Source organism: Solirubrobacter deserti, from assembly GCF_027587175.1.
GTDB lineage: Bacteria > Actinomycetota > Thermoleophilia > Solirubrobacterales > Solirubrobacteraceae > Solirubrobacter > Solirubrobacter deserti.
This window is the reverse complement of sequence record NZ_JAPCID010000006.1, coordinates 109559-163989: the sequence shown is the minus strand read 5'-3', so window position 1 is coordinate 163989 and position 54431 is coordinate 109559. Positions and strand designations below refer to the sequence as shown.

The following is a 54431-nucleotide window of genomic DNA, read 5'->3' as shown; positions in this document are numbered from 1 at the left end:
TCTACGACGCCTTCGAGCGCCGCGATCTGGACGCCATGCTGGCCGGCTTCAGCGAGAACGCCGAGCTGTTCCTGGAGGGCACCGCGCGCCTGGCCGGCCGCACCGAGCCCTACCGCGGCCACGACGGCCTGCGCGAGTACCTCGCCGACGTCGACCGCCTGTGGGAGGAGCTCGTCCTGCACGTGGAGGACTATCGCGCCGTGCCCGGCTCCGTCATCGTCATGGGACACATCACCGGCCGCCGCCAGGGCCTGGACGTGCAGCGCGCGGCCGTGTGGACGTGGAAGGTCGCCGACGGTCTCGCCACGTCGGTCAAGGCCGCCGATCTCGGCGACTTGTGATTTGAAGCCCGACATCGAGACACGCGCAGACGTCGAGCGGCTGGTGCGCGCCTTCTACGGCCGCGCCATGTCGGACCCGATGATCGGCTACCTCTTCACCGACGTCGCAGAGCTCGACCTCGAGGCGCACGTGCCGGAGATCACCTCCTTCTGGGAGACGATCCTGCTCGGCGCCCAGAGCTACCGCGGCGGCGCGTTCGCCCCGCACGCCCAGTTGCACATGAAGAGCCCGCTACGCGCCGGCCACTTCGAGCGCTGGCTCGTCCTGTGGACGACCACCGTCGACGAGCTGTTCGAGGGCCCGCGTGCCGGCTACGCCAAGCATCACGCGACCCGCGTCGCCCGCGCCTTCTACGGCCGGATCGAGACGATGGGTGCGCCCGCCCCGGCGGGCGGCGGCTTCGCCGTCACGCAGCACGGCCCGCGCTGACGCGCGCGATCATCCGGCCCGGCCGCGTTCTCCGAACGGGTCGGCGCCGCGGTCGCGAGCACGGCTCGCAGCTTCTTCGCGCCGCGATGCCCGTGCGTGACGAGATCGCGCACCGTGAGGAGGCGGAGCGTGAGGGGCCTGATTGACCGCCCGGCGCAGCGTCTCGAAGCTCGCTACGGCGGACAGGTGGACGATCGTCTGCGCGGGCGTGGTGACCGGGATGCCCCTGCGGGTGGTGGTCGCGAACTCGGCGGCCCGGTGCGTGTTGATGCCCTCGTGACGCTTGACCGTCGGCGCGACCACGTCAGGGTGACGGCCGGTGGGTTCGAGCAGCCCCCAGAGCCGGCCGCGACGTTCGCCACGCGAGCGTTCACCAACTCGAGGTTTCGCCGGGTTCGTGAACGCTCGCGTGGCATAGCGCGGAGCATCGCGCGACACCGCGTTGCGGATCTACGCACGCTCCGCAACAACTGTGTGCCAACTACGTCAAGGCTTCGCGCACCGCGGGGGCGACGACCGTGCCGTAGAGCTCGATCGCGCGCAGCATGGCGTCGTGCGGGATCGAGCCGACCGACAGCTGGAGCAGGAAGCGGTCGTGCTGGAAGAGCTTGTGCTGGTAGAGGATCTTCTCGATCACGGCCTCGGGTGAGCCGACGACGTTGTGGCCCTCGAGGGTGGCGCCCGCCTCGAACTGGGCGCGGGTCATGGGCGGCCAGCCGCGCTCGCGGCCGATCTGGTCCATGACGGTCTTGTGCGCCGGGAATGCCACATCGAGCGCGGTCTGCGTGTCGTCGGCGATGAAGCCGTGCGAGTTGATGCTCAACAAAGGCCGCTCGTGGCAGTACTCCTCCGCGACCTGGCGGTGCAGCTCGGCGAACGGGCCGAAGCGGGCGGGCTGGCCGCCGATGATCGCCAGCGCCATCGGAAGACCCAGGGCGCCGGCCCGCGCGACCGACTGCGGTGTGCCGCCGACCGCGACCCAGACGGGCAGCGGGTCCTGGACGGGGCGCGGATAGACGCCGCGGCCGTCGATCGACGGACGGTGCTCGCCCTGCCAGTGCACGACCTCGTTCGAGCGCAGCTCCAGCAACAGCGCGAGGTGCTCGGCGAACAGCTCGTCGTAGTCGTCGAGCGAGTAGCCGAACAGCGGGAAGGACTCGATGAACGAGCCGCGCCCGGCCATGATTTCGGCGCGTCCGCCGGACAGCAGGTCGAGCGTCGCGAAGTCCTGGAACACCCGCACCGGGTCATCCGAGGACAGCACGGACACGGCCGAGGTGAGCCGGATGCGCTGCGTGCGCGCCGCCGCGGCCGCGAGCACCACGGCGGGAGAAGACACCGTGAAGTCGGGTCGGTGGTGCTCCCCCACGCCGAACACGTCCAGCCCGACCTCGTCGGCCAGCGCGATCTCCTCGAGCAGGTTCGCCATCCGCTGCTGGACGGTGACCGCCGGGTCCGTGCGCTCACCGAACGTGTAGATGCCGAGCTCCATCAGGTGGCGGGAGCGGGCTGCATGCGCGGCCCCCGCGGGATCAGCAGCGAAGCGAGCACCGCGATGAAGCCCGCCACGGCCGAGAACGCGAACGCGGTCGTGTACAGGTCCTCGCTCGGCAGCGGGGTCGTGCCGGAGGTGAGGATCGCGGTCACGATCGCGGCGCCGAAGGAGCCGCCGACCGTCCGCATGACGGTGTTGATGCCGGTCGCGATGCCGACCTCGGACTGCGGGACCGCGTCCACGATCAGGTTCGCCATCGCGGCGAAGCCGAACGTGATGCCTACGCCCATCAGCATGCCGCCGATCACGAGCTCCCACGGGTGCTCGTGCGCGAACGTGTTGATCAGGAACGAGAGCGTGATGAGGATCGCACCGAGTGTGAGCACCGAGCGGAAGCCGATCCTCTCGCCGAGCTTCGCCGCGGGCGGTCCGGCGGCGAGCTGCGCGAGCGCGGTCGGCAGCATCAGGAAGCCGGCCGCGGTCACGCTGAAGCCGAACCCGTAGCCCGTGCTCTCCGGCGCCTGCGCGAACTGCGGGAACGTGAGGAAGCTCGAGAACATCGCGACGCCGACCAGGAAGCCGGTCAGGTTCGTGAACGCGACCGCGGGCTTGCGCAGCACCGCCATGTCGATCAGCGGCTGGCGCACGCGCGTCTCGATCCACACGAACACGCCGATCAGTGCGAGGCCGCCGAGAATCGAGCCGACGTTCTCCGCCGAGCCCCACCCCCACTCGCCCGCCTGCGAGACGCCCAGCAGGATCGCGGCCAGCCCCAAGCTCAACACCACCGCCCCGAGCCAGTCCACCTTCGCGTTCTCCACGGGCGGCGAGGGCGGCACGAAGCGGTGCACCAGGTACGCCACCGGCAGCGCGATCAAGCTGATCCAGAACAGCCAGTCCAGGTTCAGGTGGTCGACGATCAGACCGGACAGCGGCAACCCGATGCCGCCGCCGATCCCGAACACCGCGCTGATGATCGCGATGCCGGTGGCGACCTGATCGCGCGGGAACGTGTCGCGGATGATCCCGAACGCGAGCGGGAACACGCCGCCCGCGACCCCCTGGAGCACGCGCCCCGCGATCAGCACCTCGACCGACGGCGCGAGCGCGTTGATCACCGCGCCGATCGCGAAGATGACCATGATCGCGGTCAGCACACGACCCTTGCCGTAGAGGTCGCCGAGCTTGCCGGCGATCGGCGTCGCGATCGACGCGCTGACGAGAAAGCCGGTCAGCACCCAGCTGACGGCGGAGGGCGAGGCCTCGAACTCCTGGGCCAGCGCCGGCAGCGCCGGGACGACCAGGGTCTGCGAGAGGGCGAAGGCGATACCGGCGCCGGTGAGCGTGAGGAGAACCGGGGTCGGCCGCTGCGACGGTGCGGCGTTCACGCCGGGCAGCTTACTTACGCCGCGTCAGCGCTTCGAGGCCATCCGATGAGCGAGGTCTGAGAACGCGGCCTCGACCTCCTCGTCCATGGTCCGGCGGAAGACCGCGAGCAGCGCCTGGGCGGCGAGCGGGCGCGAGGCCTGGATCGACTCCGCCAGCTCGTCCCAGCGTTCCTCCTCGGCGTACGGCTTGATCACGTCGTCGGTGAACAGCTTCACGAACTCCTTGGACACCGCGCGCGAGTGACGAACGACGCTCTCGAGCATGTCCAACGCGTGACCGAGGCTCACGCCGCGCGTGACCACCTGCTCGGCCGCGGCGAGCAGCGCCGGCGACGGCACCTCGTAGTGGCCTTCGCCGAGCGGATGCAGGAGACCGAGCTTGGTCGCCTTCTCGATCAGCTGGCGCGGGTCGTCCTTCTCGGTGAGGCGAAGTCGCTGCCCGAGGTCGGCCGCCGTGACCACCTCGGACTCCTCGGGCGTCTCGAGCGACGCGCGTTTGAGCGCGAGCAGCCGCTCCCCCGGGTCGCCGAGCAGGCGCTTGATCCCGCTCAGCTTCATCCCCTCGGCCTGCAGCTCCTGGATGAGCCGCAGCCGCTCGACGTGCTCGGGCCCGTAGTAACCCGTGCGCCCGCGCACCTCGGGCGGCGGAAGCAGCCCGCGCGCGTGATGCGAACGGACGTTGCGGACCGTCAGACCGGTCTCGCGGGCCAACTCGTCGATCGTCATCACACGTTCGAGGGTATCGGACGTCACAGAACGTGACGTCAAACGACGATACATTCGCCGGCATGTTCGAGCTCATCGCCCAGGCCAAGCCCGCGGGCGGCGCCGCGCTGGACCAGGTCGCGATCGCGACGGGCGCCGCCGGGATCGTCACCGTCGTGCTGCTGTGGCTGGGGATGGGCCATCGGAGCGGAAAGGTCGCGCTGCTCGGACGCTGGGCGCGCTACTCCGAACGCGTCTCCGGCCTCCCCGCGTGGCTGGCGATCCCGTCCGCGATGATCGTCGTGTCGCTGATCACGGCGCTGTTCGGGATGCTGTGGGACATCTCCCTGCACATCGCGCAGGGCCGCGATGAGGGTCCGCTGGCCAACATCGCGCACTACTTCATCCTCGCGGGGCTGTTCGGCGTGTTCGCGTCGGGCTTTCTGTCGATGTGCCTGCCGCTGGAGAAGCCGTCGCGCGTGGCGGTGAAGGTCGCGCCGGGCTGGTACGCGCCCCTGGGCGGCGTGCTGATCGCGTCCGCGGGCACGTTCGCGCTGATCGGCTTCCCGCTCGACGACGTCTGGCACCGGCTGTTCGGGCAGGACGTGACGCTGTGGGGGCCGACGCACCTGATGCTGATCGGCGGCGCCGCGATGACGCTGATCGGGCTCGCGGTGCTGTTCGTCGAGGCGGGTGGCGCGACCCGCTCGGCGCCGACGTGGGTCGGCTTCCTGCGCCGCATCTCGCTGCCGGGCGCGTTCCTGCTCGGCCTCTCCACCTTCCAGGCCGAGTTCGACTTCGGTGTCCCGCAGTTCCGGATGGTCTTCCAGCCGATGCTGATCATGCTCGCCGCGGGCGTGTCGCTGCTCGCGGCGCGGATCTGGCTCGGCCGCGGCGCGGCGCTCGGCGCCGCCGTGTTCTTTCTGGCGATGCGCGGGATCATGGCCCTGCTCGTCGGCCCGGTGCTGGGCGAGCCGACGCCCTACTTCCCGCTGTTCCTGGTCGAGGCGCTGATCGTCGAGCTGGTCGCGCTGCGGGTGAAGCAGCCGCTGCCGCTCGCACTCGCCGCCGGCGCGCTGCTGGGCACGGTCGGGCTCGCCGCCGAATGGGCCTGGACGCACGTCTTCATGCCGCTGCCGTGGCCCGCCGCGCTGTTTCCCGAAGGGCTGATCGCGGGCCTGATCATGGCCGTGGCCGCGTCCTGCGTCGGCGCGTGGGTGGGCTCGCGCCTGGCGCTTGACCGCACGTCTTCGCTGCGCGGGGCGGCCCTCGCGAGCGCCGCGGCGATCTTCGCCCTCACCGCCTACGGGCTGTGGTCGAACGGGACGCAAGGCCTGCGCGGGACCGTGCTGGTGCAGGGCGATCACCTGATCGTGCGCGCCGACCCGCAGGACGCGAACTGGTTCACGAGCACCTCCTGGCAGGGCGGCGGGCTGGTCGTCGACCGGCTGGAGCAGGTCGCTCCGGGCGAGTACCGCACGACGCAGCCGATCCCACTCGACGGCGACTGGAAGACGATGATCCGCCTGCACTCGGGCCGGACGCTGAGCGCGCTGCCGGTGTACCTGCCCGCCGATCCGGCGATCCCGGTGCACGAGATCCCGGTGCGGCCGGAGATCACACGTGACTTCGGGCCCGAGCAGCAGCTGCTTCAGCGAGAGCGCAAGACCGACGTCGCCGGCTGGCTGTGGGGCACGGGCTACGGCGTCGTGCTGGCCATCGCGCTGGCGTTCCTGGTCGCGCTCGTGTGGGGCGTGCACCGCGTCTCAACGGCCGGGCGGACCCCCGAGCGCGAGCACGTCGATCAGCAACGCCAGCGCCACCGCGCCCACCAGCACCGCGAACCCGCGCCGCAACAGTGACTGCGGGACGCGCTCGGCGAACAGCGTGCCGAGCAGCGCGCCCGCGCCGGTCGCGGCCGACAGCGTGCCCGTCACGGCGAGGTCGGGACGCGAGCCCGCCGCGAGGTGGCTGGCCAGCGCGACGACGCCGGTCAGCGCGATGATCACGAGCGAGGTCGCAACCGCGCGCCGGAACGGGGTGCCGAGCCACACGCTCAACACGGGGACGATCACGAAGCCGCCGCCGACGCCGAAGAAGCCCGTGAGCACGCCGACCAGCAGGCCGGCGAGCAGCGTGCGCGAGCGCGGCGGGTCCGGGCACTCGCCTTCGTCGCCGCTCTCCCCCGCACGCTTCCACGTGAGCACGGCGGCGAGCGCCATCACCGGCACGAAGGCGAGGATCAGCGCGTCCCCTCCGATCTCGTGGCTGGCGGCGGTGCCGAGGATCGAGCCGAGCGCGGCGGGCGCGGCGAACGTGAACGCGAGCCGCCAGCACACGCGGCCGTGGCGGGCGAGCGAGCCGGCGCCGATCGCGGCGGCGAGGCTGACGACCACCAGGCTCGCGGTGGACGCGGGGCCGACCGGCTCGCCGAGCACGTAGACGAGCACCGGCAGGGCGAGGATCGCGCCTCCCCCACCGACCGCGCCGACGATCATTCCGATCGCCAGCCCGAGGACGACCGCGAGCCCGATCACATGATCGCGAGCCGCTTCGGGGCCGGGCCGGTCTCGAGCCCGGGCGTGATCGAGCCGAGGATGGCGGGGCGGCGGGCGCCGGTGGTGCGCGCGAGCGTGCCCGGGAGGCCGTGGATGGTGAGGAAGCCGAGCAGCGCGAACGCGTACGCCTCCTTGTCCTGCGCGGGGAGGCCGAGCGTGTCGCTCGTGGTCGTCGGCAGCGCTGCGGCCAGGCGGGCCAGCAGCGTGGCGTTGTGGACGCCGCCGCCGCTCACGATCAGCTCCGTCGCCCCGTGCTCGCGCGCCGCGTCGAGGACCGTGCGCGCGGTCAGCTCGGTGAGCGTGGCGAGGACGTCGTCGGTCGCGTAGGCGGACAGGTCGCCGAGATAGGCGAGGTTGAAGTGCTCCTTGCCGGTGGACTTGGGCGCGGGGCGCGCGTAGTAGGGGTCGGCAAGCAGGCGGTCGAGCAGCTCGCGGATGACCGTGCCCGCGGCCGCGCGGGCGCCGCCCTCGTCGTACGGGGGCGCGACGGCGTCGAGCAGCGCGTTGCCGGGGCCGGTGTCGAACGCGAGCGGCGGGACGGTGAGGTTCGCGATCCCGCCCAGGTTGAGCGCGGCGGGCCGGCCGGGGCGGCCCGCGAGCAGCAGCGTGTCCAGCAGCGCGACGAGCGGGGCGCCCTGGCCGCCGGCGGCGATGTCGCGGGCGCGGAAGTCGCTGATGACCGGCACGCGCGTGCGCTCGGCGATCCAGGCGGGCTGGCCCAGTTGCAGCGTGCCCTTCGCGGCACCGTCCTCGACCCAATGGAACAGCGTCTGGCCATGGGACGCGATCAGGTCGACCGGACCGGCCAGCTCGATGGCGGCCACGGCGACCTCCGCGAACGCCTGCCCGATGCGCGTGTCCAGCCGGCACACCGCCTCCATCGTCGTGCGCGCGGGCGGGAGCGCGGCCACGATCCCCTCGCGCAGGTCGTCGTCGTAGAGCGCCCGGACGCTGCCGAGCGGGTGCAGAGCGACGGTTTCGCCCTCCAGCGTGATGTCCGCGACCGCGGCATCGATCGCGTCCAGCGACGTGCCGGACATGATCCCGACGACCCTCATTCGCCCAGCGCCCTGCGCAGGTGGCCGTCGGCGGCGGTCAACCGCTCGCGCGCCTCGCCGGCCGAGACGCCCACGCGCAGCATCACGGACGCGACCTTCGCGTCGTCGCCCGCCTGCGCGAGCGCGCGCACGGCCTGCTCGCGCGGCGCGCCCGTGACCTGCTCGACGATCCGCGTCGCCCGGTCGCGCAGCTTCTCGTTGGTGACCCGCACGTCGACCATCAGGTTCCCGTAGGTCTTCCCGAGCCGGACCATCGCCAGCGTGGACAGCATGTTGAGCACGAGCTTCTGCGCCGTGCCGGCCTTCAGGCGCGTGGAGCCCGCGATGAACTCGGGGCCGACGACGACCTCGATCGCGTGCTGCGCGGCCCGCGCGAGCGGCGTGTCCGGGTTGCACACGAGCGCGATCGTGGTCGCGCCGATGGCATCGGCGTGCTCGAGCGCGCCGAGGACATAGGGCGTGCGGCCGGACGCGGAGATCCCGACGACGGCGTCGCCGGCGCTGAGCGGGAGGCCGGCGCCCGCGTGGGCGTCGTCCTCGGCGGCCTCCGTCGCGGTGCTGACGGCGCCCGCGCCGCCCGCGATGAACCCGACCACCTGGTCGGAGTTGAACGTCGGCCCGCACTCACTCGCGTCCAGCACGCCGAGCCGCCCGGCCGTGCCCGCGCCGACATAGACCAGCCGGCCGCCGCGTTGCAGCCGCGGCACGATCGCGTCGATCGCCGCAGCGATCTGGGCGCGCGCCTCCGCGACCGCGAGCGCGACGGCCTGGTCGTCCTCGTTCATCAGCCGCACGAGCTCGCCGGTCGGCAACCGGTCGATCTCGGCCCGCTCGGGCCGCGCCGCTTCCGTCGAGAGATGTCCGAGCCGCGTCATCCGTGGATCAAAGCGCGAAACCGCCTCGGGCGGTCGAGCAACCGCGCCGCGCCGTCGAGCCCGTCGCCGAGCGGCGGGACGAGTTCCGCGTCGAGACGCGCGCGCAACGAGTCCAGGACGAGATCGCCGGCGGCGAACACACCGCCGGACCATGACACGCGCTGCGGGCACGAGGGCGCGCGGTCGAGCGCGGCGCTCACCGTCCGCGCGAGCTCTTCCCCGGCCGCGGCGAGGATCGCGGTGGCGTCGGCGTCTCCCCCGCGGGCCAGGTCGATCACGTCGCGCGTGAACGCGGCGACCGTCGTCACCGGGTCGGGCGCGTCGTACACGGCCCGCGCGATCTCTGTGAGCGACCCGAACCGCGCCTCGGCGGCCGCGCGCAGCGTCTCGCTCCCGCCGCGGCCGTCGTGTGCGCGCAGCGCGAGCGCGAGCGACCGGCGGGCGATCCAGAAGCCGCCGCCGTCGTCGCCGAGCAGCGCGCCCCAGCCGTCCGCGCGGGCCCACCCGTCATCGCCGGCGGCCAGCGCGATCGCGCCGGTGCCCGCGACGATCACGGCGCCCGGCTCGCCGCCGAGCGCGCCGAGGTGCGCGGTGACCGCGTCGTTGGTCACGAGCATCGGGACGCCGAGATCGGCGCCGTCGTAGCCCGTCAGGCCCGCCGCCACCACGTCCGGCTGGTGCCGCGCGACGAGCTCGTGCAGCGGCGCCCAGTCGCGGCCCGCACGGGCGAAGCCCGGCAGCAACTCGCGCGCGACGACCTCGCCGCGCACACGCAGCGCGACGCGGCAGCCGCTCTGGCCACCGTCGACGAGCAGAGCTTTTAGGTGCGGTGCAGAAACGGTGCCGACATTACGCCTGTGATCTCCCGCCTGCCGCTCATGCTCCGAGCCCTCGTGCTCGTGCCGCTGCTGGCGGTGGGCCTGGATCAGGCGCGCGTCTCGTTCATCTGCCCACCCGGCGCGCAGAGCTGCCTGGACGCCGCGTCGAGCGGCAGCCTCGGCACCGTCGGCGTCCTGCTGATGCTCACCTACATGCTGGGCATCGCGGCGCTGGTCGGCCGGCTGGCCAGGGGCCGCAGCTCGCTGTGGTTCGTCGCCACCGCCGGCCTGTGGGCCGCGCTGGGCGGCCAGGCGTTGATCGCCGACGCGCTCGACACGGGCGCCCTGGTCGGCGGCGGCTGGTTGCCGATCCTCGGCTTCGGGGCCGCCGCGGGGGCGTTGCTCGCGCTCGCGCTCAGGACCGTCCGCCGCGCTTTCAGCCTCCGGGCCCCGCAGCTGGTCGTCCGGATCGACGAGCTCCTCGTTCAGGGCGCGCGCCTCGCCGCGCCGCCGCTCGTCCGCCCCGCCCGCTTCACGCGGGGCCGCGCTCCACCCGCGTTCGCGTAGCCGACCTGAAGGGGCCGGGCCCCTTCAGGAGACGCCGCCGCCGCGCGTGAGGACGCCGCGCGGCAGTCCTCCCACGCGAACTTGAAGGAGCATCACCATGACCAAGCGCGAACTGCGCGAACAGGCCCGTGCCCACCGGCTGGCGCTCGAAGCCGCCGAAGCGGCCAGAACCACGCGGCGCCGCCGCTTCTCGATCCTCGGCGCGGCGCTGGCCGCGGCGATCGCGGTGATCGTCGTCGCCGCCCTCGTCTCCACTAACTCGAACTCCGACGCGGCGCCGTCGGGCGACCTCGTCCGCAGCACCGTCGTGGACGGCGTGCCCGAGCGCAACGGCGTCCTCGGCGACCCGAACGCCCCCGTGACGGTCACCGAGTACGTCGACCTGCAGTGCCCCGTGTGCGCCGAGGCGTCCAAGACGGCGCTGCCCGCCCTCATCAACGACTACGTCAAGACCGGCAAGGTCAAGCTGGAACTGCGCACGATGCATTTCCTCGGCCCGGACTCGGTGAAGTCGGCCCGCGTCGCAGCCGGCGCGCAGCAGCAGAACAAGCTGTGGAGCTTCGTCGAGACGTTCTACGCCAACCAGGGGACCGAGAACTCCGGCTACGCGACCGACGAGTTCCTGAGGGACGTCGCGACCACCGCCGGCGTGGACGCCGACGCCGCGCTGGACTACGCCGACACGGACGCGTCCGAGCAGGCGCTGACCAAGGCCAACCAGGCCGCGCAGGCCATCGGCGCCGACTCCACGCCGACGTTCACGATCACCCAGGACGGCCAGGAGAAGGTCCTGCTCGTCGGCGCCGGTGACGTGAGCGCAGAGCTGGAGAAGGCGCTGTGATCTCCCGGGTCGCCGCGATCGTCGTGGCCGTCGCCGGCCTCGCGATCGCGACCTACCTGACCATCGTCCACTACGCAGGCGGCGAGCCGGTGTGCGCGATCGCCCATGGCTGCGCGACCGTGCAGAAGTCCAGCTACGCCGAGTTCGCCGGCGTCCCGGTGGCGCTGCTCGGCCTGCTCGGCTACGTCGCGATCCTCGGCTCCCTGCTCAAGGACACCGAGACCACGCGCTCGATCACGGCACTGCTCGCGCTGTGCGGGCTCGCGTTCAGCGCCTGGCTGACCTACGTCGAGATCTGGGAGCTCGAGGCGATCTGCATCTGGTGCGTCGGCTCGGCGATCTGCATGGCGCTGCTCGCCGCGCTGGCTACGACGCGGCTGCTGCGCGCGCCCGCGCACTGATCACCAGGGCGGTCCCGGCGACGAGCAGCACCATCGCCGGGATCGCCGCCGCGGGCGGCGTCTCCCCCAGCGCGACCGCCGCGATGATCGCCGCCAGCGGCACCGTGAACAGCCCGCCGAGCGCGACCATCGTCGGGCTGATCGAGCGCAGCACGAGGTTGAACAGCGAGTGCCCGATCAGCTGGCCGAAGACGGTGACCCCGGCGATCCGCAGCCAGTCCTCGCCCGCGTACCCGCCGAGCGCGACCCCACCGGCCAGGCACACCGCGGCCAGCCACACGGCGCACGTCCCGTAGCACACGAACGTGTAGTCGAGCGTGCTCAGATGGCGCCGCGCGAAGCCGCCGATGACGATGTAGAAGCCGCCGAAGACGCCGCCCGCGACGGCCAGCCCGTCGCCCAGCAGCGCGTCCCCGGAGACCGTGAAGTCCACGCCGGTGATCGCCAGCACCCCGAGCAGGCACACGCCCACGCCGGCCCACGCGCGCCCCGGCAGCCGCTCGCCCAAAAGCCAGCCGATCACACCCGCCCAGATCGGCTGCGTGCACACCAGCGCGGCCGAAGAGGCGACACTCGTGTAACTCAGCGACGGAATGAACGTCCCGAAGTGCAAGGCCAGCGCGAGCCCCGCCGCCAGCGCGAGCCACAGCCCGCGCCCGCGCGGCACCGTCAGCCGCTTCTCACGCGCGAGCAGCACCGGCGCGAGCACGGCCGCCGCCGCTCCAGTGCGCCAGAACGCGATCGCGAGCCCGGGCGCGGCGCACGCAGCGATCAGCGGCGGCGCCGTCGACGCGCCGAGCACGCCGACCGCCAGCAGCGCCAGATCGTTCTGCTCGCGGCTCAGCCGAACAGCTCGTCGAGGACGCTCTTCTTGCGGTGCTTGCTCTTGTGGGACTTGTGGGACTGGTAGTCCTTGAAGAGCTTCATCGCGCTCTGCGCGTCCATGCCGTAGCTCTGCTGCTTCTGCGGCTTCCCGGACACCTCGCGGAAGAACTCCTCGTCGTCGTCGTGCGCACTCGCGACGTATTGACGCTCGCGCTTGAGGATCTCGTCGAGCTCGCCGCGGTCGAGGAAGACGCCGCGGCACTGGCGACAGGCGTCGATGTGGACGCCGCTGCGCTCCACCTGGACGAGCTGCCCGTTGCAGTTCGGGCAAGGACCTTGGGCCGGCATGGGGCCAAGGGTACATCCGCCGCGCGGTCGAGCCGGTCCCGACCGCCGGTCCCTAGGTTCGCCCCGCATCCCGCGAATAGCGTCCTCGCGGGGAAGTCCGCACGACAGAGGGGGAACATGAGGAGACGGAGAGCGGCCTTCGCGGGCGCGTTCGCGATGGTCATCGGCCTGGGCGCGGCGCCAGCGGCGCACGCAAGCGGGGACCGCGACTGGGACTGGGATCGCGGGCGCGGCTTCAAGATCGAGGAAGCGACGATCGCCGACATCCAGCACGCGATCCAGCGCCGTCAAGTGACGACCACCGACGTGGTCAAGCTCTATCTCGAGCGCATCAAGGCCTACAACGGGACGTGCGTGAGCGAGCCGCAGGGCATCCTCGGTCCGATCACGATGATCCCGCACGCGGGCAAGGTCAACGCGCTCATCACGCTCAACCTCCGGCCCAAGCACCGCGTCGCCTGGGGCTTCGACGCGCGCAAGGCGCGCAGCCAGACCGACCCGGCCGACAACGACCCCCGGATGCCGGACGCGCTCGAGACCGCCGCGCGGCTCGACCAGCAGTTCGCGCGCACGGGCCGGCTCGCCGGCCCGCTGCACGGCGCGGTGTTCTCGATCAAGGACCAGTACGACACGTTCGACCTGCGCACGACCTCCGGCGCGGACGCGTTCTGGGCCAACGACCGGCCGCCGGACGACGCGACGGTCGTCGCGCGCCTGCGGGCGGCCGGCGCGATCATCCTCGCCAAGGCCAACATGGACGAGTACGCGGGCGGCGACGCGCGCAGCTCCTGGGGCGGGACGGGCTGCAACCCGTACGACACCGAGCGCGACCCGGGCGGCTCCAGCGGCGGCTCGGCCGTGTCGGTGGCCACGAACATGGTCACCTGCTCGATCGCCGAGGAGACCGGGGGCTCGGTCGTCAAGCCCGCGCGCTGGAACAACGTCGTCGGGCTGGTGCCGACGCGGGAGCTGGTCAGCGCCGACGGCATGATCCAGCGCGGGCTCAACACCCGCGTCGGACCCATGTGCCGAACGGTCCAGGACACGGCGCGCGTGCTCAGCGCCTACGCCGGGTTCGACCCCAAGGACGAGCTCACCGCGTTCAGCAACGGGCGGCTGCCCGAGCGCCCGTACGAGAGCTACACCGGCAGCCGGCGGCTGTTCGGCTACCGGATCGGCGTGATCCGCGAGTACATGGACAAGGACCTGTTCACGCCCGCGGACGCAGAGTCGATCGACATCGTCGACCGCGCCGTCGGCGAGCTGCGCCGGCTCGGGGCCACGGTCGTCGACCCCGGCCCGAAGGGTGCGCTGTTCCAGAGCTGCGTGGACCGCTTCGTGCCGAAGTGGCTCAACCAGCAGTTCACGCCGCAGTGGCCGGCGCTGTTCCCGCCGGGCGGCGACCACAACGCGACGTTGCTGGACCTGTTCTTCGACACCTCGAAGGTGCCGCACACCGCGGCCGGGCGCCCGAGCATCCGCAACATCGGCGGCACGGGCAGCGACGCGGGCGACGCCCGGTACAACCTCAACGCCTACATCCGGGAGCGTGGTGACGCCAACATCAAGAGCCTCACGGACCTGATCACCAAGGCGAACTTCTGGACCGACCCGGTGCTCGTGAACCGCAAGGCGAGCCTGGAGAGCGCGGACCGCGCGCTCACCCTGGCGACCGCGAGCGCCCTGCAGGCCAAGCACACGATGCAGACCGTCGTGCACCAGTGCTTCGCCGAGCTCGACCTCGACGCCGTGGTCTACCCGTCGGGGAACATCCCGCCGGCCGTGCTGACCGCGGTGCAGGAGCCGACGGTCAACGACCGGGGCTCGAACTGGACGGCGATCTCGAGTCGCGGCTTCCCGGCGCTGACCGTGCCGGCCGGCTTCACGACCCGGGTCCACGACCGTGGGCCGGACGGCCAGCTGCTGGCGCCGAAGCCAGCGCGGCTGCCGGTGGGCGTGGACTTCCTCGCGCTGCCGTTCCGCGAGCACACGCTGTTCGACATCGCCGCGGCCTACGAGGCCGCGACGCACCACCGCAGTCCGCCGCCCGAGTTCGGGCCGCTGGACCGCCGCTGACGAAGATGTGACCCGTGGTGGACGCTGGTAATTTCGGGCCCCGATGAACCGCAAGCTCCAGAGCCAAGGCGTCCACCACATCACCCTCGTCGGCGCCGACCGCCAGACCTCGATCGACTTCTGGGAGGGCGTGCTCGGGATGCCGTTCGTGTTCGAGCAGCCCAACCTCGACAACGCGGACGAGAGCCACCTGTACTTCGACCCGGGCGACGGCCGCCTGATCACGATCTTCACCAAGGAGGACCGGGAAGCCGACCCGAGCCGCACGCCGACGGACCCCGGCTGCGTCCACCACGTCGCGTTCGCGCTCAGCCAGGCGATGTTCGCGCAGGCCGTCGAGCGGCTCGACGAGCGCGGCATCCGCCACAGCGGCGTCAAGGACCGCGGCTTCATGGACTCGATCTACTTCCAGGACCCGCTCGGCCTGCTGATCGAGCTCGCGTCCTACCGCTTCGAGCCGCCGCACGGCACCACGCACGCCGACGTGCTGTTCACCGCGCACACCATCCGCGTCGAGCGCGGCGACCGCGCCATCGATCGCATCCACGTCGCGGACGCGATCGAGCAGCTGATGGCCCGGCGCCCGACGCTCTCTACGTGACGAGCCCGCTCGCCCACCGTCGCGCGGCGCATGGGCGGGCGCGATCCGCACGAGACGCACCGCGTCACGACGCCGCTCGAGCTGCTTTTCGTCGTCGCGTACGGCATGGCGGCCGACGAGCTCGCGCACTACCTGGCCGATGGCCACGTGAAGGCCGGGATCATCGGCTTCACGTTCGCGGCCTTCGGGATCACGTGGGCGTGGATCAACTTCTCGTGGTTCTCGTGGGCGTTCGACGTCGACGACTGGATCTCGGTCGCCCAGGTCGGCTGGATCGTCCTCGTGTTCGCGCACACGTCGATCCTCGTGACGTTCATCTTCGTGATCCTGCTGACCGCGCTCGAGTTCACGGGCCCGTACATCGCCGAGACGCGCCGCGGCGGCACGCCGTGGCACGCGCACCACCTCGCCGAGCGCTACGGGCTGCTGATCATCATCGCCCTCGGCGAGGGGATCATCGGCGCTATCGCGTCGCTCAGCGCGGTCGTCGGGCCGGAAGGGCCGGGCTGGAGCGTCTCCGCGGCGGTCGTCGCGTTCGCCGGCGTCGGCCTCACGTTCGGGCTCTGGTGGGCGTACTTCGTGATCCCGTTCGGTGACTTCCTGCACGCGCGCCGCGAGAAGTCGTTCGGGTGGGGCTACGGGAACGTGCCGGTCATCGCCGCGGTCGTCGCCGGCGGCGGCGGGCTGCACGTCGCCGCCTACTACATCGAGCATCACTCAGAGCTCGGCGCCGCCGCGACCATCCTCACCACCGCGATCCCGGTCGGGGTCGCGATCCTCGGCATCTACGGCCTCTACGCGTACCTCGTGAGCGCGATCGACGGCTGGATGCTTCAGAGCCTCCAGTAGCAGTCGGCGCCGGTCGGGATCGGCTGCGCCACGCGCGCGAGCTGCGCGCGCGACGGGCGCTGCATGATCAGCTCGACCTCGGCCGTGGCCAGCGGCTCGTCCGCCCACTTCAGCAGCTCGGTCACGTTCTCGGGCTTGGGGCGCCGCGGCAGCTGCGGGTCCAGGTTCGCGATCGCCGCCTCGTAGGCCTCGACCGGGTTGAAGCCGGGCAGCGAGAACGTCTGACCGCCGCTGGCGAGCTCGTAGCTCGGCGCCGTGTAGCGGCGCTCCTGGGCAGGGCCGCCGAGCTTGTGGTCGAGCGCGCGGGCGGCCGCCGAGGGGTGGCGCGCGCGGGCGATGTCGTCGCGCAGCGCGTCCTCCACCCCGGCCGTGTCGCACCAGCGGCGCAGCTCGTCCGGGTCCAGCCCGGCTTCGGCCGCGGCGCCCGCGATCAGCTCGGGGTCATCGAGCAGACCGCCGTCCATGCGCCGCACGCGCAGCCGGCGCAGCAGCCGCTCTTCCAGCTCGGGCGCGTTCAGGCGGGCGGCGACGACCGCCCGGCACGCGGGCTCGGACGAGGACGGCTCGGGGTACGGCGCGGGGTCGATCGGCATGCCGTACTTGCGCTGCAGCCCGGGCGCGCCGGACTGCAGCTTCTCCGCCTCGCCCGGTTCCAGCGTGAGCACGATCATCGTCGTGCGCCAGCGCAGGCCGTCTCCGTAGTGCCAGCGCAGCCGCTGCCGCATCGGCTCGGCGGAAAAGGCGAACGGGCACGCCGGGTCGGTGAACAGTTCGATGTCGATGGCCACGGTGAGGCAGACTACGGGCCATGGCCTACGTCCACGGATACGCGGAGCGCGAGAGCGAGCGCCTCAACGACCAGGCGGGCGCGCTCGTCGAGCTGCTGCACCACGACACCGCGTATCCGGCCGGCAGCCGCGTGCTGGAGGCGGGCTGCGGGGTCGGCGCGCAGACGATCACGCTCGCGGCGAACTCGCCCGAAGCGCAGATCACCAGCATCGAGATCTCGCCCCAGTCGCTCGCGGTCGCGCGTGAGCGGGTGACCGCGCCCAACGTCACCTTCGAGCAGGCCGACCTGTTCTCGTTCCGGGCCGAGCCGTTCGACCACATCTTCGTGTGCTTCGTGCTCGAGCACCTGCGCGACCCGTACGCGGCGCTGCGCCGCCTGCGGACCCTGCTGCGGCCCGGCGGCACGATCACCGTGATCGAGGGTGACCACGGCTCGGCCTACTTCCATCCCGAGAGCGACGCCGCCAACGACGCCATCGACTGCCTCATAAAGCTCCAGAGCGGGGACGCGAAGATCGGCCGGCGGCTGTACCCGCTGGTGTCCGAGGCCGGGTTCGGCAGCGTGCGCGTGTCGCCGCGCATGGTCTACGTCGACGCGAGCAAGCCGGAGCTGGTCGACGCCTTCACGCTCAAGACGTTCACGGCGATGATCGAGGGCGTGCGCGAGCCGGCGCTGGCCGGCGGGTTGATCGACGCCGACCGTTTCGACCGCGGCATCGCCGACCTGGCCGCGACCGAAACGTTCAGCTACACGTTCTTCAAAGCGGTGGCAGACCGAGATTGAGCTTGCGCAGGAGCCCGGCGAGCTGTTCGCGCTCCGCCTGGCTCAGCGGCTCCAGCAGCCGCGCCTCGTTGGCGAGGTGCGGGCCGGTGACATCGTCGACGAGCTTCCGGCCCTTGTCCGTGAGCGCGATCAGCGTGCCGCGGCGGTCGTTGGGGTCGGGCTCGCGCGCGATCAGGCCGGCCGCCTCGAGCTTGTCCAGGCGCTTGGTGGTGCCGGACGACGTGAGCATGGACGAGTGCGTGAGGTCGGTCGGGCGCAGCTTGAACGGCGGGCCCTGACGGCGCAGCGTGGCCAGCAGGTCGTGCCAGCCGGGCTCGAGCCCGTGTTCGGCGTAGACGGGTTCCAGCCGCGCCTCCAGCGCCCGCGCCAGCCGCGACATGCGGCCGATCACGCCGATCGGCGTCGCGTCGAGATCGGGCCGCTCGCGGGCCCACTGGTCGAGGATGTCATCGACGCTGTCGCGCATCGCCGAAAGATTATCGTCGCGGGATATTGCTTCCTAGGAAGATATGTACTAGGATGCTATCCATGTTCAAGTTCATGCGACGCCGCCGGCCCGCCCCGCGGCAGACCTATCCCCGCGATCCCGAGCCGATGCCCCGTATGCGCTGGTATTGAGCGACGGGCACTTCGGCTCGGCCGGCGGCGGCCGGAAGCGGCTGAGCAGCATCGATAGGTCCATGATCTCGACCGTGCCGTTGTTGTTGAGGTCCTCGGGCAGCTCCACCCCGTTCTGGCCGTAGCGCGCAAGGAGGCGCTGCTGGTCCACGCACCCGACGTAGCCGTCGTCATTGAGGTCGGCCAATTCCGGCACCGCGCGGCAACCTCGCAGGAGTCGATCGCTTCCGCCGCCGACGTTCACCGCAACGACGCAGATGTTCCGGCGCCGGTCGTCGATCGGGACGAGGAAGTTGAAGCCGTGCCCGGAGAACTGGGCGTGGACAAGCCCGGCGGCCGCCTCCGCGGCGGGCGCGCCCTCTACCAGCGAGCGCACCGTGATAGCCGCGCTCGCCACGTCGGCGTCGCTCGCCCAGCCGGAGACGCGCGCGTGGCTCGTGCCCACGCGCGTGACCTTCTCGAGCGCTCCGTCCGGGTTGTTGACGGGCGGAGCGACCGTCGGCGGGGGCATGATCGTCGGCTCGGGCGTGACCGTGGCGGCCGGCGTGGCCGCGGGCGGTACCGGAGCGGACGGGCCGGGACCCGGCGGCGACGGCAGCGTCACCGGCGCGGGGCACGCACCGCGGCGGCCCTGCCCGTCGAGGCAGCCGGCTGCGGTCACAACCGGGCGCCGGTTGCGCGCGGCGACTCGCAGGAACCGGCTCTGCCCGCTCGGCACGACGACGTCGATCATCAGCGACGTGCCCTTGAGCATCCGCAGGTTGAGGCGGTGGATGACGGTCGCGCCCTTGGGGTGCGTGATTCGCTCCGGCGGCCCGCCCGTCCGGCGGCACGGGCCCGAGCAGCGCCACTTGATCACGCCCGCGCCCGTGCTGTCGATGCGCAGCGTGCGCAAGACGCCGCCCTTGACGTCAGCCCCGACGGCGAACCCCGGGGTGACTCCGGTGGCCGCGGCCACCGGCTTGAACGCCGCGTGCGCCGACGGCGCCGCCCACAGCGCGATCATCAGCGCCGCACAACCGACCACTCTCCTCATCGGCGGCGAGCCTAATGGGTCGAGCGGACCGGTGGGGATTTCTTGTTAGAGCGGCACCATCCGGAACCCGACGCCCCGCACGGTCTCCAGGCGCTTGGCGTGCTCGCCGAGCTTGCGCCGCAGGCCGCAGATCGCCACGTCGACGGCGTTCGCGCCGCCGGCCCACTCGTAGCCCCAGACGTCGTGAAGCAGGGCCGCCCGCGGGACGACCTGGCCCTGACGCTCCTGCAGGTAGCGCAGGACCGCACATTCGAGCTTCGTGAGCGCGACGGTCCGCCCGTCCAGCGTGAGCTCGCGCGCCTCGGGGTCGAGCGCGGTCTTCCGCACCGGGAGGTCGCGCGCGGCCAGTTCCGACAGCCAGCCCGCGACGGACTCCGCGCCCAGGTCGCAGACCGTCGCGCCGCCGTCGATCGGCAGGTAGCCGAGCGGCTCCAGTTGCTCATCGAGCTCGGCGCCGCCGGAGACGGCGTAGACGCGCCGGACCACGCCCTCCAGCCGCTCGCGCTCGACGTCGCGCAGCAGTGCGCTGAAGCACGGCGACGGCGCCGAGCCCGTGCCGTGGGCGAGCGCGACACGCGCCGCGAGGACGCGCTGGCCCTTCGGCACGGGGTGCGCGCGCAGGTGCGCCCGCCAGGCCTGGCAGACCGGGTCGCGCAGGAACAGGCCCTGGGGGATCCGGCGCAGGTCGCACAGGACCGCGAACGCGACGACGGTCCCGCGCGGGGCGCGCGCGACGCGGAAGGCGTCGGGGACGGCGTCCCACCAGTCGCTGAGCAGCGCCGTCGTCGGCCCAGGATGGTGACGGGCGACGATCTTCAGGATCGCGTCGCGGTCGCTCGGCCGGGCCGTCTCGACCGCGTAGTGCTGGACGGCGCTCGGGAAGAACGCCTCGCGCACGAGCGGCTCCTCGACGAGCGCGATCATGTCCGCGATCGAGGCCCAGCCGCCGTCCGGGAGCTCGTGGCGGATCTGGCGCCAGGCCGCGGCACGGTGCTCGCGGTGGCGGACGGGATCGGTGGCCTTCAGCAGCGCGGAGACGGCCTCGCGCACGGTGTCGTGGATGACCAGGCCCTCGGGGGTGAGCTCGACGAACGGCAGCGTGGCGAGCCGGTCGAACCCGTCGGGCAGCAGGCTGCGCGTGACGCGGCGCAGGACGCACGCGCGGTCCAGGGCGGCTCGCGTCTCCGGGTCGAGGCCGTCGAGGTAGAGCGCGGCGAGCTCCTGCGTGACGGTCGGGATGACCGCGTCCGGATGCTCCTTGACCGCGGACGCCGCGAGCTGCAACGACAGCGGGTGGCCCCGTACGAAGCGGTTGACTTCGACGGCCTGCTGCGGGTCCAAGCCGACGCCCTCGAGCACCGCGGCGGCGTCGGCGGGCGCGAGCGGGCCGAGCGGGATCACGCGCAGGTACTCGCCGAACGTCGCACGCCAGACGGCGCCCGGCGCGTCGCGCGCGGCGATCACGACCCGGGTGTCCGCGGGCAGCGACGGGAAGTAGGTGTGGCGCAGCCAGTCGTCGAGCAGGCGCAGGCGCTCGAAGGTGTCGATGACGAGGAGCCGCGGATGGCGCCCGGCGGCCTGCTCGAACCCCGCCGGCGTCGGCTCGATCGCGCGGCCGTCGACGATCGTCGCGTGCTCGTGCTCGGCAGCGAACGCCCGGATCAGCGCCGACTTGCCCGAGCCGGCGACGCCGTGGACGACCGCCACCAGCGGGCCTCCGGGCTCGTGGAGGGTGCGCAGCGCGGCCAGCTCGTCGTCGCGGCCGATCAGCGCGCGCTTGGCCAGCAGCGCCCCGAAGTTCACGCCGCCGCGAACCGGTCGACCTGCCGGATCTCGTCCGCCGGCAGCATCATCGCGTCGAAGTACTCCTCCAGCCGCTCGACGCTCTCGGCCTCGTAGACGCAGTCGGCGCTGAACGCGCCGTCGGCCTCCTCGAAGACGTAGGAACGCACCCAGCGGACGGCGCCGTCGAAGATGCCGAGCACGGCGGGCGTGCAGTCGGCGGTGGCGGCGAGCTCCTCCTCGGACAACCAGGCGCGGCGGCGGGAGACGAGGTAGAGGTTCATTGCGCGCGACGCTAACCCGGTGCGCACGGTCGCGATATCGCGCTGGCTCCCGAGTTGGCGGCGGTTCCCCGAACCTCGCTCAGAAAGCGCTAAGGAACTCGCCACGAGGCGCGGGCCGCGCGGACCGACCATGCTCGGCATGACACGGAATCGCCGGCGAGCCGTCCTCGCCTCCCTGATCGCGACCGCGACCCTGGGTGTCGCGTCGCCCGCCATGGCCGCTCATCCCGACCGCTGCGACCGCAAGCTGGAGCGCATCGAGCGCGAGTTCCGCATCATCGAGCGGTTCTTCGGCTGGGAGGCCGCGTCGTACTGGTGGAACGAGTACGCGTGGCCCAAGTACTACCGCCAGTGCGAGGCCTGAGCATGGCCACGACGAACATCGACGAGGCCAAGCTCGAGGCGTTCTTCGGGCTCGTGGCCACCGAGATCGGCGCGGCCATGAACGTCGCGCTGGTCACGCTCGGCGACGAGCTGGGCCTGTACCGCGCGATGGCCGACGGCGAGCCGGTCTCCCCCGCCGAGCTGGCGAGCCGCACGGGCACGCTGGAGCGCTACGTGCGCGAGTGGCTCAACGTCCAGGCCGCGTCCGGCTACGTCGAGTACGCCGACGGCCGCTACTCCCTGCCGCTCGAGCATGCGCTCGTGCTGGCGGACGAGACCTCGCCGTTCCTGGCGACGGGCTCGTTCCAGTCCGCGAACGCCGTCGTCGGCGTGCGCAAGGCGCTGGCCGAGCGCTTCGTCGACGGCGGCGGCGTCGGCTGGCACGAGCACTCGCACGACCTCTGGCACGGCACCGAGCGCGCGTTCGCGGTCGCGTACCGCACGCACCTGGTGGCCGAGTGGCTGCCGGCGCTCGACGGCGTCGTGGACAAGCTCGAGGCGGGTGCGTACGTCGCCGACGTCGGCTGCGGCCACGGCGCCTCAACCATCCTGCTCGCGCAGGCCTACCCCGCCTCGCGCTTCGTCGGGTTCGACTACCACGCGGGCTCGATCGAGATCGCGCGGCGCCGGGCCGAGCACGCCGGGGTCGCCGACCGCGTCACGTTCGAGGTCGCCGGCGCCGCCGACTACACGGGCACCGGCTTCGACGTGGTCGCGTTCTTCGACTCCTTCCACGACCTCGGCGACCCGCTCGCCGCGGCCCGCCAGGCGCGCGCCGCGCTCGCGCCGGGCGGCACCTGCGTGCTCGTGGAGCCGGTCGCGGGCGACACGGTCGAGGACAACCTGAACCCGGTCGGGCGCATGTACTACGGCTTCTCGACCATGTGCTGCACCCCGGGCTCGCTGTCCCAGCCGGGCCGCGCCGGGCTTGGCACGCAGGCCGGCGAGGCCGCGATCGCGGCGGTCCTGCGCGAGGCCGGCTTCGAGCAGGTGCGGCGCGTGGCCGAGACCCCGCTCAACATGGTGCTGGAAGCGCGCTAGCGAACCCGCGTGCGCGCGTAGGCCACGAGCGGGCGCAACGCGAGCCGCACGAGCGGCCTGAACACCGGGAAGGCGCGGAGCAAGCGCGCGCCGTAGCGGCCGTAGCGGTAGTAGACCTTCGTGAACACGCGCCCTGGATAGCTGCGCGCGAGCCGCTGATCGCGGTATGCGCGCAGCGTCCGGACCGGCTCGGCCGCCGCGCTGCCGTGCGCGGCGGTCGCGACGAAGCACGGGCCGTCGAACACCTCGCCCACGATGCAGCAGCAGTCGCTGTCGAAGCGGTCGCGCTTGCGCTTCTTCTTGCGGCCGATGTGGAAGTGGTGCTGCTGCTTGCGCCGCTTGGAGCTCATGGGGCGATCCTATGCGCCTTCCGTGATCGCGCGCAAAGTCGCGACGTGGCGCTGGAACGCGGCCTTGCCCGCTTTGGTGATGCGATAGGTGGTCACGCCGCCGCGCCCGTGGCCGCTCTTGCGCACGGTCACGTACCCGGCCTTCTCGAGCGTCGCCATCTGCTTGGACAGGTCCGAGTCCGCGATGTCGAGCTGCGCGCGCAGGAAGCCGAAGTCGGCGCTCTGGGCGTTGGCGAGGATCGCCATCGCCGCCAGGCGCTTGGGCGCGTGGATCACCGGGTCGAGTCCGGTGAGCTCGATCGTCATGCCAGCCGGCGCCGTGTCGCGTCGGCCGCGTCGCGGTACAGGCGCTCGTAGGCCGCGAGCCCGGCCGTGACCACCACGAACGCGAACGCGGCGGCCACGAACGGCCCCACGAACGCGTAGAGCGCGATGCCGGCCGCGAACGCCGGCACGACGACGAGGAAGTAGCGCCGGTAGGCGGATGCAATCTCCTTCGGCGCGTGGCGCAGCGACGGCCACGTCTGCCAGCGGCGGCGGTACCAGGCGATGAACGCAAACTCGGCGCCGATCAGCGCCACCAGCAGCGGGATGAAGACCGCCGGGCGCTCGGACGCGCCATGACACGCCAGGATCAGCGCCGCGAACCAGGCGCCGGCGGCGGCCGGATACCACTTCGGCGTCGCCGGATAGTCGATGTACGGCGCGGCTCCGGCGCGCTCCGCGACGGCAAGGGCCTCTCGATAACTTTCCATGACGGAAAGCGTAGGGCATCAGTTTCCAAGTTGGCAACTTATGGCACGGCGCCGCTCACTACCCTCGGCGCCACATGCGCGCACTTAGCCTCGCCGTTCTTATGGCCTTTGTCGCACCGGTCTCTGCGTCCGCCGCCGAGGTGCCCCCGCTCACCGTGACCGGCGTCCGGCCGGGCTGCGAGGCGCCCACCGGCTTCCCGGGCGAGATCGTCGTCACGACCGGCTCGGCCAACCGGGAGGCGGTTCAGCTCGTCAGCGCGACGCAGACAAGGCTGCAGCGCGGGCACACGATCCAGTTCGACCACCCGGTCGCGGGCTGCGCGGTCGCGGCTTCCCAGCCCAACGGCGCCGCGGTGCTCGCCGTCCCCGGCGACAGCGGCACGCTCGCGTACCTCCGCGCGCCGGGCGGCACGTGGGGCGAGCCGACGCGCTTCCCGGGTGGCGGCTACCTCCAGAGCGGCCGCGCTGCGGTGGCGGTGTCTGAGGCGGGCGACGCGCTCGTCGTCTGGGAGCAGGGAGGCGAAGGCCGCAGGGACGTGTTGTACGCGGCCCGCCGCCTCGCCGGCGGCGCGTTCGGCACCCCGGTGAGGCTCGCGGACCGTCCGGATGAGCCGGCCCGGGCGTCAGGTGAGACCGGCTGGTTCGCGGCTGGGATCGCGAACGGCGGTGAGGCGGTCGTCGCCTGGAGCGGCCTGCCGCCGGAGCGCCCGCCGCATCGCACGGACGTCAAGGTCGCGATCGCGCCGGCGACCGGCGCGTTCGGCACCCCGGTGACCGTCGGCGAGCAGACCGGCTACTCCACCGGCGCGCTCGCGATGACGCCCGACGGACGCGCCCTGCTCGCGCTGGCGGACCCGCGGCGTGTGCGCGTGCTCGAGCGCACCGCCGGGACGCCATTCGGAGTGCCCGCGACCGTCGCGAACGTCAATGACCCGCTGGGCACACGCGCGGCGACGGCGCTCGGGCCGGACGGCCAGGCGATGATCGCCTGGAGCGGCACCGGGCTCGGCGGCGTGAGCGCCGCCATCCGTCGCGGCGGCGGCGCCTTCAGCTCGGAGTTGCCCGCCGCCTCGGCGGACCGGCGCCTCGAGTACGACGTCTGGACGGCGGTGGTCGGCGCCACGCAGCCCTTGCCCGCCGACACCTGGGGCTTCGGCGGCGCCCGCGTGAACGCGTCGATCGCGCACGGTATCGCTCTGTTGGGCTGGTCCGGCCCACGCGGGCACACGCGCGCCGCCAACCTGTTGACGTTTCCGCTCGGCCCGGGGACCGGCGTGCGGCAGACCGTCGGCGGTGAGCTCAGCGACGCCTGGGACGCGTTCCCGGTGCCGCTCGCCGACGGCAAGGTCGCGCTCGCGTGGATCGACGCGCCCGACATGCGCAACGCCCACCGCCTGCGGCTGCTGACGGATGCGCCCGCCGACACCACGCCGATTCCCGATGTGCGCGTGACGCCGCCGCCCAGCCGCGTCACCGGCGACCTCGTCCTGCCGTTCCGCTGCAGCGGGCCGTGCGAGATCCGCGCCCAGGTGATCAACCGGCACGCGTACGAGGATTCCGCCCGTCTGACGTCCGCCCGCTCTGGTCGTCTGCGGCTTCGGGACTTCGTCGCGCCGCGGCGGGTGGGTCCCGTGCGGGTGCGGTTCACCGTCGGCGCGCTCGACGGGCGCCGCAGCCGGACCTGGACCACCACCTATCGGCTCCACGGCCGCCGCCAGTACCGGCTGTTGCGGGTCGACGCCGTGCGCGCGGAGCGGCGCGGGTCCCGCATCCGCGTGACCGTGCGTTCGGAGTTCAAGCTGCCGGATGGAGCGTTCTTCGCCGTGGGCGGGTTCGACCGGCGCGGCAACGTCGAGCCGTTGACGATGACGTCGTCGTTGATCGGGTCTTCGGGCCGCCGTCAGTTCACGGTCAGCCTTCCCGCGCAGGGCGTGCGCTGGGTCGCAACGCTGCTCGGTGAGGAGCGCCGGTTCGTGCGCGTGCGCTGAGGATCCGGGTATGAGGCGGGTGTGAACGCGCTCCTCGACCTCGCCGCGCAGCAACTGCGGGCCGACCTGGCCACCGCTCCCGGGCGTGTGCGGCAGCGGTTGTCGGACGAGGGCCGCGCGGCGCGCTGCCGCACGATCGCCGAGTTGCGCGCGGCCGCGAAGCGCTCCGTGCCGAGGCCGATCTTCGACTACGCGGACGGCGCCGCCTGGGACGAGGTGACGGCGCGGCGCAACATCAGCGCCTTCGAGGACGTCACGCTGCACCCGAAGGCGCTCACGGACGTGTCGGAGATCGACCTGCGCACGAGCGTGCTCGGCGGGGAAATCGCGCTGCCGATCATCGCCGCGCCGACCGGGCTGACCGGGCTCCAGCACCCGGAGGGTGAGATGGCGATCGCGCGGGCCGCGCACGCCGCCGGGACGATCACGACGCTCTCGACGATGGCGTCGTGCACGATCGAGGAGGTCGCGGCGGCTTCGGACGGGCGGCGCTGGTTCCAGCTGTACGTGATGAGCGACCGCGGGCTCGTGGACTCGCTGCTGGCGCGCGCGGCCGAGCACGGCTACGAGGCGCTGATGCTGACCGTCGACGTGCAGGTCGCGGGGGTGCGCGAGCGCGACGTGCGCAACGGCTTCTCGGTCCCGCCCCGGATCTCCCTCAAGACGCTCGCGCAAGGCGTCACGCACCCGCGCTGGAGCGCCGGCTTCGTCGCCCACCCACGGATGGTGCCGGCCAATCTCGGCTGGGAGGGGTCGGCGACCGCCACGCTGGCCAGCGCCGTCAACCGCTCGTTCGACCCGACCGTGACCTGGGACGATCTCGCCGACCTGCGCTCCCGCTGGAAGGGGCCGGTGATCGTCAAGGGCGTCATGCGCGCCGACGACGCACTGCGCTGCGTCGAGCACGGCGCCGACGCGATCGTGGTCTCTAACCACGGCGGGCGCCAGCTCGACGGCGCGGCCGCGGCCATCGAGGCGCTGCCCGCGATCGCGGACGCCGTCTCAGGCCGCGCGGAGGTCTACCTCGACAGCGGCATCCGGCGCGGCACGGACATCGTCAAGGCGCTCGCGCTCGGGGCCCGCGCGGTGCTGATCGGGCGGGCGCTGATGTACGGGCTGGGCGCCGCCGGCGAGGCGGGCGCCCGCCGCGCGTTCTCGATCCTGGAGGCCGAGCTGCGCGTGGCGCTCGCGCTCGCCGGGTACCCGCGGGCGGCCGAGATCGGCCGCGACGCGGTCAGCTGAAGTCGCCTTCCTCGGGCTGCCAGCGCGGCGCAGCGGCGGGCGGGTCGGCGTTCAATCGGTCCGCGGCCTCGAGCGAGGTCGGCGCGAGTGCAAGGTGGTGGGGGAACGGCGGCACGTCAGTCGTGGACGGCGCCTGGTGGGGAGTCTCGTGAGCCATCACCCTTCACAACATGAAGCACCCCCCGGCGGTTTCGCGGTTGCCCGGGGCAGGACCCCCCAGCCGGGGGGAGTCCAGTGCGCGCACGCCCCTCGACCAACGGTCCGTCCCAGGGACCTCAAAACGCGACATCTGTTGCTAAAGAGGGACTGTCCCTCTTTAGGAAACTCCCAGGCTTCACGCAGGTTCTTCCCACGCGCGGCGCCGAAGCTGGCCACATGACGAACGACTCCCTGCACCAGCGCCGCCCCGACCGCCGCTTCCGTCGTCTGCTGCCCGCCGCTGTGGCGGCCGTGACGCTCGCCTCCAGCGCGCCGTTCCTCGGTCCGGCCTCCGCACGCGCGGACACGACGCCGCGGCCCGAGCGGCGCGAGCACCTCAAGCCGGTGAACCCCGGCAAGATCCCCACGACGCTGCGCGCGGACACCACGCGCGGGATTCGCCTGCAGGGCGTCAGCTCCAGCTGAACGTCCGCGCGCCTTCGCGCGTACTGCCCTCTGAACGCCAAGGAGGAGGGTCTGATGCGCAAGAAGGGCCTGACGGCGACGGTGATCCTGGCCGGGCTCGCATGGGCGAGTGCCGCCCACGCACAGCCGAGCGACCGCTACGCCGTGCACAACATCGTCTCGAGCGACACGGCGAAGATCGCCGCGGACCGAGCCGATCCGAACCTGCGCAACCCGTGGGGCCTGGCGGCGAGCGCGACGTCGCCGTGGTGGCCGGCGAACGAGCGCTCGAACACCTCGACGATCGTGCCCGCGAGCGGCGCCGTCAACAACACGGTGGTGACCGTGCCGGGCGGGCCGACCGGCATCACGACCGGCGCGGGCGCGGGCAACTTCCTCACGCTCGGTAACCCCGCGGCCTTCATCTTCAGCACGCTCGGCGGTGAGCTCTACTCGTGGCGCGGCGGCGTGCCCAACAACAACGGCGTGCGCCAGCTCACCCGTCCCGGCGCCGTCTACACCGGGATGGCGCTGGCGACGGTCGCCGGCGCGCCGCGACTGTACGTCGCCGACCTGCGCAACAACCGGATCGACATGGTCAACGCCCAGTGGGGCCTGATCGACGCGCCCGGTGCGTTCGTGGACCCGAACCTCCCCGGGGGCTACGGCGCCTACGGCGTGCAGACCGTCGGCAACCGCATCATCGTCACCTACGCCCAGCAGCCCGCCGACCCGGCGGCGGTCCCGTACCGCGAGCGGCGCGGCGCGGGCCTCGGCGTGGTGAACGCGTTCGATCTGTCCGGCAACTTCCTCGCGCGCATCGCGAGCCCGGGCGGGGTGCTCAACGCGCCGTGGGGCACCGCGCTCGCACACGCGAACTTCGGCGCGTTCGCCGGTGACCTGCTGATCGGCAACTTCGGCGGCGGGCGCATCAACGCCTTCCACGAGAACCCGGACGGCACCTGGACGCACAGCGGCTTCCTCAACAACACGGCCGGGGACCCGCTCGTCCTCCCCGGCCTGTGGGCGCTGCAGTTCGGCAACGGCAACGCCAACAGCGGCCCGCGCAACTGGCTCTACTACACCGCGGGCCCGATGGGCGAGAGCGAAGGCGTGCTCGGCCGCATCATGCCCAACCCGCTCGACGTCTCGGCGACCGTCCCCGCAACGCTCTCGCTCACGCTCAGCACCCCCGCGCCGCTCGGCCCGTTCGTCCCGGGCGTCGCGGCCACCTACACCACGACCGCCACGGCGAACGTGATCTCGACGGCCGGCGACGCGACGCTCAGCGTCGACAACCCGGGCCCGCTGACCAACGGCGCGTTCGCGCTGCCGCAGCCGCTGCAGGTTTCTCTGTCGAAGTCGACCTGGACCGCGCCCGTGTCCAACGACCCGGTGACGGTCACGTTCACCCAGCCGATCGGCGCCAACGACGCGCTGCGCACCGGCACGTACTCGCGGACGCTGACCTTCACGCTGTCCACGACCAACCCCTAGCCCGGAGAGAGGGCCGCCGCGGACGCATCGACGTCCGCGGCGGCACGAGGCGGTACCAGATCGGTACCATTGGCCTGTGGCGATGAACCTCCGTCTTTCCGACCAGCAGGCTGAGGCGCTTCGCGCTCGCGCCGAGAAGGAAGGGCGCAGCATGCAGCAGGTGGCGTTGAGCGCCGTCGATGAGTACCTGCTGCGGACGGCGGACGACGAGCTGACGGACGAACTCGCGGCCCGCGGTGCCGAGCGCTTCGCGAACCTTTTGCGCCGGCTCGGCGAGTGACCCGTCACCTGACGGTCGAGCAGGCTCTGCGCATTGCTCGGCAGGCGGTCGGCGGACCGGTGTACGTCCGCGACATCGGGTTGCTCGAGGCCGCGGTTCACCGGCCGGCCGCCACCGTGTTCGGCCAGGACGCGTATCCGGACCTGTTTACGAAGGCGGCGGCGCTGCTGCATTCGCTGGCGAGCAATCACCCGCTCATCGACGGCAACAAGCGTCTCGCCTGGCTCTCGACCTACGTGTTCTTGGCCAAGAACGGTGTCGAGCTCGACCCGGTTGAAGACGACGCCTACCAGTTCGTGATCGCCGTCGCCGCCGGAGAGCTCGACGACGTCGAGGCGATGGCAGACGTGCTCCGTCGCTTCGCGGATGGTTGACTTCCCGCCATGCGGATCGACCACGGCGGGCTCCTCGTATCGGATGTCAGGCGGGCGGTGCGGTTCTACGTCGACGCGCTGGGCCTGCCCGAGGTGCCACGGCCGTCGACGTTCGACACGCCCGGCGCGTGGCTGCAGGTCGGCGAGCAGCAGCTGCACCTGATCGGCGAGACCGAGCCCGGGCGGGCGAAGCAGATGACGCCGGACTACGACCACGCGGAGGTCGTGATCGGGTACGGCACGCACCTCGCGCTGGAAGTGGACGACCTGGACGCGGCGCTCGCGCGGGCGGCCGCTGCGGGCGTGCGCCCGCCGGGCGAGGTGTTCGCACGCGGGGACGGCGTCAAGCGCGTGTTCCTCACCGACCCGGACGGGCACGTGATCGAGCTGATGCAGAGCGGGATCGAGGTCACGGGCGAAGAGCCCCGGCTCAAGGCGCCGAAGCGCGGGTAGCGACCGTGCATGCACGCCACCTGCCTCGTTTGCACGCTGAAGCGATCGCCTGAGCCGTCCAACGCGGAGTCGCTCGCCGAGGTGGTGCTCGGCGCGCTCCGCGAAGAGGGCGTCACGACCGACACGATCCGGCTCGCCGACCATCAGATCGACCCGGGCGTGGTGTCTGAGGCCGTGTCCGAGGGTGACGAGTGGCCCGCGATCCGTGCGCGCATCCTGAAGGCCGACATCCTGCTCGTGGCCTCCCCCACCTGGCTCGGGCAGCCGTCGTCGGTGTCCAAGCGCGCGCTGGAGCGGATGGACGCGTTCATCTCCGAGACCAAGGAGGACGGGGAGACCCCGATCGCCTACGACCGCGTCGCGGGCGTGGTCGTCGTGGGCAACGAGGACGGCGCGCACCACGTGATCTCCGAGATCAACGGCGCGCTCAACGACATCGGCTACACGCTGCCGGGCCAGAACTGGACCTACTGGAACAAGGGCCCGGGGCCGGGCGAGGAGGAGTGGCTCACCACCGAGGAGAAGGAGTGGTCGACGTCCACCGGCGAAGCCTGCGCGAAGAACCTGCTCAGGACGGCGCGCAAGCTGCAATGACGAACCTGACGCAGCTGCGCGAGGATGTGCAGCGGTGCACGGCCTGCGGCCTGCACGAGATCACCGACAAGGCCGTCTTCGGCGAGGGCGCGGCGGACGCGCAGGTCATGTTCGTCGGCGAGCAGCCGGGCGACAAGGAGGACCGCGAGGGCCACCCGTTCGTCGGTCCGGCGGGCCGCCTCCTCGACCAGGCGCTCGAGGAGGCCGGCATCGACCGCTCGCTCGTCTACGTCACCAACACGGTCAAGCGCTTCAACCACTCCGAGCGCGGCAAGCGCCGCATTCACGAGCGCCCGCGCGCGGAGCACATCAAGGCGTGCCGCCAGTGGCTGGACGCAGAACTGGCGGAGGTCAAGCCCAAGGTGCTCGTGTGCCTCGGCGCGGTGCCGGCGCAGGCGCTCGTCGGGCGCCACGTGAAGGTCACGCAGGACCACGGCCAGCCGCTGGAGTCCGACCTCGCCGACGTCGTCATCGTCACCGTGCACCCGTCCTCGATCCTGCGCCAGCGCGACGAGGACGCGCGTCAGCAGGCGTACCGAGGCTTCGTCGAGGACCTGCGCGAGGTCGCGCGCCGGGTAGGCCCGACGCCATGAAGATCGGCTACTTCCTCTCGAGCGAGGAGAACTCGCCCCGCGACCTCGTCCAGCAGGCCAAGCAGGCGCAGGAGGCCGGCTTCCACGCGCTCTGGATCTCCGATCACTACCACCCGTGGAACGACGAGCAGGGCCACAGCGGATTCGTGTGGTCGATGATCGGCGCGATCAGCCAGGTCTGCGACCTGAAGGTCACGACCGGCGTGACCTGCCCGACCGTCCGCGTCCACCCGGCCGTGGTCGCGCAGGCCGCCGCGACCTCCTCGGTGCTGCTGCCCGGCGGCTTCAACCTCGGCGTCGGCTCGGGCGAGGCGCTCAACGAGCACATCCTGGGCGACAAGTGGCCGGAGGCGGACGTGCGGCTGGAGATGCTCGAGGAGGCCGTCGAGGTGATGCGCACGCTCTGGCAGGGCGGCCAGCAGAGCCACCGGGGCCGCCACTACACGGTCGAGAACGCGCGCGTGTACGACCTGCCCGACGCGCCGCCGCCCGTGCTGGTCTCCGCGTTCGGGCCGAAGGCGCTCGAGGTCGCCGCGCGCATCGGCGACGGGTTCGTGACGGTGTCGCCGGACAAGGACTCGATCCAGTCCTACAAGGACCAGGGCGGCAGGGGCCCGGTGCACGCCGGCACCAAGGTCTGCTACGGCCCGTCGGAGGAGGAGGCGCTCAAGACCGTGCTGCGGCTGTGGCCGAATGAGGGCCTGCCGGGTGAGCTCGCGCAGATCCTGCCGACACCCAAGCACTTCGAGCAGGCGTGCGAGCTCGTGACCGCCGAGCACATCAAGACGCCGGTGGGGCCCGACATCGACACGCACCTAGAATCGCTGCGCCAGTACGAGCAGGCGGGCGTCGACGAGCTCTACGTCCAGCAGGTCGGCCCGGACAAGGACGCGTTCTTCCGCGACTGGGCACCCGAGGTCCTGTCGCGGTTCGCCTGAGCCTCGCCGGGGTACTCGGATTTGCGGATTCTTTTACAGGGAGGTTCTTGCAATGCCGAAGGGTGTTCTGTGTGGTGTGCTGCTGATCGCGGTGCTGTTGGGCGGCGCGCCGGCCGCGCAGGCCAGCGACGCGTCGATCCGTGAGGTCGTCATCACGCACGCGCAGCGACAGATCAAGGAGGACAAGCGCTTCCTGAAGGCGATGCGGAACCTGGACTCGCGCCGGGATCTGCGCAAGGCCAAGGCCGCGGCCGGTCGCCAGGCCGCCTCGGTGACGCAGTGGCAGACCGCGCTGGCCGCCGAGCAGCCGGACACCGCGCCGATCGGCGCGGCCAAGGACCGGATGCTCGAGGCGCTCGCCCTCTACAACAAGGGCATCCGCCGCTTGCAGAAGGGCATCAATCAGGCGCTCGCCAACGGCGGCAACTCGGGTGTCCGCAAGGCCCGGCAGGCGCTCAAGAACATGCGCACGGCGTCCAAGCGGATCGGTCAGGCCGCCGAGATCATCATCGGCTAGAAGGGTTTCGCATGCGGGTCGGGTAACGATCCGGAGTGCGTTGGTTGATGCTTGCCGTGGTCGTCGCGCTCGCCGGATGCGGGCGCGGCGACGACGAGCGCACCGTGGGCGCGGTGACCGAGCGGTTCCTGGCCGCGGTCGAGGCCGGCGACGGCGAGCTCGCGTGTGCGCAGCTGTCGCGGGCCGCGGCCGAGTCGATCGCGGCCACGCGCTCCTGCCCCGAGGCGGTCACGGACCTCGAGGTCGATCCTGCGGCCGTGGACCGCACGCGGGTCTATGGCATCAGCGCCCAGGTGCAGTTGCGCGGCGGCGAGCGCTACTTCCTCGAGTGGACGCGGGCGGGCTGGCGGATCTCCGCCGCCGGGTGCTCGCGCGCGCCGGACGACGAGCCGTTCGACTGCGAGGCCGAGGCCTGATGCGCACGATGTTCGTCCTCTACCTCGTGGTGATCTTCGCGGGGCTGATCTACTTCACGGCGCTCGGGCTTTGGGCTTTGTGAGGCGCAACAGCCTGACGCTGGCCTTCGGCGCGCTCTTCCTCGGCACGCTGATCGCGCAGGCGTTCGTCGGGCTCGCCGACTTCAACGCCGACCAGGTCGCCCACCACGGCGACCCGATCACGCTCTGGCGCTACGTGCGCTCCTCCTCGTTCGCCGTCGACGTGCTCGAGAACTGGCAGTCCGAGTACCTGCAGTTCTTCCTGTTCATCCTCGGGACCGTGTGGCTGATCCAGCGCGGCTCGCCCGAGTCCAAGGAGCCGGGCAAGGGCGGCCGCGAGTCCGAGCGCGAGCAGAAGATCGGCGAGCACGCCGAGCCCGACTCCCCGAAGTGGGCGCGCGTCGGCGGTCTGCGCACGGTGATCTACTCCAACTCGCTGCTGCTGCTGATGGGCTTCATCTGGCTGTGGGCATGGGCCGGGCAGTCGATCGCGGGCCACGTCGCCTACAACGACGAGCGCTTCGAGCACCAGCAGAGCGCGATCTCCTACCTCGCCTACCTGGGCACGCCGGACTTCTGGAACCGCACGGTGCAGAACTGGCAGTCGGAGTTCCTGGCCGTCGGCTCGATGGCCGTGCTGGCCGTCTACCTGCGCCAGCGCGGGTCACCGGAGTCCAAGCCCGTCGGCGCGCAGCACACCGACACGGGAGTCGAGGGATAGCCCCGGCCGAGTTCAAAACATTTAGGTCGTGGACGGGCACCACCGTGGCAAACTCTGGGCTCCAGGTCCCGACTGAATGGTCAGCCAATCCATGCACGGACGCACCCTCCTTCTCGCGGCTATGGCGCTGGTCGTCCCTGCCGCCACCGCCCACGCGCAGACGCCAGACAATGTGTGGGCGCCTGCCGGCCAGATCGCCGAGCCGCTCGAACGCGCGGCGCTCGCTGCGCTCCCGAACGGTGACGCGTTGCTGATCGGCGGCTGGACCGGCACCGGCGCCGCCCTCACCGCCGCCGCACGGTACGACGCGGCGACGAAGACCTGGTCGGCGGCCCACGGGCTGCAGGACCGGCGCGCGACCGCGACGGCGGTCACGCTGCCGGACGGACGCGTGCTCGTCTCCGGCGGTGAACGGCTGCACGACGGCTACTACCTGAGTCAGGGAGGCGAGGTCTTCGATCCCGCGACCGGCGACTGGTCCGCCGCCGGCTCGCCCCTGCAGACCCGGGTCGGTCACCGGTCCGTGGTGCTCGCGGACGGCCGCGTCTTGGCCGTCGGCGGCGCGATCAACTTCATCAACGCGATGGCCGAGACGTGGAACCCGGTCACCAACACGTGGAGGGTCACCGGTCCCAGCCTGCGGTATCGCCAGTACCCCGCCGTCGCGCGGCTCAAGGACGGGCGCGTGCTGGCGGCGGGTGGCGGCTTCACCCGTGAGGTGGCGAACGCGGACATCTACAGCCCGAAGACCAACCGCTGGACGCCCGTCGCGGACATGCGCGTGCCGCGCGTCGGCGCGACGGCGGTGACGCTCAGCGACGGTCGCGTGCTGGTCTCCGGCGGCTTCCACTACCGCGACGCGGCCGGCGCGCTGACCCATCCGGCGCTTGACTCGGCCGAGATCTACGACCCGGCGACGAACACGTGGTCCGACGCGCCCGACATGGCCGCGGCGCACGGGGAGGGCTCGGTCTCCGTGCGGCTGACGGACGGCTCCGCGCTCGTGCTCGGCGGCGGCACCGCGGTCACCGAGCGCTTCGACCCGGCGACGAACACCTGGACCACGCTGGGCTCCCTATCCGTCGCGCGCGGCGACGTCAGCGCGGCGCGCCTGTCGGACGGCAGCGTGCTCGCCGTCGGGGGCTCAGACAGCAGCCGCTGGGCGGAACGGCTGGTCCCGACCGTGGGCCCGCCCGACCCCGAGTCCAGCAGCGACGCCGAGGTCAGCTCCGACGCGTCGTGGTCCCCGGCCGAGGCCACCTATGGGCACCCGAGCCCTGAGACCCCCGTCGACCCGGAGCCCACCCCGGATGCGGTGACAGTGCCCGGCATCGTCACCCCCGAACCGATCGGCGATCCCGGCCCGGCGCCGCAGGAGCCCGCTGCGGTGGTCGCGCCCGTGCCCACGGCCACCCCGACGCCGACGAAGACGTCAGCCGGCCGGCTGACAATCCGCAGCCAGCGCGTCAAGGGCACCGCCGTCGTCGTCACCGCACGCTGCACGGGCGGCCCGTGCGCCGACCGGCTCACGCTCCGGCGCGGTAAGACGATGCTCGCGTCGAAGGCATTCAACGCGCGCGCCGGCCAGACCGTGGCGGTCAGGCTCAAGCCCCGCACGCGACTCCCGCGGCGCGCCACGAGCTTCAAGCTCGAGTTGGCGAGCCAGAAGGTCTCCGTCCGTGCGCTGCTGAAGCGCTGAGGGCGCTCGCACACGGCGCGGAGTACGCTCCGCGCCGTGCTGCAACACGTCACGCTCGAGATCGCCCCCGACCAGGTCGCCGACTGCGTCGCGTTCTGGGCGCTGCTCGGGTTCACCGAGATGGTCCCGCCGCCGATGCTGCGCGACCGCTACACGTGGGTCGAGCGCGAGGGCACGCAGATCCACTACGCGCCCAGCGACGATCCGTCGCGCCCCGCGCGCGAGGGGCACGTCGCGATCGTCGCGCCCGACTACGAGGCCGTCCTGCGGGCGCTCACCGAAGCCGGCTACGAGCTGACCGAGGGCTCGAACGCGTGGGACGCGCCGCGGACGTTCGTGCGCGACCCCGCCGGCCACCGCGTGGAGGTCATGTCGGCCCCGCCGCACCTGCCGTGGCCCGGGGAGTAGCCACCGCGCTGCGGGACATCGCCGTGCTCGTCGCGCACGGGGCGTCGCCGGCGAACGTGTTCGCGGCCATCAGCGAGCAGGCCGCGCAGGTGTGCGGCGTGAGCGCCGCCGCCGTCGTGCGCTTCGCGGACGGCGGCGCGACGATCGCCGGGCGCTGGGGCAGCGTGGACGCGTTCCCGGCCGGCACGGTGTTCCCGCTCGGCGCGGGCGGGGCGCTCACGCTCGTGCGCAACACCGGGCTGCCGGCGCGCTTCGACGAGTACGAGCGGACGGGCACGGAGATGCACGGGCTGCGCGAGGGCGCGGCGACGCCCGTGATCGTCGAGGACGCGGTGTGGGGCGCGCTGCTGCTGGCGGCGTTCGGGGGCGAACGGCTCCCGGCCGACGCCGAGGAGAAGCTGACCGAGTTCGCGCAGCTCGCGTCTCTGGCGCTCGCGAGCGCGGATGCACGCGAGCGGCTGCTGGAGTCGCGCGAGCGGCTGGTGCGCACGGCGGACGCCGAGCGCAAGCGGCTCGAGCGCAACCTGCACGACGGCGCGCAGCAGCGGCTGGTGGCGGCGCGGCTGACGCTGCGGATGCTGCGGTCCAAGCTGGACACACCGGAGCTGGACCCCGTGATCGACGAGCTCGGCGCCGCGCTCGAGGAGCTGCGCGAGCTCGCGCGCGGGCTGCATCCCGCGGCGCTCTCGCGCGGGTTGTACGCCGCGGTCGGCATGCTCGCGACCCGCTCCCCCGTGCCGGTCGAGTACGACGTGGTCGAAGGCCGGCTGCCGGAGGCGATCGAGGTCGCCGCGTACTACGTGATCGCCGAGGCGATCACGAACGCGGTCAAGCACGCGGAGGCGTCCGTGATCCGCGTGACGGCGATCGTCGACGGCGACGAGCTGGCGCTGTCCGTCGCCGACGACGGTCGTGGCGGTGCGGCGCTCGCCGACGGCTCAGGGCTCGTCGGCCTGCGTGACCGCGTCGAGGCGCTGCGCGGCCGGCTCCAGGTCTCGAGCAGACCTGGAGCCGGCACGACGATCAGCGCGACGCTTCCCCTCTAGGGCGTCGTGGTGCTCAGCGTGAACGTGAGCGTCTTGCTGTAGGTGCCCGTCCGCAGCGGGTCGGTGCGCTTGATCAGCTGCTTGAACGTGATGTCCACCGACGCGTTGGAGACCGGCCCGGTCCAGGACGCGGGCGTCGTCTCCACGCGCAGCGGCTCCGCGAGGCTGAACGGCCCGTTGGCCAGGTGGCCCGGCTCGGACACCGTCAGCGTCGCCTCACCCGCCGTGGAGATCACGCCGGCCGTCGTGGACGCCGTGTACTCCTGCTCGACGCCCGGGATGAACGGCTGGAACTTGGCCGGCTCGCCCAGCGTGAGGTTCAGCGTCGCCGGGACCGTCCCGCCGACCGTGCCGGTGGTGTCCTTGGCGAACGTGAGCCGCGGCGCGGTCGTCGGGGCGATGTGGCCGGCGCCGCCGAGCTGGCGCTCGAGCGCGTAGCCGAAGCCGAGCATTTTCGCGTCGTCGAACGCGCGGCCGACGAACTGGATCGAGATCGGGTCGCCGTGCGGGTTCGCGCCGACCGGCAGGACCAAGGTCGGCAGGCCGACGTTGGACGTGAGCACGCCGCTGTTGCGGTCGCTGGAGAGCGTCTGGGCGCCGTCGTTGTCGTAGACGTCGGAGCGGAAGCCCGGGTAGACGACGGCGTCGACGTTGTTTTCGTCCATCCAGGCCTTGATGCGGTCCTTGTAGCCGTCGCGGGCGGTGAGGACCTTCTGGATGTCCTCGGCTGTCATGCGCGGGCGGACCGGGACCGTCTGGCGGTTGTACGGCAGGACCTTGGGCGAGCTCAGGATGCCCGACGCGGTCGTGTACGGCGGGTTCTCGTGCAGGTCGAAGTACTGCTGCCAGCCCTCCTCCGTGCGGTTGCCGGTGAGCGTGCCGGTGGCGGGGCCGCTCGGCGGGTTGGTGGTGAGCTCGACCATCGTCGCGCCCGCGGCCTGGATGTCGGCGAAGCGCGCCGTGACCGCCTCCATCGTGCCGTCGCTCTGGCCGTAGCTGGGCGAGCCGGTGAACGCGGCGGGCAGGTAGCCGATCCGCTTGCCCTTGAGGGCGTTGGCGTCGAGCGCGGTCTTGTAGTCGGCTGGGCGCTTGGCGCCCGCGTTGTTGTGGAGCGTGAACAGGTCGTCCGGGTCGGTGCCGGTCGTGGCGTTGAGGATGCGGGCGATGTCGGACGTGGTGCGCGCCATCGGGCCCGCGAAGTCCTGCAGCCAGGTGAGCGGCATGACGCCCGCGCCGGACGCGATGCCGTCCGTGCCGCGCAGCGTGACGAGCGAGGCGCCGGTGGACGGCGCGTACAGGGACACGCCGGTCTGCGAGCCCATGCCGAACGCCGCCATGCTGGTCGCCACCGCGACGGCGGAGCCACCGGATGAGCCGAGCGACGTCTTGGACGGCTTGAACGCGTTCCACACCATGCCGTAGCCGGACTCGCTGTAGGAGCCGGAGTTGGCGAACTCGGACATGTTGCCCTTGCCGAGGATGATCGCGCCGGCCTCACGCAGCTTGGCGACCTGGAAGGCGTCGCGCTTGGGCTGCCAGCCCTCGAACGCGAGCGAGCCGTCGGTGGTCGGCATGTCCTTGGTGTCGTAGAGGTCCTTGATCACGACCGGTACGCCGAGCAGGTCGCCCTTGACCCCCGCTGCGCGCTTGGCGTCGGCCGCGGCGGCCTGCTCCATCGCGTCCTTGGCGACCGTGATGAACGCGTGGAAGCCGAACTGGCCCTTGTCGTAGGCCTCGATCCGGTCCAGGTACGCGCGCGTGATCTCCTGCGACGTGGTCAGGCCGGACTCCATGTCCGCGACGAGCTGCGTGATCGACTTGTCGACCACGTCATAGCCCGCGGACGTGGTCTTCGGCTTGGCCTCGGGCAGCGTCGGCAGCGGCGGGACGGGCGTGGTCGCGCAGTCCTGAGCGAGCTGGAAATTCGTGACGGTGCACAGCGCGCTCGCGCTCAGCCCGGCGAGGTCCGGCGCACCGGCGAGGCCGGTCGCGGCGGTCGTGACCGTCGCGGTCTGCGCGCCGCTCGTCTGCGCCGTCTCCGTGCGGCCCGCGACGACGAAACGCAGCAGCGACTCGGTCTCGCCCGGCGCGAGCGTGAGCGTGTTGCGGTAGCCGTAGAAGTTGGCCTCGAGGCCGGACGTGGGCAGCGGTGCGCCGAACGGGTCGCGCTGGAAGTTCGACGTGCCCGTGGTGGAGCCGATCACGACCGCGGACGGGCCACGCGTGCTCATCCCGGACGCGTTGGGCGAGTTGATCGCGACCCAGCGGTCGGTGTTGTCGATCGCCGTGTCCCCGGACGAAGTGCCGGTGACCCTGCTCTGGTTGCTGCCGGAGTTCTGGCCCGCGGAGCCGCCGAAGGTGACGTCGACCGTGACCGCGCGGCCGGTCGTGTTCGCGAACGTGTCCAGCCAGCGCGTCCAGTTCCCCGGCTTGGAGACCTTGATCGTGCGGCTGATGGCCACGCCGCCGAGCCCGACGGGCGTCGTCGTGGCGAACGACTCGTCGCCGTCGTAGGTCAGCCCGAAGCCGCGCATCAGCTCGCCGTTGAGCCGCCCGGTGGGGTCGCTCGCGGGGATGCCCGCCACATTGACCCGGATGCCGCCGAAGCCGTAGAACGCATTGTCGGTGATCGCCCGGATCGACCCGCTGTCCAAGATCGGTGGCGCCGCATCATGGATCTGCCAGTTGGCGCCGTTGGCCGTCGTGACCGTGTTCACCGCTCCCGCGGGCGCAGCCGCGAGCAGCGTCACCGCACCGGCCATCGCCAGCGCGCTGAAAGAGCGTTGCAAGAGTTCCCTCTCTCGTTCGATTGGACCCGCCGTCGATCCTGTCCGGCGGAGGCGGTCCGCTGTATGGACCGCCGGTCGAAATCAGACGCGGCCCGATTGGGCACGCGGTCGCGTGTCAGGTGGTCGGCGCGGGCCGGGTCCGCATCTTGCCCCTGACGATCGTGCCGCTATCGGCGACCGCGAGCAACCCCGACTCGTCCGACAGCTCCACACGCACGAACAGCTTGCCCTCGTCCTTGAGGTCGGGGACGAACATCAGCTGCACGGAGCGTTGGCTCGGAGCGTTGACGTCCATGACGTGGTAGCGAGCGAAACTCGGCAACGGCTCCGGCTCGTGGGTGTCGGCGTCGAACATCGCGTAGCGCAGCGAGACGTCCTTGTGCTTGTGTCCGTCCACGGCCACGTGCACGGCGATCAGCTCGCCCTGATAGTCGAGCTCGTGTTCGTAGCGGCGCTTCTCCGCCGCCTCCTGGTCGCCGTGGAAGTTGCGCTCGATCCACGATCGAACGGTGGCGCCGCGCTCGAGCGCCACCACGCTCACGTTCGCCCCGACGTTGTCGCCGGGATCCGGCGCCAGCTCTGGCGCGAGCTGGAACAGCAGCGTCGCGGCCGCGCCGCCGAGCGTCAGCGCGGCGAGCACCACGAGGTTGAGCTGGCTGAACGTCCGCCGCACCCGGCCCGGCGGCTGCTCCATCTGGCCGTGGCCGTTGGTCGCGGTCGGCGGGCTCTGCTCGATCAGGCGCTCCATCAGGCGGCTCTGACGCGACGCGTCGCGCAGCGCGTGACGTTGTCGCCCACGGAGCGGGCGTCGATCCGGGCCACATACACCCGCCCACGTCTGAGGCGCGCGTGCAAGACGACCGTCCGGCTGCCGTTGCGCACCGTTCCCAGGTGCCTGCGGGCCTTGCGGACGCTTCCGTAGTCGAGCCGCACCGCCACGCGCGCCGCGCGAGAGGTCGTGAGCTTCAGGGGAACTCGGCGCACGGTCGCCCGCATCACCGAGTCCGTGAACGGGAGGAAGTCGAAGATGTGGAAGCGCGGGTGATAGCCGGCGCACCCCCGGGACACGCTCGCGGTCGCGGTCGCGGCCCCCGCGGGGAGCGGCGTGTCCGTGCCCGCGATCGTCGTGAGCGAGCCCACGCGTGCCCGGCGGATTCGGTCGCTGCCCGGCTCGGCGATGATCAGCGTGCCGTCGGCGGCGAGCGTCATCTGCGCGGGATAGTTGAGCGGAGTCGAGAGCGCAGGGCCCGTGTCGGCGGTGAAACCGGGCCGTCCCGTGCCGGCCACGGGCGTGACGGCGTTGCCGCGCGTGAACTCCACCACACCGCCCGCGGACGACGCGAGCACTTTGCCGCCGGACGCTACGACCCCGCGGGGCGCGCGGCTACGCGTGAAGCGCGCGAGCGTCTGCAACCGGCCGTCCGTCCGCAACCAGCGCACGGAGCCGTTGCCGAAGTCCGCGATCAGCAGAGCGCCGCCGGCGAGCGGCGCGACCTGCACGGGCGCGCGCAGCGGCGACGTCGGGCCCCGCAGGACGCGGCGGGTGAACCCCGGCCGGCCGCTGCGAACGCCGGCGACGCGCAGGACGGTGCCATCGGGTTCGACGCGCAGGACCTTGTTGGCACCACCGTCCACGACCAGATACGCCCCGTTCGGGAGGGCGACCACGTCCTCGGGCCGCCGCAGCTGGTACTGGCCCGGTCCGCCGAGGATGACGGTCACGGTGCCGTCAGCAGCGATGCGGCGGATCGCCCTGTGGCCGGTGTCGGCCACCAGCACGGACCCGTCGTTGGCCGCGCTGACCCCACGCGGACCGGAGAACGCGGCCGTCGCCGCCGGCTCGACGGGCTGCATCGCGTCGGCGACGGCGTCGCCGGCGATCGTGTGGATGACGCCGTCCGTCGTGATGCGCCGGATGACGTTGTTGAGCGTGTCGGCCACGTACAGCGCACCGTCGCGCGCGGAGGCCACGTCCATCGGTCCGGCGAGCTTGGCCTCGGTGCCGAGTCGGCCGTCTCCGCACCAGTTGCGGGAGCCCGTGCCGGGAACGCAGGCGTTGGGGCTCGGCGCCACGGGCGGCGGGCCGCCCTGCGCGGCTTGCCCGGTGAGGGCCAGCAAAGCTCCGATCGTCGCTGCTGCTTCGGGAATCATCGTCGCGACGACGAACGTCCCACCGCGCACAAGCCATGTCAACAAGGTGAAGATCCATGGCCGACGACCGCGGGCGCCGTGTCCGCATGGCAACAGTCGCCAATCCGGCACATGCGGCGGCCCGCTACCCGCTGACGTCGTCCAGGTGCTGTAGGAGATCGTGCGCGGCCAGCTCGACGTCCTTGTGGCGCCACTCGGCCGCGCGGTACACGCAGGCGATCAGGCCCGAGCGGTGGATGCGGCGGAAGTCGCCGTAGACGAACGCGTAGCGAGCCTTGGTCTCGTCGTTGGCGCCTTCGGTGAGCCCGAGGTGCCAGGCCGAGTACTCGTCCCAGGAGTGCTTCTCGAGGTACGCGTTCTGGGCGTCCGCGTTCGGCTGGGAGTCACCCCAGTCGGAGTCCAGGACGTACTGGCGCTTGTCGATCAGCTCGCGCGCTCGCGCCACGCCGGCTTCGTTGACTGAGTAGGACGCCATGGATTCACCTCGCGTGCGTGACGTCGTCGATCACGGACACCACCAGCCGCTCGCCCTCGTCGAGCAGCGACGTCTTGATCAGCAGCCAGCGCTCGCCCATGCGCACCAGCAGCGGCGGCGCGTCAAGCCCGGCGAGCAGGCGCCGGTACGGCAGCTCGTCGAGCTCGAGCGGCCGGCCGTCGACGTGGGTCATCGGCTCCGCACGCCCGAAGACCTCCTCGCCGGAGAGATCGCGCAGCTCGCTCACGCCGAGGCCGAACAGGCGGCCCGCGGCCTCGTTGGCGTAGACCAGGCGCGAGTCGCCGTCGCGGACGATCACGGCCTCGGCGAGCACGTCGAGCACGCGCTCGATGCGGTGGCGGGCGCGCTGGAGCTCGGTGATGAGCTGGGTGTGGGCGAGGCCGGTCGCCGCGCGCTCGCCGAGCGCGTTGAAGAACGCCACCAGCTCGTCGGAGGGACGGCCGCGGGCGGGCAGCAGGCCGAAGTGCAGCAGGCCGAGCAGCCGGTCGCCTTCGCGCAGCGGGATCACGACCCACCAACGGATGCCGGTGGCGGCCATCGTCGTGGCGTCCTGCGCAGTGGTGGTGATCCGCTCGATCAGGTCCAGCGTCAGCTCGGACATGTGGGGGCGCCCGTCCTCCAGCGCGGCACGGGTCGCCGAGCGGGCGGCGTCGGGGCGAGGCCGCAGCCGGCTCAGCCACGCGGACAGCTCGTCGGACCCGTCGATGCGGCCCGCGAAGCGCTCCGGCTGGCCGCCGGCGCCGATCACGTCGACCGCGCACGCGTCCGCGACGTCCGGGACGAGCAGGTCCACGAGCCGCTCGACTCCCTCGCCCGGCCACGCGCCGGCCGCGACGCGCGACACGGCGCTCAGCAGCTCGGACTCGCGCACGCTCACGCGTCCGCCGCGGGCGGGCCCGCGCACGCCGGGCGTCGCGAACGTCATCGAGAGCTCGGTGCCGCCCCCGGGCGCCTCGCGCAGGTCCACCTGCGCGGCGAGCCGGCCGATCGTCGGCAGCCCGAGGCCGAGCCCCGGGCTGTCGGCGCGCGGCTGCATCCCGCGCCCGTTGTCGGTCACCACGACGGTCAGCTCGTTCTCCGCGGTGCTCACGGTCACGCGCACACGGCCCGGCTCGCGGTCGATGAAGGCGTGGATGACCGAGTTGGTGACCGCCTCGGTCACCGCGAGCGTGAGATCGATGACGTCCGCGGCCGAGGCGCCGTTCTCCTCGGCGAACTCCCGCACACGGCCCCGGGCCAGCGTGACGCTTGCCGGCTCAGCGGGCAGCTCCCAGTCCTCACGGGCCGCCGACGCTTGCATCGGCGCGGATTCTATGAAGTCAGCCGGCCGGGGTCACCAGTATCGAGCGGCCGGCGTACGGACCGAGCGTGAGGCTGAAGGAGCGCAGGTCGTCGACGGTGCCCAGGTCGGCGTCGTCGAACATGCCCGTCAGCTGTGCGCCCGGCGGGAGGTGCTCGCTGCGCACGGACCCGGTGATCTCCTCGCCCGAGAAGTTCAGCGCCGTGATCTGCAGGTTGCCGTCGGTGAGCTCGTGGACCATGACCAGCTCGGCCTTGTTGGACACGTCCGGCACGTCGATCTGCTTCGCGATCGCGATCCCATAGCGAGCCCGCACCTCCAGGATCCGGCGCAGCCCCGACGCGAACGAGTTCTGGTCGGCGAGCTGCTCGGACAGCGTCCCGTACAGCGAACGGCCGGCCGGCATGCGGCCCTCGGTGGACGGCTCGTCCACCCCGCGCAGGTCGTGCGCGCCGCGGTTGAGCCAGCGCGTGTCGCCGTCGGCGATCAGGTCGGCGACGTCCGCCGCGTCCACGGTCAGCATCCCGGCCAGGTCCCAGCCGCTCAACGCGAACACGCCCGGCTGCAGCGCGTTGAACATCGCCAGCAGCAGGTGCACGTCCTTGATGCGTTCGCGCTCCTCCGGCGTGATCAGCCCGATGTCGCGGATGCCGAGCGTCGCCGCGATCACCGTCGCGGTCGTGCACGCGATGCCGTTGGTCGTGAACGTGCGGTTGTACGGCGCCTTCACGCCCGTCAGCCGCGTATTGAGCGTCTGGCGGACCTCCTCGGCGAGGTCCTCACCGCGCACCTGTTCCCCACGCCACGTGAACAGATCGTCGCGGTGAACGGTGGAGAAGTGCACGAGCTCGTGCGTGAGCTCGTCGTGGTTCTGGAGCGCGTGCACCAGCGACGCGGGATCGATGCCCATGTCCAGCGCCATCCGCAGCGTAAGGCGCAGGAACTCGGTGTCGCCGGTGACCAGCGCGTGGTGGTAGGCGGGCCGGTTGACGAAGTCGTAGGACAGGTCGGCGCCCGACTCGCCCATCACCTTGATGTCGTCCATCGACAGGTTGAGCTCCTGGAAGGAGAACCCGCCCATCTTGCGGATCATCGACGCGATGAAGTGGTTGGCGGCCTCCGACAACGGATGGCCCTCCGACCACGCCGGCTCCTCCTCCGCGCTCTTCTCGGCGCCGAGGAAGCCGTTGGCGTCCAGGCGCAGCCCGCCCGCGCCGAGGTCGGCGAGCGCGTGCAGCGCGTCGCCGATCACCAGCCGCATGCCGGAGAAGCTCGGGTCCAGCCAATTGATGGACGGCTGGCCCTCCTTGAAGTAGTGCAGGTAGACCCAGCGCCGCTGGACGCCGTCGACGCCCTTCACGCAGCGCGTGACCGACCAGTTGGTCTCCTTGATCCCGGGCTCGAAGAAGATCACGCGCTGAAGGCGGCCGATGATGTACCCGCGGCGCTCGAGGACGGCCTCGGTGTCGGCGTCGAGGTTGACGCTGTCGCGTCCCTCGGGTACCTCCGGCAGCAGCTCCCAGTCCTCGGGCGCGATCGAGACCATGTGGTAGATGCCCGGATAGTCCTGGTAGGCCATCTCGGCCAGCCGGAAGTCCGCGCCCTTGCCGGTGTGGCCCGGCACGATGTCGTCGATCACCGTGCCCTCGTACTCGGTGGCCGTGGCGCACAGCATCCGGAACTCCTCCTCGGTTCCGAACTCCGGGTCCACGTTCATCGAGATGCGGTCGAAGTGGCCGTCGATCGACGGCGTCAGGCGCCGCCCGTTGAGGCCGCCGGCGAGCTTGACCGGCCCGGTGTGGACGCCTTCGATGCCGATCCAGCGGAACGCCTCCCACAGGCGGCGGTCGGCGAGCGCGGACAGATACGACTCGCCGCGACCGGTGACGAAGCTCAGCGGGTAGGCCGTGAACCACACCGACGCGCGCTCGACGGCCGCGCGCGGGTCCGGGTGCGCGAACGGGTTCTGCCACATGCTGCCCGAGCCCGACAGCTGCGAGGCGAGCCGGTTGGCGTCGTGGAGCATCGACTCCTCGACGAGCCACTCGACGTACTCGCGGTTGTCGGCCATCTCCTCGTCGCCCCGGCGATCCGCGCGCCGGCGCCACAGCGAGCGCCGCGCGGAGGGCCGGAAGCGCTTGGGGCGCGCCGGATAGAACTGCTCGTCGAAGGTGATCTCCGGAGCCTGATGCTCCTGGGTGGGCTGGTCGCCCGGATCCCCCTCGGGGTCTGGCTTCACGTGGTGCAAGGCTTGGAACTCACCGGTCGACATGGCGTTGGAGGCGTGGTGCCCACTCAACGGTTGATGAACTCCTGCAGTTTGCCCTTCAGGGCCTGACGGACGATCTGGCGGCGCGCCGGGTCGCCCGCGGCGAGCGCGCTCGCGAGGTTCTTGGCCTGCTCGAACGTGATGTGCGGCGGCAGCGGCGGGACCTCAGGATCGGTCACGGCCTCCAGCACCACCGGCACGTCGGCCGCCAGCGCCGCGTCCCACGCTGCGCCGACCTGCTCGGGCGCGTCGACCCGGATGCCCTTGAAGCCGAGCAGCTCGGCGTAGCGCGCGTACGGGAAGTCCGGGACCACCTGGGACGCCTCCAGCTTCGCGTCGCCGACGAGCACGCGCTGCTCCCACGTGACCTGGTTGAGGTCGCGGTTGTTGAGCACGAGCACGACGAAGCGCGGGTCCGTCCAGCGGTGGCGGTGCTTGGCCACGTCGATGAGCGCGTTGATGCCGTTCATCTGCATCGCGCCGTCGCCCTCGACCGCGATCACGGGCCGGTCGGGATGGACGAACTTGGCCGCGAGCGCGTACGGGAGCGCCGGCCCCATCGTGGCCAGCGTGCCCGACAGCGCGCCGCGCATGCCGCGCCGAAAGCGCAGGTGGCGCGCGTACCAGTTCGTCGAGGAGCCGCTGTCGGCGGTCACGATCGCCCCGTCCGGCAGCCGCGGGCTGAGCTCGTGGAAGACCTTCAGCGGGTTCAGCGGGTTCGCCGACTGCTCGGCCTGGTCGTCGAGGATGCGCTGCCAGCGCTCGCCCTCGTCCATGATCCGCTCCTGGAAGCCGCGGTTCTCCTTGCGCCGCAGCAGCGGCAGCAGCTCGCGCAGCGTGTCGCGCGCGTCGCCCGCGAGGTTGACCTCCATCGGGTAGCGGATGCCGAGCCGCGTGGCGTCGAGGTCGATCTGCACGCCGCGCGCCTGGCCCGGCTCGGGCAGCCACTCGCTGTACGGGAAGCTCGAGCCCACCATCAGCAGCGTGTCGCACTCCTGCATCAGCACGTCGCTGGGCTTGGTGCCGAGCAGGCCGATCGAGCCCGTCACGTACGGGAGGTCGTCCGGGAGCACGTCCTTGCCGTTGAGTGCCTTCGCCACGCCCGCACCGAGGAGCTCGGCCAGCTCCTCGAGCTCCTGCGCCGCCTCCCGCGCGCCCGCGCCCACGAGCACCGCGACGCGCTCGCCGGCGTTGAGGACCTCGGCCGCGCGCTGGAGGTCCTCGCGCTGCGGGAGCACGCGCGGGCGCGGCACCGAGCCGCCGGAGAACGTCGCGCCGTGCTCGCGCGGGGGCGCCTCGTAGGCCTCCTCCTGGATGTCAGACGGGATGATCACGGCGGTCACCGAGCGCGTCGCGCGGGCGATCTGCACCGCGCGGTCGATCACGTGCGTGACCTGCGCGGGCGCCATCACCGTCTGCACGTACTCGCTCGCGACGTCCTTGAACAGCGTCTGCAGGTCCACTTCCTGCTGGTAGTTGGAGCCGAGCGAGATCGTCTTCTGCTGGCCGACGATCGCGACCACGGGCTGGTGGTCGAGCTTGGCGTCATAGAGGCCGTTGAGCAGGTGGATCGCGCCCGGGCCGCTGGTCGCGAGGCAGACGCCGACGTCGCCGGAGAACTTCGCGTGCGCGGTCGCCATGAACGCGCTCAGCTCCTCGTGCGCGGCCTGCACGAACTCCAGCTCGGCGTCGTGGAATGCGCCCAGGATGCCGTTGATGCCGTCGCCGGGATAGCCGTAGACGAGCCGGACGCCGTGCCCGTGCAGCCGCTCGAGGATGTGCGCGCCCACTGTTTCTGCCATTGAGTGGGAACTACCCACAAGTGTGCGCGGCGCGCGCATCGCCACCACGCTGATCTTCTTCGCCGTCGGCTGGGTTTACGCCGCCTGGGCGACGCGGATCCCGGCGATCAAGGACGAGCTGTCGCTGTCCTCGGGCGAGTTCGGGCTGGCGGTGCTCGGGCTCGAAGGCGGCGCGGTCATCGGGCTCCCGCTCGGCGGCTGGCTGACCGCGCGCATCGGAAGCCCGTCGGCGCTGCGGAGCGGCTTCGCCGTCTTCCCGCCCGCGCTGTTCGCGACCGCCGTGGCGCCCGGGCTGGGCGCGCTCGCGCTGGCGCTGGGCGTGATGGCCTGCGCCACGAGCATCGTCGATGTGGCCATGAACGCGCAGGGCGTCGAGCTCGAGCGGCGCCTGGCGCGGCCCGTGCTGTCGCGCCTGCACGCCGGCCACCCGCTCGGGCTCGCGCTCGGCGGGCTGGTGGGTACGGCGGCCGCGGCCGCCGGCATCGGCGTCGAGTGGCACTTCGCGGCGATCGCCGCCGCCGGCATGGCCGCGGCGCTGCTCGCCACGCGGTTCCTCGTGCGCGAGAAGCGCCTCGAGGGCCGCGCGTTCGCCCGGCCCAGCGGGCGCCTGCTGGCGCTCGGCGCCCTCGCGTTCTGCGCGTTCCTGCTCGACGGCGCCGCGTTCAACTGGAGCGCGGTGCACATGCGCGAGGTGCGGGAGGCGTCCGCGGGGCTCGCGGCCGCGGCGTTCACCGTATTCGCCTTCGCGCTCGCGCTCGGCCGCCTGCCGGGCGACGCGCTGGTGGAGCGCCTCGGCCGCGCGCGTGTGGTCCAGCTCGGCGGCGCGGTCGCCGCCGTCGGCGCGCTGGTCGCGATCGTCGCGCCGAGCGCGGTGCTGAGCCTCACCGGCTGGGCGCTCCTCGGGCTCGGCCTGGCGCCGCTCGCGCCCACCATCCTGGGCGCCGCGCCGGCTTCCGCCGGCGTCCCGCCCGGGGTCGCGATCGCCGCTGTGACGACCGTCGGCTACCTCGGCTCGTTCACGGGTCCGCCGCTGATCGGCGCGCTGGCCGAGGCGAGCAGCCTGTCACTCGCGCTCGGCCTGTTGGTGCTGGTGGGCGCCGCGCTGGTCGCCGCCGGACGGCTTACGGAGCCGCGGAAATCGCCTCGACCAGGTCGCCGACCTTCTCCTCGTCGATGTTCTTGGCGAGGTCGGCCTGGCTGACGATCCCGATCAGGTCGTGCCCGTCGATCACGGGGAGCCGGCGGACGGCGTGCTGCGACATCGTCTTGAGCGCCTCGTCGACGGAGTCGTCGGCGCCGATCGTGACCGGCTTGCCCTCGCCGAGCTCGCCCGCCTTCGTGGACGCGGGGTCCTTGCCCTGGGCGAGCACCTTCACCACGATGTCGCGGTCGGTCAGCATGCCCTTCAGGCGGTTGTCCTCCCCGCAGATCGGCATCGCGCCGACGTCGAGCTCCGCGAGCCGCTTGGCGGCGTCGAGCACCGTGTCGTTCTCGCCGATGCACTCGGCGCCGCCCGACATGACCTCGCGTGCGGTCTTGGCCATGGTTCCTCCCAGGGTCGCTTGCACCTCTCGGGATACCCACCCACGCCAGGTTTCGTACTCACCCCGGCCCGCTGACGGCGCCGGCAGCGCGCAGGGCGGCGACGTCCTCGATGCCCCAGTCGGCGAGGACGGCATCGGTGTCGGCGCCGGGTTCGGCGGGGGGACGTGAGATCGCCGCAGGGGTGCGGGAGAAGCGCGGCGCCGGTGCGGGGCCGAAGTCGGTGAACGTGCCGCGGGCGACGTTGTGGGGATGGTGCGGCGCCTCGTGGAGGGCGAGCACGGCGGTCGCGCACGCGTCCTCGCCTTCCAGCCGCGCCGCCCACTCGTCCCGCGTACGGGTGGCGAACACGGCGGCGAAGCGCTGCTTGTACTCGGGCCAGCGCGCCCGCTCCCACTGGGGCATGTCCTCGAGCTCCAGCAGCCGCAGCAGCGTCGCGTAGAACTGCGGCTCGAGCGCTCCGACGGCCACGTGCCCGCCGTCGCTGGTCGCGTAGACCTCGTAGAACGGCGCGCCCGAGTCGAGCAGGTTCGTGCCGGGTGTGTCGCTCCACAGGCCGGCCGCGCGCATGGCGTGGAACATCGTCGCCAGCAACGCGCTCCCCTCGACCATCGCGGCGTCCACGACCTGGCCCTGCCCGGAGGTGCGCGCCTCCAGCACCGCGCTCACGACGCCGAGCGCGAGCAGCATCCCGCCGCCACCGAAGTCGGCGACGAGGTTGAGCGGGATCGGCGGCCGCTCCCCCGTCCGCCCCATCGCGCCGAGCACGCCCGCGATCGCGATGTAGTTGATGTCGTGGCCGGCGACGTGCGCCATCGGCCCGTCCTGGCCGTAGCCGGTCATGCGCCCGTAGACGAGCCGCGGGTTGCGCGCCGCCACCGTGTCCGGCCCGAGGCCGAGCCGCTCCATGACGCCCGGGCGGAAGCCCTCGATCAGCGCGTCCGTGCGCTCGCACAGCCGCAGGATCAGCTCACGGCCGTCGGCGTGCTTGAGGTCCACCGCGGCCGAGCGCCGCCCGCGGTGCATGAAGTTCCACGCGCCCTCCCCGAGCGGGTTGCCGGCGCCGCCCGCTCGGTCGATGCGGACCACGTCGGCGCCGAGGTCCGCGAGCAGCATCGCCGCGAACGGCCCGGGGCCGATGCTCGCGATCTCGATCACCTTGACGCCGTGGAGAGGTCCCATGGGGACATTCTCACGGGCGGGCGTGTGCGCGGGAGCGATGCCGATGTGTGTCGCCGGCGACCGAACCGGGCAACCACAATCGCTGTGTCTGATGTTTGGTCGCCGGCGCTCTCGTTGCGCGAATCCGCCGGCCGTTGTCATTTGACCCTCGCCGGGTTGACCTATGGGGTGGGCTTCTCCCTCCAAGAGGCCGCCGACGACCTGATCGCGCGCCTCGTCGGCATCGCGCTCGGCGCGCGCTCGTCCGGCTTACGGAACACGATCGAGGTCAGCCCGCCCGACGTGAACATGCTCGCGTTCATCGCCGACCTCGGCGACCTCGCGGCTCGCGGCGAGGACATCCGGCCGCGGGTGTTCGGCTGACCGGCGCGCTCGTCTGGGGCGCCGTCGCCGCCGCCTCGCTCGTCATCGGTGGGCTGCTCGGGATCGCGCGCGAGTGGCCGGACAAGCTCGTCGGCGCGGTGCTGGCGTTCGGCGCGGGCGCGCTGATCAGCGCCGTGTCCTTCGACCTGTTCGAGGAGGGGTTGAAGCTGGCCGGCGGCGTGCCCGTCGCGCTCGGGCTCGCGGCCGGCGCGCTGACCTACTTCGCCGCCGACCGGCTCGTCGAGCAGAAGGTGCCGGGCGCCGGTGCGGCACTCGCGCTCGGCGCGCTGCTCGACGGCATCCCCGAGCAGGCGGTGCTCGGCATCGGGCTGGCGTCCGGCGAGGGCATCTCGATCAGCCTGCTCGCCGCGATCTTCGTCTCCAACCTGCCCGAGGCCATCGGTGCCTCGAGCGACCTGCGCCAGGCGCGCCGCTCGCCGGGCACGATCATGCGCATGTGGGGCGCGGTCGCCGTCCTGTGCGCGCTCGCCTCGCTCGCCGGCTTCGCCGTCGCCGACGCCACCTCCGGGGACGTCGAGGCCGGCATAAACGGCTTCGCGGCGGGTGCCCTGCTCGTGATGCTCGTCGACTCGATGATCCCCGAGGCCGCGCGCAAGGCGGGCCGGATCGCCGGGCTCGTCACGGTGCTGGGGTTCGCTGTGGCGGCGGGCTTGTCGTAGCTGGAGCGTCGTTGCGGCCGAACGTCACACGCTGGCCGTCTCACGCGCCTGCAACGCGTGCTTGAGGCGCTCCTCGGCCTCGTTGTCCAGCGACGTCTGGATCACCTCGCCGCCGAAGTGCGCGACCTCCGGCAGGACCTTGTCGGCCGTCGCGCTGCGCACGAGCAGGATCAGCGCCGCGCCGCCGCTCTCGAGCTTGGTGCCCAGTTCCTTCATGAAGTTGTCGTCCACGCCGACGTCGGTGAGCGCGCCGGTCGCGGCACCCGTGGCCGCTCCGACCGCCATGCCCAGCAACGGCACGAAGAAGATCAAGCCGATGAGGCCGCCCCACAGCGCGCCGCCGACGGCGCCGCCGGCCACGAGCTTGTTCGTCTGGTGCAGCTTGACCTTGCCATTTTCGTCGCGCGTGACGACGACGGCGTCCTCGAGCGAGATCAGATGCTCGGTCTGGAGGCGGCTGAGCGTGGCGACGACATCGTCGGCGGTGCTCTTGTCCGGATAGGCGATTGCCACGAGTGTGCTCATGCGCTCGATCATCGGTGCGGCGTGGGTGACACCGCCTCATCTCGCGCGGATGAGGCGCGCCGGTCGGCGCCAAGCTGCTCGGCGACGGCTTCTCGGGGCTCGAGGCCAAGCGCGGCGATCGAACGCAGCACGCCGCCGACGATCAGCAGGCTCCGGAACGGTGGACCCGCGACCAGAGCGAGGAACGCGACCAGCGCCGCCGCGATGACGACGATCCGCACGCCGTCGCGCAGCGACGCGACGAGCGCATCGAAGATGCCCGCTGCGGCGTCGTGCGGGAGCACGTCCTGGTCGAGCGCGCTCAGGTAGGCCGAGCGGCCGACGGCGGGCGCCGCGATCAGCGCGAGCATGGAGAGCGCCAAACCGATCCCGGCGCGCCGCCACGAGCCGGTGAGCCGGATCGCGGGATCAGGCACAGCAGCGAGAGCACGGGCAGGACGATCGCCACGGCCTTCAGCAGCCGCACGCCGGCCCGAGCGCCCGCCCTCGAGCAACTCGACGAGCTGCGCGCGCCGGTTGGCCTGCACCACAGCGTCTGGAACTCCTCGGAGCGCGTGGAGACGGCGCTCCGGCCGGGGTAATCCCCTGCGCGCCGCGCTCGATCACGTCCGCCCGCTCGGGCAGCGCCTCACGCGCCAGCGCCGCGAAGTCGATGCTGCGCCACTGCAGCCGGCGCGCGACCTTGCCGAGAGCGGTGCGTTCTGCGCGCGCAGCCGCTGCAGCTCGTCGTCGACCGCGTCACCCCTGGACGGTCCCGTGTGGCCGGGTGCCGCGTGGTCATCCCCTGCGAGTGATCCGCGGTCGGTCATCATGGCGCATGGTTGACCGCTCCCCCTCCTACCGAGCCGCTCGGCGACCGTGTCGAGCAGGCGATCGAGGCGCACACCGCGGTCGAGACCGAGGCGGCACCGCCACGCCGTCTGGGCCGCACGATCTTCTGGCTCGCGCTCACCGGCATCTCGATCTACCTCGTCTTCCCGAGCATCGTCGAGGTGTTCGGCTCCTGGCGGCAGATCACGCGCTTCTCGCTGCTGTCGCTCGCGGCGATGCTCGGGCTGCAGGTGGCGTCGCTGGCGTGCATGTGGGCGTTGCAGTTCGTCGCGCTGCGCGGGCCGCGCTGGCGCGCCGTGATCACGTCCCAGCTCGCGGGCAACGCGCTGGCCAAGGTCGCGCCGGGCGGTGGAGCGGTGGGCGGCGCGCTGCAGTACAAGCTGCTCGTCCGCGCCGGCGCCTCGCCCGCGGCGACCGTGACGGCGCTGGCCGCCGTCAACGTGCTCGTGTTCGCCATGGTGCTGGCGATGCCGGTGCTCGCGATCCCGGCGCTGATCCGCGGCGGCGTGAACGAGTCGCTCGCGCACACGGCGTTCGCCGGCCTCGGCGTGTTCGTCGCCGCGACCGCGCTCGGCGCGCTGCTGCTCTCCACGAACGGGCCGCTGCGCTGGACCGGACGCCAGCTGCAGCGCGTGCGCAACCGGCTGCGGCGCCGATCCGAGCCGCTGCACAAGCTGCCCGACCGGCTGCTGCGCGAGCGCGACCGGCTGCTGGCGACGCTCGGGCCGCGGTGGAAGCGCGCGCTGCTGGCGACCGTCGGCCGTTGGACGTTCGACTACCTCACGCTGCTGGCAGCGCTCGCCGCGATCGGCTCGCACCCGCGACCGGGCCTCGTCCTGCTCGCCTTCTGCGGCGCGCAGGTGCTCGCGCAGATCCCGATCACGCCGGGCGGGCTCGGGTTCGTGGAGGCGGGGCTGAGCGCGATGCTCGCGCTGGCGGGCGTCTCGGCCGGCGACGCTCTGCTCGCGACGTTCGCCTACCGCCTGTTCTCCTACTGGCTGCCGCTGCCGATCGGTCTGGCGGCGTTCGCCCTAGCGCCGGGAGGAAAGGAGCCGTAGGTCGCGGGCGCGCTCGACGGCCTCGCGCCGTCGGGCGACGTCGAGCTTGCGATA

General features: G+C 72.2%; 62 protein-coding genes (2 of these 62 running past the window's edge). 32 read left to right on the top strand and 30 right to left on the bottom strand.

Annotated features, from left to right (window positions below; translation table 11 throughout):
* Positions 1 to 341 carry the 3' portion of a nuclear transport factor 2 family protein gene (locus OJ962_RS05165; protein WP_202953747.1) on the top strand. Its footprint begins 67 nt before the window's first position, so 341 of the gene's 408 nt are visible here — the last part of the coding sequence; the start codon falls outside the window, past its left edge; its stop codon occupies positions 339 to 341.
* A 1-nt stretch (position 342) separates the two neighbouring features.
* The gene (locus OJ962_RS05160; RefSeq protein WP_238931343.1) at positions 343 to 771 is read left to right on the top strand and encodes a group III truncated hemoglobin; all 429 of its coding nucleotides are present in this window, start codon (positions 343 to 345) and stop codon (positions 769 to 771) included.
* A 481-nt stretch (positions 772 to 1252) separates the two neighbouring features.
* Here the strand turns inward: OJ962_RS05160 and OJ962_RS05155 are convergent, their stop codons facing one another.
* The 3 genes from OJ962_RS05155 to OJ962_RS05145 are packed head-to-tail and all read right to left on the bottom strand — an operon-like array spanning position 1253 to position 4380.
* Entirely contained in the window at positions 1253 to 2263 is a 1011-nt protein-coding gene (locus OJ962_RS05155) for an LLM class flavin-dependent oxidoreductase (RefSeq protein ID WP_202953745.1), read from the bottom strand.
* Positions 2263 to 3654, bottom strand: coding sequence for an MFS transporter (locus OJ962_RS05150; RefSeq protein ID WP_202953744.1), 1392 nt, complete (start codon positions 3652 to 3654; stop codon positions 2263 to 2265). The genes OJ962_RS05155 and OJ962_RS05150 overlap by 1 nt, the downstream gene beginning before the upstream one ends.
* Before the next feature lie 24 nt (positions 3655 to 3678).
* Positions 3679 to 4380: a MerR family transcriptional regulator gene (locus tag OJ962_RS05145; RefSeq protein ID WP_202953743.1), complete on the bottom strand. Its 702-nt coding sequence runs from the start codon at positions 4378 to 4380 to the stop codon at positions 3679 to 3681.
* 62 nt (positions 4381 to 4442) lie between these two features.
* Between OJ962_RS05145 and OJ962_RS05140 the strand changes: the two genes are divergently transcribed.
* Positions 4443 to 6221: a hypothetical protein gene (locus OJ962_RS05140; protein WP_202953742.1), complete on the top strand. Its 1779-nt coding sequence runs from the start codon at positions 4443 to 4445 to the stop codon at positions 6219 to 6221.
* Here the strand turns inward: OJ962_RS05140 and OJ962_RS05135 are convergent.
* Genes OJ962_RS05135 through OJ962_RS05120 form a run of 4 tightly spaced genes read right to left on the bottom strand, consistent with a single transcriptional unit; the run spans position 6126 to position 9620 of the window.
* Positions 6126 to 6896: a sulfite exporter TauE/SafE family protein gene (locus tag OJ962_RS05135; protein WP_202953741.1), complete on the bottom strand. Its 771-nt coding sequence runs from the start codon at positions 6894 to 6896 to the stop codon at positions 6126 to 6128. The genes OJ962_RS05140 and OJ962_RS05135 overlap by 96 nt on opposite strands.
* Entirely contained in the window at positions 6893 to 7975 is a 1083-nt protein-coding gene (locus OJ962_RS05130) for an anhydro-N-acetylmuramic acid kinase (protein ID WP_202953740.1), read from the bottom strand. Before OJ962_RS05130 ends, OJ962_RS05135 begins: the two co-directional genes overlap by 4 nt.
* Positions 7972 to 8850, bottom strand: a complete 879-nt coding sequence (murQ, locus tag OJ962_RS05125; RefSeq protein WP_202953739.1) for an N-acetylmuramic acid 6-phosphate etherase — start codon at positions 8848 to 8850, stop codon at positions 7972 to 7974. The genes OJ962_RS05130 and murQ overlap by 4 nt, the downstream gene beginning before the upstream one ends.
* Positions 8847 to 9620, bottom strand: a complete 774-nt coding sequence (locus OJ962_RS05120) for a BadF/BadG/BcrA/BcrD ATPase family protein (protein WP_202953738.1) — start codon at positions 9618 to 9620, stop codon at positions 8847 to 8849. The genes murQ and OJ962_RS05120 overlap by 4 nt, the downstream gene beginning before the upstream one ends.
* Positions 9621 to 9707: 87 nt before the next feature.
* Here OJ962_RS05120 and OJ962_RS05115 point away from each other — a divergent pair, with 87 nt between their 5' ends.
* The 3 genes from OJ962_RS05115 (at position 9708) to OJ962_RS05105 (ending at position 11477) form a co-directional block, all read left to right on the top strand.
* Positions 9708 to 10235, top strand: a complete 528-nt coding sequence (locus OJ962_RS05115) for a hypothetical protein (protein ID WP_202953737.1) — start codon at positions 9708 to 9710, stop codon at positions 10233 to 10235.
* A gap of 97 nt (positions 10236 to 10332) precedes the next feature.
* The gene (locus OJ962_RS05110; protein ID WP_202953736.1) at positions 10333 to 11076 is read left to right on the top strand and encodes a DsbA family protein; all 744 of its coding nucleotides are present in this window, start codon (positions 10333 to 10335) and stop codon (positions 11074 to 11076) included.
* The gene (locus OJ962_RS05105; protein WP_202953735.1) at positions 11073 to 11477 is read left to right on the top strand and encodes a vitamin K epoxide reductase family protein; all 405 of its coding nucleotides are present in this window, start codon (positions 11073 to 11075) and stop codon (positions 11475 to 11477) included. The genes OJ962_RS05110 and OJ962_RS05105 overlap by 4 nt, the downstream gene beginning before the upstream one ends.
* Here OJ962_RS05105 and OJ962_RS05100 read toward each other — a convergent pair.
* Together OJ962_RS05100 and OJ962_RS05095 are read right to left on the bottom strand one after the other, a co-directional pair.
* Entirely contained in the window at positions 11443 to 12291 is an 849-nt protein-coding gene (locus OJ962_RS05100) for a DMT family transporter (RefSeq protein WP_255525825.1), read from the bottom strand. The genes OJ962_RS05105 and OJ962_RS05100 overlap by 35 nt on opposite strands.
* A 26-nt stretch (positions 12292 to 12317) precedes the next feature.
* On the bottom strand, positions 12318 to 12650 hold the full coding sequence (locus OJ962_RS05095; protein WP_202953733.1) for a TFIIB-type zinc ribbon-containing protein: 333 nt from the start codon (positions 12648 to 12650) through the stop codon (positions 12318 to 12320).
* 117 nt (positions 12651 to 12767) lie between these two features.
* Here OJ962_RS05095 and OJ962_RS05090 point away from each other — a divergent pair, with 117 nt between their 5' ends.
* From OJ962_RS05090 to OJ962_RS05080, 3 genes are read left to right on the top strand one after another with little or no spacing between them, the layout of a single operon-like run.
* On the top strand, positions 12768 to 14726 hold the full coding sequence (locus tag OJ962_RS05090; protein WP_202953732.1) for an amidase: 1959 nt from the start codon (positions 12768 to 12770) through the stop codon (positions 14724 to 14726).
* 43 nt (positions 14727 to 14769) lie between these two features.
* Positions 14770 to 15327, top strand: a complete 558-nt coding sequence (locus OJ962_RS05085) for a VOC family protein (protein ID WP_202953731.1) — start codon at positions 14770 to 14772, stop codon at positions 15325 to 15327.
* Positions 15328 to 15357: 30 nt separating this feature from the next.
* Positions 15358 to 16176 (top strand): low temperature requirement protein A, encoded by an 819-nt coding sequence (locus OJ962_RS05080; RefSeq protein WP_202953730.1) that lies wholly within the window; start codon positions 15358 to 15360, stop codon positions 16174 to 16176.
* Here the strand turns inward: OJ962_RS05080 and OJ962_RS05075 are convergent.
* Positions 16161 to 16964 carry a DsbA family oxidoreductase gene (locus OJ962_RS05075; RefSeq protein WP_202953729.1) on the bottom strand — a complete coding sequence of 268 codons (804 nt, stop codon included), beginning with the start codon at positions 16962 to 16964 and terminating at the stop codon, positions 16161 to 16163. The genes OJ962_RS05080 and OJ962_RS05075 overlap by 16 nt on opposite strands.
* 20 nt (positions 16965 to 16984) lie before the next feature.
* Here OJ962_RS05075 and OJ962_RS05070 point away from each other — a divergent pair, with 20 nt between their 5' ends.
* Positions 16985 to 17749, top strand: coding sequence for a methyltransferase (locus OJ962_RS05070; RefSeq protein WP_202953728.1), 765 nt, complete (start codon positions 16985 to 16987; stop codon positions 17747 to 17749).
* Here OJ962_RS05070 and OJ962_RS05065 read toward each other — a convergent pair.
* From OJ962_RS05065 to OJ962_RS05050, 4 genes are all read right to left on the bottom strand, one after another.
* Complete coding sequence (locus OJ962_RS05065; protein WP_202953727.1) at positions 17724 to 18215, bottom strand: MarR family winged helix-turn-helix transcriptional regulator; 492 nt, start codon at positions 18213 to 18215, stop codon at positions 17724 to 17726. The genes OJ962_RS05070 and OJ962_RS05065 overlap by 26 nt on opposite strands.
* 72 nt (positions 18216 to 18287) lie before the next feature.
* Positions 18288 to 19403: a hypothetical protein gene (locus tag OJ962_RS05060; RefSeq protein ID WP_202953726.1), complete on the bottom strand. Its 1116-nt coding sequence runs from the start codon at positions 19401 to 19403 to the stop codon at positions 18288 to 18290.
* A 45-nt stretch (positions 19404 to 19448) separates the two neighbouring features.
* Positions 19449 to 21206, bottom strand: a complete 1758-nt coding sequence (locus tag OJ962_RS05055) for a winged helix-turn-helix domain-containing protein (protein WP_202953725.1) — start codon at positions 21204 to 21206, stop codon at positions 19449 to 19451.
* Positions 21203 to 21469, bottom strand: a complete 267-nt coding sequence (locus OJ962_RS05050) for a nickel-binding protein (RefSeq protein ID WP_202953724.1) — start codon at positions 21467 to 21469, stop codon at positions 21203 to 21205. The genes OJ962_RS05055 and OJ962_RS05050 overlap by 4 nt, the downstream gene beginning before the upstream one ends.
* Before the next feature lie 139 nt (positions 21470 to 21608).
* Here OJ962_RS05050 and OJ962_RS05045 point away from each other — a divergent pair, with 139 nt between their 5' ends.
* Together OJ962_RS05045 and OJ962_RS05040 are read left to right on the top strand one after the other, a co-directional pair.
* The gene (locus OJ962_RS05045; protein ID WP_202953723.1) at positions 21609 to 21833 is read left to right on the top strand and encodes a hypothetical protein; all 225 of its coding nucleotides are present in this window, start codon (positions 21609 to 21611) and stop codon (positions 21831 to 21833) included.
* Positions 21834 to 21835: 2 nt separating this feature from the next.
* On the top strand, positions 21836 to 22894 hold the full coding sequence (locus OJ962_RS05040) for a class I SAM-dependent methyltransferase (RefSeq protein ID WP_202953722.1): 1059 nt from the start codon (positions 21836 to 21838) through the stop codon (positions 22892 to 22894).
* On the opposite strand, the gene OJ962_RS05035 is transcribed toward OJ962_RS05040, so the two are convergent.
* Genes OJ962_RS05035 through OJ962_RS05025 form a run of 3 tightly spaced genes read right to left on the bottom strand, consistent with a single transcriptional unit; the run spans position 22891 to position 23999 of the window.
* Positions 22891 to 23244, bottom strand: a complete 354-nt coding sequence (locus tag OJ962_RS05035; protein WP_202953721.1) for a CFI-box-CTERM domain-containing protein — start codon at positions 23242 to 23244, stop codon at positions 22891 to 22893. The genes OJ962_RS05040 and OJ962_RS05035 overlap by 4 nt on opposite strands.
* Positions 23245 to 23253: 9 nt before the next feature.
* A complete protein-coding gene (locus tag OJ962_RS05030; RefSeq protein WP_202953720.1) occupies positions 23254 to 23550 on the bottom strand; it encodes a winged helix-turn-helix domain-containing protein in 297 nt (98 codons plus the stop codon).
* Positions 23547 to 23999, bottom strand: a complete 453-nt coding sequence (locus OJ962_RS05025; protein WP_202953719.1) for a hypothetical protein — start codon at positions 23997 to 23999, stop codon at positions 23547 to 23549. The genes OJ962_RS05030 and OJ962_RS05025 overlap by 4 nt, the downstream gene beginning before the upstream one ends.
* 101 nt (positions 24000 to 24100) lie before the next feature.
* On the opposite strand from OJ962_RS05025, the gene OJ962_RS05020 reads away from it, so the two are divergent.
* Positions 24101 to 25987, top strand: coding sequence for a hypothetical protein (locus OJ962_RS05020; RefSeq protein WP_202953718.1), 1887 nt, complete (start codon positions 24101 to 24103; stop codon positions 25985 to 25987).
* Positions 25988 to 26008: 21 nt separating this feature from the next.
* Positions 26009 to 27229 (top strand): alpha-hydroxy acid oxidase, encoded by a 1221-nt coding sequence (locus tag OJ962_RS05015; protein ID WP_202953717.1) that lies wholly within the window; start codon positions 26009 to 26011, stop codon positions 27227 to 27229.
* Here the strand turns inward: OJ962_RS05015 and OJ962_RS05010 are convergent.
* Complete coding sequence (locus OJ962_RS05010) at positions 27222 to 27386, bottom strand: hypothetical protein (RefSeq protein WP_202953716.1); 165 nt, start codon at positions 27384 to 27386, stop codon at positions 27222 to 27224. The two genes, OJ962_RS05015 and OJ962_RS05010, sit on opposite strands and share 8 nt — an antisense overlap.
* A gap of 218 nt (positions 27387 to 27604) precedes the next feature.
* Here OJ962_RS05010 and OJ962_RS05005 point away from each other — a divergent pair, with 218 nt between their 5' ends.
* The 14 genes from OJ962_RS05005 to OJ962_RS04940 all read left to right on the top strand — a co-directional run bounded on the left by OJ962_RS05005 (position 27605) and on the right by OJ962_RS04940 (position 37389).
* A complete protein-coding gene (locus tag OJ962_RS05005) occupies positions 27605 to 27853 on the top strand; it encodes a hypothetical protein (protein ID WP_202953715.1) in 249 nt (82 codons plus the stop codon).
* A 54-nt stretch (positions 27854 to 27907) separates the two neighbouring features.
* Positions 27908 to 29329 (top strand): TIGR03118 family protein, encoded by a 1422-nt coding sequence (locus OJ962_RS05000; RefSeq protein ID WP_202953714.1) that lies wholly within the window; start codon positions 27908 to 27910, stop codon positions 29327 to 29329.
* Positions 29330 to 29411: 82 nt separating this feature from the next.
* Positions 29412 to 29609 (top strand): hypothetical protein, encoded by a 198-nt coding sequence (locus OJ962_RS04995; protein ID WP_202953713.1) that lies wholly within the window; start codon positions 29412 to 29414, stop codon positions 29607 to 29609.
* Positions 29606 to 29983 (top strand): type II toxin-antitoxin system death-on-curing family toxin, encoded by a 378-nt coding sequence (locus tag OJ962_RS04990; protein WP_202953712.1) that lies wholly within the window; start codon positions 29606 to 29608, stop codon positions 29981 to 29983. Before OJ962_RS04995 ends, OJ962_RS04990 begins: the two co-directional genes overlap by 4 nt.
* A gap of 9 nt (positions 29984 to 29992) precedes the next feature.
* Positions 29993 to 30436 (top strand): VOC family protein, encoded by a 444-nt coding sequence (locus tag OJ962_RS04985; protein ID WP_202953711.1) that lies wholly within the window; start codon positions 29993 to 29995, stop codon positions 30434 to 30436.
* Positions 30437 to 30445: 9 nt separating this feature from the next.
* The gene (locus tag OJ962_RS04980; protein ID WP_202953710.1) at positions 30446 to 31030 is read left to right on the top strand and encodes a flavodoxin family protein; all 585 of its coding nucleotides are present in this window, start codon (positions 30446 to 30448) and stop codon (positions 31028 to 31030) included.
* Positions 31027 to 31623 (top strand): UdgX family uracil-DNA binding protein, encoded by a 597-nt coding sequence (locus OJ962_RS04975; RefSeq protein WP_238931342.1) that lies wholly within the window; start codon positions 31027 to 31029, stop codon positions 31621 to 31623. Before OJ962_RS04980 ends, OJ962_RS04975 begins: the two co-directional genes overlap by 4 nt.
* Entirely contained in the window at positions 31620 to 32561 is a 942-nt protein-coding gene (locus OJ962_RS04970; RefSeq protein WP_202953708.1) for a TIGR03557 family F420-dependent LLM class oxidoreductase, read from the top strand. Before OJ962_RS04975 ends, OJ962_RS04970 begins: the two co-directional genes overlap by 4 nt.
* Positions 32562 to 32613: 52 nt before the next feature.
* Positions 32614 to 33078, top strand: a complete 465-nt coding sequence (locus OJ962_RS04965; RefSeq protein WP_202953707.1) for a hypothetical protein — start codon at positions 32614 to 32616, stop codon at positions 33076 to 33078.
* A gap of 47 nt (positions 33079 to 33125) precedes the next feature.
* The gene (locus tag OJ962_RS04960) at positions 33126 to 33494 is read left to right on the top strand and encodes a hypothetical protein (RefSeq protein ID WP_202953706.1); all 369 of its coding nucleotides are present in this window, start codon (positions 33126 to 33128) and stop codon (positions 33492 to 33494) included.
* A 70-nt stretch (positions 33495 to 33564) separates the two neighbouring features.
* Positions 33565 to 34236, top strand: a complete 672-nt coding sequence (locus OJ962_RS04955) for a DUF6766 family protein (RefSeq protein ID WP_407697488.1) — start codon at positions 33565 to 33567, stop codon at positions 34234 to 34236.
* Positions 34237 to 34357: 121 nt separating this feature from the next.
* Positions 34358 to 35935 (top strand): Kelch repeat-containing protein, encoded by a 1578-nt coding sequence (locus OJ962_RS04950; protein ID WP_202953704.1) that lies wholly within the window; start codon positions 34358 to 34360, stop codon positions 35933 to 35935.
* Positions 35936 to 35971: 36 nt separating this feature from the next.
* Positions 35972 to 36343: a VOC family protein gene (locus OJ962_RS04945; RefSeq protein WP_202953703.1), complete on the top strand. Its 372-nt coding sequence runs from the start codon at positions 35972 to 35974 to the stop codon at positions 36341 to 36343.
* Entirely contained in the window at positions 36328 to 37389 is a 1062-nt protein-coding gene (locus OJ962_RS04940; protein ID WP_202953702.1) for a sensor histidine kinase, read from the top strand. The genes OJ962_RS04945 and OJ962_RS04940 overlap by 16 nt, the downstream gene beginning before the upstream one ends.
* On the opposite strand, the gene OJ962_RS04935 is transcribed toward OJ962_RS04940, so the two are convergent.
* The 7 genes from OJ962_RS04935 to OJ962_RS04905 all read right to left on the bottom strand — a co-directional run bounded on the left by OJ962_RS04935 (position 37386) and on the right by OJ962_RS04905 (position 48196).
* Positions 37386 to 40178, bottom strand: a complete 2793-nt coding sequence (locus OJ962_RS04935) for an amidase (protein ID WP_238931341.1) — start codon at positions 40176 to 40178, stop codon at positions 37386 to 37388. The two genes, OJ962_RS04940 and OJ962_RS04935, sit on opposite strands and share 4 nt — an antisense overlap.
* Before the next feature lie 115 nt (positions 40179 to 40293).
* Positions 40294 to 40926 (bottom strand): hypothetical protein, encoded by a 633-nt coding sequence (locus OJ962_RS04930; RefSeq protein WP_202953701.1) that lies wholly within the window; start codon positions 40924 to 40926, stop codon positions 40294 to 40296.
* Positions 40926 to 42296, bottom strand: coding sequence for an NHL domain-containing protein (locus OJ962_RS04925; RefSeq protein ID WP_270006218.1), 1371 nt, complete (start codon positions 42294 to 42296; stop codon positions 40926 to 40928). Before OJ962_RS04925 ends, OJ962_RS04930 begins: the two co-directional genes overlap by 1 nt.
* A gap of 157 nt (positions 42297 to 42453) precedes the next feature.
* Positions 42454 to 42804 carry a hypothetical protein gene (locus OJ962_RS04920; protein ID WP_202953699.1) on the bottom strand — a complete coding sequence of 117 codons (351 nt, stop codon included), beginning with the start codon at positions 42802 to 42804 and terminating at the stop codon, positions 42454 to 42456.
* Between the two features lie 4 nt (positions 42805 to 42808).
* On the bottom strand, positions 42809 to 44125 hold the full coding sequence (locus OJ962_RS04915; protein WP_202953698.1) for an ATP-binding protein: 1317 nt from the start codon (positions 44123 to 44125) through the stop codon (positions 42809 to 42811).
* A 19-nt stretch (positions 44126 to 44144) separates the two neighbouring features.
* A complete protein-coding gene (treS, locus tag OJ962_RS04910) occupies positions 44145 to 46364 on the bottom strand; it encodes a maltose alpha-D-glucosyltransferase (protein WP_202953697.1) in 2220 nt (739 codons plus the stop codon).
* A 56-nt stretch (positions 46365 to 46420) separates the two neighbouring features.
* Complete coding sequence (locus OJ962_RS04905; protein WP_202953696.1) at positions 46421 to 48196, bottom strand: thiamine pyrophosphate-requiring protein; 1776 nt, start codon at positions 48194 to 48196, stop codon at positions 46421 to 46423.
* 22 nt (positions 48197 to 48218) lie between these two features.
* Here OJ962_RS04905 and OJ962_RS04900 point away from each other — a divergent pair, with 22 nt between their 5' ends.
* The gene (locus OJ962_RS04900) at positions 48219 to 49397 is read left to right on the top strand and encodes an MFS transporter (protein ID WP_202953695.1); all 1179 of its coding nucleotides are present in this window, start codon (positions 48219 to 48221) and stop codon (positions 49395 to 49397) included.
* Here OJ962_RS04900 and OJ962_RS04895 read toward each other — a convergent pair.
* Together OJ962_RS04895 and OJ962_RS04890 are read right to left on the bottom strand one after the other, a co-directional pair.
* A complete protein-coding gene (locus OJ962_RS04895) occupies positions 49318 to 49740 on the bottom strand; it encodes a CBS domain-containing protein (RefSeq protein WP_202953694.1) in 423 nt (140 codons plus the stop codon). The two genes, OJ962_RS04900 and OJ962_RS04895, sit on opposite strands and share 80 nt — an antisense overlap.
* Positions 49741 to 49798: 58 nt before the next feature.
* Positions 49799 to 50920, bottom strand: coding sequence for a CaiB/BaiF CoA transferase family protein (locus tag OJ962_RS04890; RefSeq protein ID WP_202953693.1), 1122 nt, complete (start codon positions 50918 to 50920; stop codon positions 49799 to 49801).
* A 156-nt stretch (positions 50921 to 51076) separates the two neighbouring features.
* Here OJ962_RS04890 and OJ962_RS04885 point away from each other — a divergent pair, with 156 nt between their 5' ends.
* Together OJ962_RS04885 and OJ962_RS04880 are read left to right on the top strand one after the other, a co-directional pair.
* Positions 51077 to 51283: a hypothetical protein gene (locus OJ962_RS04885; RefSeq protein ID WP_202954305.1), complete on the top strand. Its 207-nt coding sequence runs from the start codon at positions 51077 to 51079 to the stop codon at positions 51281 to 51283.
* On the top strand, positions 51280 to 51963 hold the full coding sequence (locus OJ962_RS04880) for a ZIP family metal transporter (RefSeq protein WP_202954290.1): 684 nt from the start codon (positions 51280 to 51282) through the stop codon (positions 51961 to 51963). The genes OJ962_RS04885 and OJ962_RS04880 overlap by 4 nt, the downstream gene beginning before the upstream one ends.
* A gap of 24 nt (positions 51964 to 51987) precedes the next feature.
* Here the strand turns inward: OJ962_RS04880 and OJ962_RS04875 are convergent, their stop codons facing one another.
* Both OJ962_RS04875 and OJ962_RS04870 read right to left on the bottom strand, forming a co-directional pair.
* Entirely contained in the window at positions 51988 to 52488 is a 501-nt protein-coding gene (locus OJ962_RS04875; RefSeq protein ID WP_202953692.1) for a DUF1269 domain-containing protein, read from the bottom strand.
* Positions 52489 to 52496: 8 nt separating this feature from the next.
* A complete protein-coding gene (locus tag OJ962_RS04870) occupies positions 52497 to 52904 on the bottom strand; it encodes a hypothetical protein (protein ID WP_270006216.1) in 408 nt (135 codons plus the stop codon).
* Between the two features lie 405 nt (positions 52905 to 53309).
* Here OJ962_RS04870 and OJ962_RS04865 point away from each other — a divergent pair, with 405 nt between their 5' ends.
* Positions 53310 to 54377, top strand: coding sequence for a lysylphosphatidylglycerol synthase transmembrane domain-containing protein (locus OJ962_RS04865; RefSeq protein WP_202953689.1), 1068 nt, complete (start codon positions 53310 to 53312; stop codon positions 54375 to 54377).
* Here OJ962_RS04865 and OJ962_RS04860 read toward each other — a convergent pair.
* Positions 54351 to 54431 carry the final stretch of a LuxR C-terminal-related transcriptional regulator gene (locus tag OJ962_RS04860; RefSeq protein ID WP_270006215.1) on the bottom strand. 2493 nt of this gene lie beyond the right edge of the window, so the window shows 81 of its 2574 coding nt (coding positions 2494-2574); its start codon lies beyond the right edge, outside the window — the gene reads right to left on this strand; the stop codon is at positions 54351 to 54353. The genes OJ962_RS04865 and OJ962_RS04860 overlap by 27 nt on opposite strands.

Coding starts and splice junctions, on each gene's coding strand:
- OJ962_RS05155 (WP_202953745.1), bottom strand. CDS start 2,263: ATGGAGCTCGGCATCTACACGTTCGGTGAGCGCACGGACCCGGCGGTC.
- OJ962_RS05145 (WP_202953743.1), bottom strand. CDS start 4,380: ATGACGATCGACGAGTTGGCCCGCGAGACCGGTCTGACGGTCCGCAAC.
- OJ962_RS05140 (WP_202953742.1), top strand. CDS start 4,443: ATGTTCGAGCTCATCGCCCAGGCCAAGCCCGCGGGCGGCGCCGCGCTG.
- OJ962_RS05130 (WP_202953740.1), bottom strand. CDS start 7,975: ATGAGGGTCGTCGGGATCATGTCCGGCACGTCGCTGGACGCGATCGAT.
- murQ (WP_202953739.1), bottom strand. CDS start 8,850: ATGACGCGGCTCGGACATCTCTCGACGGAAGCGGCGCGGCCCGAGCGG.
- OJ962_RS05110 (WP_202953736.1), top strand. CDS start 10,333: ATGACCAAGCGCGAACTGCGCGAACAGGCCCGTGCCCACCGGCTGGCG.
- OJ962_RS05095 (WP_202953733.1), bottom strand. CDS start 12,650: ATGCCGGCCCAAGGTCCTTGCCCGAACTGCAACGGGCAGCTCGTCCAG.
- OJ962_RS05090 (WP_202953732.1), top strand. CDS start 12,768: ATGAGGAGACGGAGAGCGGCCTTCGCGGGCGCGTTCGCGATGGTCATC.
- OJ962_RS05085 (WP_202953731.1), top strand. CDS start 14,770: ATGAACCGCAAGCTCCAGAGCCAAGGCGTCCACCACATCACCCTCGTC.
- OJ962_RS05080 (WP_202953730.1), top strand. CDS start 15,358: ATGGGCGGGCGCGATCCGCACGAGACGCACCGCGTCACGACGCCGCTC.
- OJ962_RS05070 (WP_202953728.1), top strand. CDS start 16,985: ATGGCCTACGTCCACGGATACGCGGAGCGCGAGAGCGAGCGCCTCAAC.
- OJ962_RS05065 (WP_202953727.1), bottom strand. CDS start 18,215: ATGCGCGACAGCGTCGATGACATCCTCGACCAGTGGGCCCGCGAGCGG.
- OJ962_RS05060 (WP_202953726.1), bottom strand. CDS start 19,403: ATGAGGAGAGTGGTCGGTTGTGCGGCGCTGATGATCGCGCTGTGGGCG.
- OJ962_RS05050 (WP_202953724.1), bottom strand. CDS start 21,469: ATGAACCTCTACCTCGTCTCCCGCCGCCGCGCCTGGTTGTCCGAGGAG.
- OJ962_RS05045 (WP_202953723.1), top strand. CDS start 21,609: ATGACACGGAATCGCCGGCGAGCCGTCCTCGCCTCCCTGATCGCGACC.
- OJ962_RS05040 (WP_202953722.1), top strand. CDS start 21,836: ATGGCCACGACGAACATCGACGAGGCCAAGCTCGAGGCGTTCTTCGGG.
- OJ962_RS05035 (WP_202953721.1), bottom strand. CDS start 23,244: ATGAGCTCCAAGCGGCGCAAGCAGCAGCACCACTTCCACATCGGCCGC.
- OJ962_RS05030 (WP_202953720.1), bottom strand. CDS start 23,550: ATGACGATCGAGCTCACCGGACTCGACCCGGTGATCCACGCGCCCAAG.
- OJ962_RS05025 (WP_202953719.1), bottom strand. CDS start 23,999: ATGGAAAGTTATCGAGAGGCCCTTGCCGTCGCGGAGCGCGCCGGAGCC.
- OJ962_RS05020 (WP_202953718.1), top strand. CDS start 24,101: ATGGCCTTTGTCGCACCGGTCTCTGCGTCCGCCGCCGAGGTGCCCCCG.
- OJ962_RS05010 (WP_202953716.1), bottom strand. CDS start 27,386: ATGGCTCACGAGACTCCCCACCAGGCGCCGTCCACGACTGACGTGCCG.
- OJ962_RS05005 (WP_202953715.1), top strand. CDS start 27,605: ATGACGAACGACTCCCTGCACCAGCGCCGCCCCGACCGCCGCTTCCGT.
- OJ962_RS05000 (WP_202953714.1), top strand. CDS start 27,908: ATGCGCAAGAAGGGCCTGACGGCGACGGTGATCCTGGCCGGGCTCGCA.
- OJ962_RS04995 (WP_202953713.1), top strand. CDS start 29,412: ATGAACCTCCGTCTTTCCGACCAGCAGGCTGAGGCGCTTCGCGCTCGC.
- OJ962_RS04985 (WP_202953711.1), top strand. CDS start 29,993: ATGCGGATCGACCACGGCGGGCTCCTCGTATCGGATGTCAGGCGGGCG.
- OJ962_RS04980 (WP_202953710.1), top strand. CDS start 30,446: ATGCACGCCACCTGCCTCGTTTGCACGCTGAAGCGATCGCCTGAGCCG.
- OJ962_RS04975 (WP_238931342.1), top strand. CDS start 31,027: ATGACGAACCTGACGCAGCTGCGCGAGGATGTGCAGCGGTGCACGGCC.
- OJ962_RS04970 (WP_202953708.1), top strand. CDS start 31,620: ATGAAGATCGGCTACTTCCTCTCGAGCGAGGAGAACTCGCCCCGCGAC.
- OJ962_RS04965 (WP_202953707.1), top strand. CDS start 32,614: ATGCCGAAGGGTGTTCTGTGTGGTGTGCTGCTGATCGCGGTGCTGTTG.
- OJ962_RS04960 (WP_202953706.1), top strand. CDS start 33,126: ATGCTTGCCGTGGTCGTCGCGCTCGCCGGATGCGGGCGCGGCGACGAC.
- OJ962_RS04950 (WP_202953704.1), top strand. CDS start 34,358: ATGGCGCTGGTCGTCCCTGCCGCCACCGCCCACGCGCAGACGCCAGAC.
- OJ962_RS04930 (WP_202953701.1), bottom strand. CDS start 40,926: ATGGAGCGCCTGATCGAGCAGAGCCCGCCGACCGCGACCAACGGCCAC.
- OJ962_RS04920 (WP_202953699.1), bottom strand. CDS start 42,804: ATGGCGTCCTACTCAGTCAACGAAGCCGGCGTGGCGCGAGCGCGCGAG.
- OJ962_RS04915 (WP_202953698.1), bottom strand. CDS start 44,125: ATGCAAGCGTCGGCGGCCCGTGAGGACTGGGAGCTGCCCGCTGAGCCG.
- OJ962_RS04905 (WP_202953696.1), bottom strand. CDS start 48,196: ATGGCAGAAACAGTGGGCGCGCACATCCTCGAGCGGCTGCACGGGCAC.
- OJ962_RS04895 (WP_202953694.1), bottom strand. CDS start 49,740: ATGGCCAAGACCGCACGCGAGGTCATGTCGGGCGGCGCCGAGTGCATC.
- OJ962_RS04890 (WP_202953693.1), bottom strand. CDS start 50,920: ATGGGACCTCTCCACGGCGTCAAGGTGATCGAGATCGCGAGCATCGGC.
- OJ962_RS04875 (WP_202953692.1), bottom strand. CDS start 52,488: ATGAGCACACTCGTGGCAATCGCCTATCCGGACAAGAGCACCGCCGAC.